General features: G+C 35.4%; 64 protein-coding genes and 1 riboswitch (1 of these 65 running past the window's edge). Of the genes, 23 read left to right on the plus strand and 41 right to left on the minus strand.

Annotated elements, in window-relative coordinates; genetic code table 11:
- Positions 1-675: 675 nt before the first annotated feature.
- Positions 676-1191, minus strand: a complete 516-nt coding sequence (locus QQZ16_RS13315) for a superoxide dismutase family protein (protein WP_031536939.1) — start codon at positions 1189-1191, stop codon at positions 676-678.
- A gap of 129 nt (positions 1192-1320) precedes the next feature.
- On the opposite strand from QQZ16_RS13315, the gene QQZ16_RS13320 reads away from it, so the two are divergent.
- Complete coding sequence (locus QQZ16_RS13320; protein ID WP_031536937.1) at positions 1321-1710, plus strand: kinase-associated lipoprotein B; 390 nt, start codon at positions 1321-1323, stop codon at positions 1708-1710.
- 55 nt (positions 1711-1765) lie between these two features.
- On the opposite strand, the gene kapD is transcribed toward QQZ16_RS13320, so the two are convergent.
- Both kapD and QQZ16_RS13330 read right to left on the minus strand, forming a co-directional pair.
- A complete protein-coding gene (gene kapD, locus QQZ16_RS13325; RefSeq protein ID WP_031536936.1) occupies positions 1766-2383 on the minus strand; it encodes a 3'-5' exonuclease KapD in 618 nt (205 codons plus the stop codon).
- A gap of 331 nt (positions 2384-2714) precedes the next feature.
- Positions 2715-2921, minus strand: a complete 207-nt coding sequence (locus QQZ16_RS13330) for a hypothetical protein (protein ID WP_031536935.1) — start codon at positions 2919-2921, stop codon at positions 2715-2717.
- Between the two features lie 232 nt (positions 2922-3153).
- Here QQZ16_RS13330 and QQZ16_RS13335 point away from each other — a divergent pair, with 232 nt between their 5' ends.
- The 9 genes from QQZ16_RS13335 (at position 3154) to QQZ16_RS13375 (ending at position 9822) form a co-directional block, all read left to right on the plus strand.
- Positions 3154-5544 carry a Na+/H+ antiporter subunit A gene (locus QQZ16_RS13335; RefSeq protein WP_031536934.1) on the plus strand — a complete coding sequence of 797 codons (2391 nt, stop codon included), beginning with the start codon at positions 3154-3156 and terminating at the stop codon, positions 5542-5544.
- Complete coding sequence (locus QQZ16_RS13340) at positions 5531-5956, plus strand: Na(+)/H(+) antiporter subunit B (protein ID WP_031536933.1); 426 nt, start codon at positions 5531-5533, stop codon at positions 5954-5956. The genes QQZ16_RS13335 and QQZ16_RS13340 overlap by 14 nt, the downstream gene beginning before the upstream one ends.
- Complete coding sequence (locus QQZ16_RS13345; protein ID WP_031536932.1) at positions 5956-6294, plus strand: Na(+)/H(+) antiporter subunit C; 339 nt, start codon at positions 5956-5958, stop codon at positions 6292-6294. The genes QQZ16_RS13340 and QQZ16_RS13345 overlap by 1 nt, the downstream gene beginning before the upstream one ends.
- Positions 6287-7759: a Na+/H+ antiporter subunit D gene (locus QQZ16_RS13350; protein ID WP_031536931.1), complete on the plus strand. Its 1473-nt coding sequence runs from the start codon at positions 6287-6289 to the stop codon at positions 7757-7759. The genes QQZ16_RS13345 and QQZ16_RS13350 overlap by 8 nt, the downstream gene beginning before the upstream one ends.
- A 5-nt stretch (positions 7760-7764) precedes the next feature.
- Complete coding sequence (locus QQZ16_RS13355; protein ID WP_031536930.1) at positions 7765-8241, plus strand: Na+/H+ antiporter subunit E; 477 nt, start codon at positions 7765-7767, stop codon at positions 8239-8241.
- Entirely contained in the window at positions 8241-8528 is a 288-nt protein-coding gene (locus QQZ16_RS13360; RefSeq protein ID WP_031536929.1) for a Na(+)/H(+) antiporter subunit F1, read from the plus strand. The genes QQZ16_RS13355 and QQZ16_RS13360 overlap by 1 nt, the downstream gene beginning before the upstream one ends.
- Positions 8509-8871 (plus strand): monovalent cation/H(+) antiporter subunit G, encoded by a 363-nt coding sequence (mnhG, locus tag QQZ16_RS13365; protein ID WP_031536928.1) that lies wholly within the window; start codon positions 8509-8511, stop codon positions 8869-8871. The genes QQZ16_RS13360 and mnhG overlap by 20 nt, the downstream gene beginning before the upstream one ends.
- 113 nt (positions 8872-8984) lie before the next feature.
- Positions 8985-9167, plus strand: a complete 183-nt coding sequence (locus QQZ16_RS13370) for a hypothetical protein (protein WP_031536927.1) — start codon at positions 8985-8987, stop codon at positions 9165-9167.
- Between the two features lie 265 nt (positions 9168-9432).
- A complete protein-coding gene (locus QQZ16_RS13375; protein ID WP_031536926.1) occupies positions 9433-9822 on the plus strand; it encodes a hypothetical protein in 390 nt (129 codons plus the stop codon).
- Positions 9823-9937: 115 nt separating this feature from the next.
- On the opposite strand, the gene QQZ16_RS13380 is transcribed toward QQZ16_RS13375, so the two are convergent.
- Together QQZ16_RS13380 and QQZ16_RS13385 are read right to left on the minus strand one after the other, a co-directional pair.
- A complete protein-coding gene (locus QQZ16_RS13380; RefSeq protein WP_031536925.1) occupies positions 9938-10135 on the minus strand; it encodes a hypothetical protein in 198 nt (65 codons plus the stop codon).
- The gene (locus tag QQZ16_RS13385; protein ID WP_031536924.1) at positions 10132-10323 is read right to left on the minus strand and encodes a hypothetical protein; all 192 of its coding nucleotides are present in this window, start codon (positions 10321-10323) and stop codon (positions 10132-10134) included. Before QQZ16_RS13385 ends, QQZ16_RS13380 begins: the two co-directional genes overlap by 4 nt.
- 74 nt (positions 10324-10397) lie before the next feature.
- On the opposite strand from QQZ16_RS13385, the gene QQZ16_RS13390 reads away from it, so the two are divergent.
- The 3 genes from QQZ16_RS13390 to QQZ16_RS13400 are packed head-to-tail and all read left to right on the plus strand — an operon-like array spanning position 10398 to position 12727.
- Entirely contained in the window at positions 10398-11165 is a 768-nt protein-coding gene (locus tag QQZ16_RS13390; protein ID WP_284561404.1) for a glucose 1-dehydrogenase, read from the plus strand.
- Positions 11166-11213: 48 nt separating this feature from the next.
- Positions 11214-11711, plus strand: coding sequence for a hypothetical protein (locus QQZ16_RS13395; RefSeq protein ID WP_031536922.1), 498 nt, complete (start codon positions 11214-11216; stop codon positions 11709-11711).
- A gap of 2 nt (positions 11712-11713) precedes the next feature.
- Positions 11714-12727, plus strand: coding sequence for an alpha/beta fold hydrolase (locus QQZ16_RS13400; RefSeq protein WP_031536921.1), 1014 nt, complete (start codon positions 11714-11716; stop codon positions 12725-12727).
- A gap of 70 nt (positions 12728-12797) precedes the next feature.
- Here the strand turns inward: QQZ16_RS13400 and QQZ16_RS13405 are convergent, their stop codons facing one another.
- Positions 12798-14300 carry a leucyl aminopeptidase gene (locus QQZ16_RS13405; protein ID WP_031536920.1) on the minus strand — a complete coding sequence of 501 codons (1503 nt, stop codon included), beginning with the start codon at positions 14298-14300 and terminating at the stop codon, positions 12798-12800.
- 404 nt (positions 14301-14704) lie between these two features.
- On the opposite strand from QQZ16_RS13405, the gene QQZ16_RS13410 reads away from it, so the two are divergent.
- Positions 14705-15181, plus strand: a complete 477-nt coding sequence (locus tag QQZ16_RS13410; RefSeq protein WP_031536919.1) for a divergent PAP2 family protein — start codon at positions 14705-14707, stop codon at positions 15179-15181.
- A 132-nt stretch (positions 15182-15313) separates the two neighbouring features.
- Here QQZ16_RS13410 and QQZ16_RS13415 read toward each other — a convergent pair whose 3' ends face one another.
- On the minus strand, positions 15314-16027 hold the full coding sequence (locus QQZ16_RS13415) for a 3D domain-containing protein (protein ID WP_235251729.1): 714 nt from the start codon (positions 16025-16027) through the stop codon (positions 15314-15316).
- Between the two features lie 339 nt (positions 16028-16366).
- Between QQZ16_RS13415 and QQZ16_RS13420 the strand changes: the two genes are divergently transcribed.
- The gene (locus tag QQZ16_RS13420) at positions 16367-17359 is read left to right on the plus strand and encodes an NAD(P)/FAD-dependent oxidoreductase (RefSeq protein ID WP_235248091.1); all 993 of its coding nucleotides are present in this window, start codon (positions 16367-16369) and stop codon (positions 17357-17359) included.
- 171 nt (positions 17360-17530) lie between these two features.
- On the opposite strand, the gene QQZ16_RS13425 is transcribed toward QQZ16_RS13420, so the two are convergent.
- The gene (locus QQZ16_RS13425; protein ID WP_031536916.1) at positions 17531-17896 is read right to left on the minus strand and encodes a HesB/IscA family protein; all 366 of its coding nucleotides are present in this window, start codon (positions 17894-17896) and stop codon (positions 17531-17533) included.
- A gap of 245 nt (positions 17897-18141) precedes the next feature.
- On the opposite strand from QQZ16_RS13425, the gene QQZ16_RS13430 reads away from it, so the two are divergent.
- Positions 18142-18828 carry a DUF2225 domain-containing protein gene (locus QQZ16_RS13430; protein WP_235248093.1) on the plus strand — a complete coding sequence of 229 codons (687 nt, stop codon included), beginning with the start codon at positions 18142-18144 and terminating at the stop codon, positions 18826-18828.
- 50 nt (positions 18829-18878) lie between these two features.
- Here QQZ16_RS13430 and QQZ16_RS13435 read toward each other — a convergent pair whose 3' ends face one another.
- A complete protein-coding gene (locus QQZ16_RS13435) occupies positions 18879-19118 on the minus strand; it encodes a DUF1450 domain-containing protein (RefSeq protein WP_235248095.1) in 240 nt (79 codons plus the stop codon).
- A gap of 253 nt (positions 19119-19371) precedes the next feature.
- Between QQZ16_RS13435 and QQZ16_RS13440 the strand changes: the two genes are divergently transcribed.
- Positions 19372-20436: an NAD(P)/FAD-dependent oxidoreductase gene (locus tag QQZ16_RS13440; protein ID WP_235248097.1), complete on the plus strand. Its 1065-nt coding sequence runs from the start codon at positions 19372-19374 to the stop codon at positions 20434-20436.
- Positions 20437-20518: 82 nt separating this feature from the next.
- Here QQZ16_RS13440 and QQZ16_RS13445 read toward each other — a convergent pair whose 3' ends face one another.
- Positions 20519-20842 carry a DUF1462 family protein gene (locus QQZ16_RS13445; RefSeq protein ID WP_048718480.1) on the minus strand — a complete coding sequence of 108 codons (324 nt, stop codon included), beginning with the start codon at positions 20840-20842 and terminating at the stop codon, positions 20519-20521.
- A 151-nt stretch (positions 20843-20993) separates the two neighbouring features.
- Between QQZ16_RS13445 and QQZ16_RS13450 the strand changes: the two genes are divergently transcribed.
- The gene (locus QQZ16_RS13450; RefSeq protein WP_048718482.1) at positions 20994-21230 is read left to right on the plus strand and encodes a NifU family protein; all 237 of its coding nucleotides are present in this window, start codon (positions 20994-20996) and stop codon (positions 21228-21230) included.
- A gap of 73 nt (positions 21231-21303) precedes the next feature.
- Here the strand turns inward: QQZ16_RS13450 and thrB are convergent, their stop codons facing one another.
- From thrB to yutH, 4 genes are all read right to left on the minus strand, one after another.
- The gene (gene thrB, locus QQZ16_RS13455) at positions 21304-22221 is read right to left on the minus strand and encodes a homoserine kinase (RefSeq protein WP_048718484.1); all 918 of its coding nucleotides are present in this window, start codon (positions 22219-22221) and stop codon (positions 21304-21306) included.
- Positions 22218-23279 (minus strand): threonine synthase, encoded by a 1062-nt coding sequence (thrC, locus tag QQZ16_RS13460; RefSeq protein ID WP_048718486.1) that lies wholly within the window; start codon positions 23277-23279, stop codon positions 22218-22220. Before thrC ends, thrB begins: the two co-directional genes overlap by 4 nt.
- Complete coding sequence (locus tag QQZ16_RS13465; protein ID WP_235248099.1) at positions 23279-24574, minus strand: homoserine dehydrogenase; 1296 nt, start codon at positions 24572-24574, stop codon at positions 23279-23281. The genes thrC and QQZ16_RS13465 overlap by 1 nt, the downstream gene beginning before the upstream one ends.
- Before the next feature lie 412 nt (positions 24575-24986).
- On the minus strand, positions 24987-25988 hold the full coding sequence (yutH, locus tag QQZ16_RS13470) for a spore coat putative kinase YutH (protein ID WP_235248106.1): 1002 nt from the start codon (positions 25986-25988) through the stop codon (positions 24987-24989).
- A gap of 191 nt (positions 25989-26179) precedes the next feature.
- Between yutH and QQZ16_RS13475 the strand changes: the two genes are divergently transcribed.
- The gene (locus tag QQZ16_RS13475) at positions 26180-26671 is read left to right on the plus strand and encodes a phosphatidylglycerophosphatase A family protein (RefSeq protein WP_031536302.1); all 492 of its coding nucleotides are present in this window, start codon (positions 26180-26182) and stop codon (positions 26669-26671) included.
- An 84-nt stretch (positions 26672-26755) separates the two neighbouring features.
- On the opposite strand, the gene QQZ16_RS13480 is transcribed toward QQZ16_RS13475, so the two are convergent.
- The 5 genes from QQZ16_RS13480 to lipA form a co-directional block, all read right to left on the minus strand.
- The gene (locus tag QQZ16_RS13480) at positions 26756-27532 is read right to left on the minus strand and encodes a TIGR01457 family HAD-type hydrolase (protein ID WP_235248115.1); all 777 of its coding nucleotides are present in this window, start codon (positions 27530-27532) and stop codon (positions 26756-26758) included.
- A 39-nt stretch (positions 27533-27571) separates the two neighbouring features.
- Positions 27572-28009 (minus strand): DUF86 domain-containing protein, encoded by a 438-nt coding sequence (locus tag QQZ16_RS13485; RefSeq protein ID WP_235248117.1) that lies wholly within the window; start codon positions 28007-28009, stop codon positions 27572-27574.
- 24 nt (positions 28010-28033) lie between these two features.
- The gene (locus tag QQZ16_RS13490) at positions 28034-29332 is read right to left on the minus strand and encodes an EAL domain-containing protein (protein ID WP_235248125.1); all 1299 of its coding nucleotides are present in this window, start codon (positions 29330-29332) and stop codon (positions 28034-28036) included.
- A 346-nt stretch (positions 29333-29678) separates the two neighbouring features.
- Positions 29679-29951 carry a YutD family protein gene (locus QQZ16_RS13495; RefSeq protein ID WP_031536307.1) on the minus strand — a complete coding sequence of 91 codons (273 nt, stop codon included), beginning with the start codon at positions 29949-29951 and terminating at the stop codon, positions 29679-29681.
- Positions 29952-30235: 284 nt separating this feature from the next.
- The gene (gene lipA, locus QQZ16_RS13500) at positions 30236-31150 is read right to left on the minus strand and encodes a lipoyl synthase (RefSeq protein WP_235248127.1); all 915 of its coding nucleotides are present in this window, start codon (positions 31148-31150) and stop codon (positions 30236-30238) included.
- 259 nt (positions 31151-31409) lie between these two features.
- On the opposite strand from lipA, the gene QQZ16_RS13505 reads away from it, so the two are divergent.
- On the plus strand, positions 31410-32390 hold the full coding sequence (locus QQZ16_RS13505; RefSeq protein ID WP_235248407.1) for a M23 family metallopeptidase: 981 nt from the start codon (positions 31410-31412) through the stop codon (positions 32388-32390).
- Between the two features lie 73 nt (positions 32391-32463).
- Here QQZ16_RS13505 and QQZ16_RS13510 read toward each other — a convergent pair whose 3' ends face one another.
- The 22 genes from QQZ16_RS13510 to QQZ16_RS13615 form a co-directional block, all read right to left on the minus strand.
- On the minus strand, positions 32464-33558 hold the full coding sequence (locus QQZ16_RS13510) for an HD-GYP domain-containing protein (protein ID WP_235248129.1): 1095 nt from the start codon (positions 33556-33558) through the stop codon (positions 32464-32466).
- Positions 33559-33721: 163 nt separating this feature from the next.
- Positions 33722-34024, minus strand: coding sequence for a YunC family protein (locus tag QQZ16_RS13515; RefSeq protein WP_031536311.1), 303 nt, complete (start codon positions 34022-34024; stop codon positions 33722-33724).
- Positions 34025-34135: 111 nt separating this feature from the next.
- Positions 34136-35494: a bifunctional metallophosphatase/5'-nucleotidase gene (locus QQZ16_RS13520; RefSeq protein ID WP_235248131.1), complete on the minus strand. Its 1359-nt coding sequence runs from the start codon at positions 35492-35494 to the stop codon at positions 34136-34138.
- 89 nt (positions 35495-35583) lie between these two features.
- A complete protein-coding gene (locus QQZ16_RS13525) occupies positions 35584-36429 on the minus strand; it encodes a DUF72 domain-containing protein (RefSeq protein WP_235248133.1) in 846 nt (281 codons plus the stop codon).
- A 588-nt stretch (positions 36430-37017) separates the two neighbouring features.
- Complete coding sequence (locus QQZ16_RS13530) at positions 37018-38022, minus strand: sugar kinase (RefSeq protein ID WP_235248135.1); 1005 nt, start codon at positions 38020-38022, stop codon at positions 37018-37020.
- A gap of 2 nt (positions 38023-38024) precedes the next feature.
- Positions 38025-38672 (minus strand): bifunctional 4-hydroxy-2-oxoglutarate aldolase/2-dehydro-3-deoxy-phosphogluconate aldolase, encoded by a 648-nt coding sequence (locus QQZ16_RS13535; protein WP_031536318.1) that lies wholly within the window; start codon positions 38670-38672, stop codon positions 38025-38027.
- Positions 38673-38795: 123 nt separating this feature from the next.
- Complete coding sequence (locus QQZ16_RS13540; RefSeq protein WP_031536319.1) at positions 38796-39554, minus strand: IclR family transcriptional regulator; 759 nt, start codon at positions 39552-39554, stop codon at positions 38796-38798.
- A gap of 155 nt (positions 39555-39709) precedes the next feature.
- Positions 39710-41107, minus strand: coding sequence for a Fe-S cluster assembly protein SufB (gene sufB, locus QQZ16_RS13545; protein ID WP_031536328.1), 1398 nt, complete (start codon positions 41105-41107; stop codon positions 39710-39712).
- Between the two features lie 48 nt (positions 41108-41155).
- The gene (gene sufU / locus QQZ16_RS13550) at positions 41156-41584 is read right to left on the minus strand and encodes a Fe-S cluster assembly sulfur transfer protein SufU (protein WP_235248142.1); all 429 of its coding nucleotides are present in this window, start codon (positions 41582-41584) and stop codon (positions 41156-41158) included.
- On the minus strand, positions 41574-42803 hold the full coding sequence (locus QQZ16_RS13555; RefSeq protein WP_031536330.1) for a cysteine desulfurase: 1230 nt from the start codon (positions 42801-42803) through the stop codon (positions 41574-41576). The genes sufU and QQZ16_RS13555 overlap by 11 nt, the downstream gene beginning before the upstream one ends.
- Entirely contained in the window at positions 42803-44110 is a 1308-nt protein-coding gene (gene sufD, locus QQZ16_RS13560; protein ID WP_251628074.1) for a Fe-S cluster assembly protein SufD, read from the minus strand. The genes QQZ16_RS13555 and sufD overlap by 1 nt, the downstream gene beginning before the upstream one ends.
- 19 nt (positions 44111-44129) lie before the next feature.
- Positions 44130-44924: a Fe-S cluster assembly ATPase SufC gene (sufC, locus tag QQZ16_RS13565; RefSeq protein ID WP_031536333.1), complete on the minus strand. Its 795-nt coding sequence runs from the start codon at positions 44922-44924 to the stop codon at positions 44130-44132.
- 547 nt (positions 44925-45471) lie between these two features.
- Positions 45472-46317 carry a MetQ/NlpA family ABC transporter substrate-binding protein gene (locus QQZ16_RS13570; RefSeq protein WP_031536334.1) on the minus strand — a complete coding sequence of 282 codons (846 nt, stop codon included), beginning with the start codon at positions 46315-46317 and terminating at the stop codon, positions 45472-45474.
- An 11-nt stretch (positions 46318-46328) separates the two neighbouring features.
- Positions 46329-46997, minus strand: a complete 669-nt coding sequence (locus QQZ16_RS13575) for a methionine ABC transporter permease (RefSeq protein WP_031536335.1) — start codon at positions 46995-46997, stop codon at positions 46329-46331.
- A complete protein-coding gene (locus QQZ16_RS13580) occupies positions 46994-48016 on the minus strand; it encodes a methionine ABC transporter ATP-binding protein (RefSeq protein ID WP_031536336.1) in 1023 nt (340 codons plus the stop codon). The genes QQZ16_RS13575 and QQZ16_RS13580 overlap by 4 nt, the downstream gene beginning before the upstream one ends.
- Positions 48017-48164: 148 nt before the next feature.
- Positions 48165-48270, minus strand: a riboswitch (SAM riboswitch).
- A 280-nt stretch (positions 48271-48550) separates the two neighbouring features.
- A complete protein-coding gene (locus QQZ16_RS13585; protein ID WP_284561405.1) occupies positions 48551-48886 on the minus strand; it encodes a hypothetical protein in 336 nt (111 codons plus the stop codon).
- A 280-nt stretch (positions 48887-49166) separates the two neighbouring features.
- Complete coding sequence (locus QQZ16_RS13590) at positions 49167-49478, minus strand: thioredoxin family protein (protein WP_284561406.1); 312 nt, start codon at positions 49476-49478, stop codon at positions 49167-49169.
- Positions 49475-49828: a toprim domain-containing protein gene (locus QQZ16_RS13595; protein WP_284561407.1), complete on the minus strand. Its 354-nt coding sequence runs from the start codon at positions 49826-49828 to the stop codon at positions 49475-49477. Before QQZ16_RS13595 ends, QQZ16_RS13590 begins: the two co-directional genes overlap by 4 nt.
- A gap of 160 nt (positions 49829-49988) precedes the next feature.
- Positions 49989-50372 (minus strand): glycine cleavage system protein GcvH, encoded by a 384-nt coding sequence (gene gcvH / locus QQZ16_RS13600; protein WP_031536340.1) that lies wholly within the window; start codon positions 50370-50372, stop codon positions 49989-49991.
- Between the two features lie 69 nt (positions 50373-50441).
- Positions 50442-50798, minus strand: coding sequence for an arsenate reductase family protein (locus QQZ16_RS13605; RefSeq protein WP_031536341.1), 357 nt, complete (start codon positions 50796-50798; stop codon positions 50442-50444).
- Between the two features lie 266 nt (positions 50799-51064).
- Complete coding sequence (locus QQZ16_RS13610; protein ID WP_284561408.1) at positions 51065-52852, minus strand: acyl-CoA dehydrogenase family protein; 1788 nt, start codon at positions 52850-52852, stop codon at positions 51065-51067.
- Between the two features lie 2 nt (positions 52853-52854).
- Complete coding sequence (locus QQZ16_RS13615; protein ID WP_284561409.1) at positions 52855-55218, minus strand: 3-hydroxyacyl-CoA dehydrogenase/enoyl-CoA hydratase family protein; 2364 nt, start codon at positions 55216-55218, stop codon at positions 52855-52857.
- 700 nt (positions 55219-55918) lie between these two features.
- Between QQZ16_RS13615 and QQZ16_RS13620 the strand changes: the two genes are divergently transcribed.
- The 3 genes from QQZ16_RS13620 to QQZ16_RS13630 all read left to right on the plus strand — a co-directional run.
- Positions 55919-56053, plus strand: a complete 135-nt coding sequence (locus QQZ16_RS13620) for a YuzL family protein (RefSeq protein ID WP_235248169.1) — start codon at positions 55919-55921, stop codon at positions 56051-56053.
- A gap of 21 nt (positions 56054-56074) precedes the next feature.
- On the plus strand, positions 56075-56350 hold the full coding sequence (locus QQZ16_RS13625; RefSeq protein ID WP_031536345.1) for a hypothetical protein: 276 nt from the start codon (positions 56075-56077) through the stop codon (positions 56348-56350).
- 172 nt (positions 56351-56522) lie between these two features.
- Positions 56523-56729 carry the 5' portion of a spore coat protein gene (locus QQZ16_RS13630; protein ID WP_031536346.1) on the plus strand. The gene runs 132 nt beyond the window's last position, so 207 of the gene's 339 nt are visible here — the first part of the coding sequence; its start codon is at positions 56523-56525; its stop codon lies off the right edge, out of view.

The following is a 56729-nucleotide window of genomic DNA, read 5'->3' on the forward strand; positions in this document are numbered from 1 at the left end:
TGCCTTACAGGGATTAAAAGGTTTTTAAAAAAAGAAAAAAACGAAATTTTGATGAAAGAAAATGTTTAGAAAGCGGATACAAAATTAAAAGTTTTATTTTATAAAAAGGGAGCTAAAAAAACTCCCACAAAAACTTGACTCAATCCAAAGACTATGTGATACTTACAATTCCATGTTGTATGTGCTAAACTGTTCATGTCCTTCATAAGGGCATACCTCCTTCTTGCGTGAGATAAAGTGGTCGGGAAACCAACTTTATCCTACCATGAAAGGAGGTTTTTTTGTTACCTCGCTATAAGCTCTCCGGAACCCCCGGCATAGCCAGGGGTTTTCGAAACCATCAATAAGAAACACGAACTTTCATGTAGTTAATATACATAAAAGTTCGTGTTTGTTGGTTTGGAATAAAGTTTAAAAAATGAAGTGGAATGGAGCGGAAGACACTCGACTCCTGCGGGAAATAAAGGCTGAGACCCCGCAGTGCAGCGAGGAGGCTTAGCTTCTTCCCCGGCGCATCGAGTGCCTGTAGCGCAATGGAACGACTTAGTTTTACACTTGACTATATTTAAAACATAGCTAATAGTCATGAGTAAGTAGCTATATTTAAGAGCTGAATTAGAGATTGTTCGTCTTTAAAGATTAGTTATTTAGTTTTGTCTCAGCCTCGTCTTTTTTCTATTTCTTCTTTATAGCACCACATGCAATTCTTTCACCAGAATCACCGGCTGGTTGTGTCATTCCATCATCCTGTTGTTCTGTAATAACAATAGAAGTTCCTTCCTTTGAAAACAATGATGTTTTACCATCTCTAAGTGTTACTTGTGGCGCCATAAGCTCTGCTTTTACTGTGCCATCTTCTTTCACCAAAATATTAGGTAAATCACCTGCATGGGCACCTTCTGGATGTAGCAATCCATGCTCTTTATTGTCTGGATTAAAATGATTTCCTGCAGATTTAAAATCAGGGGCATCACATTTATTTGTCTCATGAATATGAATACCATGAATCCCTGGAGTTAGGCCTTTTAAATCAAGTGCTAACTTCACTCCTGCCGATTGTTCTTGTAGCTCGATTGTTCCTAAAGAATCGCCCACATCATTATACATGACTACTTTTACTTTTGTAACTTCACCTGCCGCACAACCGGATAGGAAAAGGGGAATAATCGCCAATAAACACAGTTTTTTCATCTTTCTTCCTCCATAGACGGTTTGGTATTAGTATTTGAAAAAACTTCACTAATATGCAGTTTATTCTCGTTTATCAAAAAAAGATTATTTATGATACTATAAAAGGAAATAGCAGATGGAGGGATTTTCTTGTCAGAACTACCTATCGGTTCTATCGTGACCGCCTTTTATAAAACGGGAAAATATATAGGGGAAATAACAGATATACGACCACAAAGTTATTTAGTGCGTGTACTTGCTGTATTAAAACATCCAATGCAGGGAGATTTACATCATCCGAAAGAAGCAATGGTAGAGATTTTTCATGAACGAAAAGCACTTTCCTATCGGGAACAAATGAATGCTCCCAAAAAGATGGTTAAGCTATATTCGGAGGAAACAATCCCCGCTTATAACCAATCCTTGCAAGTAGCTTTAGAAAAAATGCGTCAAGAGCTTCAAAAAGACGATTCAGAATTTGCTGCGCTAAGCTTGAAAAACTTAGAAATACTTAATGCAGAATTTTATAAGTTATCTTAAGCATTACAATAGAAGTTCAAATAAAAAAAGACGAGGAATGATATCTTCGTCTTTTTTAAGCAAACTTATTAAGTAATTTGGACATGTCAATTAAATCTCCTATTGTTGGTGGATTGGACTTCCCCATATATTTTTTATCTTGTTCCACAAGTTTGAAAATATGGTATGTGGTTAATGCATCATCTAGCGCACGATGATGTTTTCCTGTTCCTTCCCTCCCATACTCCCTAACTGCTTTCCATAAGCCCGTTTGGTTTTTATCTCCAAAAAAGCGCTTATATTCCATGGACAAATCTACTTCCTTACAATGAAGCGTAAATGGAATGTGTGCTTTCTGACAATTATCCTTCAGCACTTTCATATCCATATTTCCCCATGTAACAATGGTATTTTGATATCCTGCGCAAACTTTCTCCAGTTTTTTCATTAAACCATTGAATGACATCCCATTATTTACTTGTTCTTGTGAAATATGTAGAAAAGATTTGCATCTCCTTGAGAGTGTTGAAAACTTACGGGGTGCTACATAAGAAGAAAACTGTTCCCTTATTGAATCATCTACAACGGCTACGATACCAACCTCAATAATTTCAGGATAAAACCCCTTAAACTTAATACTTTTCTCTGGCATGGTGAATTCAAAGTCAATAAATAAATACTGTTGCTTTTCCATTCTTTCACCTTCTTTTTCATCGATATTTCACATGAATCGTGCGTCTTTAGCAGTTCTTCCTTTTTGAAGAATATCTCCATTTTTTGTTTATCCTTAAGCTGATTCCGATATTTATCTACTTATTATTATAACAGAATATCACTTAACCTTTTTAATTTTCTGTATTTTTTCGGGAGTTTTTTTCAAGACTTTTTATACCAGTTCACTCAGCAATTATTTCCTCGCGAATGACCCATTAAAAAATCTTCTTCCTACACATATTTTTTTAGGCAATGTAAAACATAAAAGAGGGACACCCCTGATATTAAGGCTGTCCCTCTTATTTAAAGCTTTATTCTACTGCTATTTTGCGTATATATTCTCTTGGTTGAAAGGGAACCATCGTTTCTTCTAGAAAAAGGGAGTCTTCATCTTCTAGAAGTAAGAGCTCATCTAATGAATAAAATTCTCTTTTTTGAAAGCTATTCAAGAAAATCCCTACTAAGAGGCAAAAAGAAAATATACAAATGGAAATACATATTTTTGGTTTTATATTCATCTATTTAACCACCTCTCCATTAGTTTGAGCAAAAAGGTGGGTGTTTTACACAAAAAAACAAAAAAATTTTTTTGCAGTTTTAGACCTGTTTCTTCCTATTTAATAGCAAAGTTAATTGTCCAATAATTTTCAAGTTTCCTATGTGCATAGCGGTTTTTTTTGCGTTATACTTTATCATGTTCATTCATTTTCAAAGTCATTTTATTTAGATTTTGTTTAAGGAGGGTTTAATTTGTCTATTCTTCACTGGGTTGTACTTTCACCATTTTTATACACTCTATTGATTCCTATTGCATATAAATTGATGAAAAAAGTACATACGGGATGGTTTATATTACCACTGCCCATTCTACTGTTTATTTATTTCTGTAGCAATATTGGAGCGACGTCCAATTTACAGGCAAAAACAGAATCGATTGCATGGATTCCATCATTAGGTATTGACTTTTCAGTAAAATTAGATGGTCTTGGAATGCTATTTTCTCTTTTAATATCTGGAATTGGCGCACTTGTCATTCTTTATTCCATCTATTATTTGGATAAAAACAAAGAAAAGATTAATCAATTCTACGTGTATCTTCTCTTATTTATGGGGGCTATGCTTGGAGTTGTATTATCAGATAATTTAATTGCTCTGTATATGTTCTGGGAAATTACAAGTATTTCTTCTTTTCTTCTAATCGGTTTTTGGAATAATCGAAGTAATTCTCGTTATGGGGCTATTAAATCAATGGCAATTACGGTATTTGGAGGACTTTCTTTATTAGCTGGAATAATCCTGCTTTATATTATGACCGGGTCATTTACCATTTCAGAAATTATTACTATCGTCCAACAAGAATCTATCATTTCCCATCCGTTATTCATATTGGCTATGATTTGTATCTTACTTGGTGCTTTTACAAAATCTGCACAATTCCCATTCCACATTTGGCTACCAGACGCCATGGAAGCTCCAACTCCAGTCAGCAGCTACTTGCACTCCGCTACGATGGTAAAGGCTGGGATATATCTTGTAGCACGCTTAAGCCCTGTATTTGCAGTTTCTGGTTATTGGATTTGGATTGTATCACTTGTCGGGATTATCACCCTTTTGTACGGTTCATTCTTTGCTGTAAAGCAAGTGGACTTAAAAGGACTTCTTGCCTATTCAACAATTAGTCAGCTTGGTATGATTATGTCTTTATTAGGAATTGGTGCTGCTGGAGCACATTATAATAATGATAGTGTTTATTATGTTGCAACGGCAGCGGCAGTCTTCCATCTTGTCAACCATGCCACATTTAAAGGTAGTTTGTTTATGATGGTTGGTATTGTTGATCATGAAACCGGGACAAGAGATATTCGTCGTTTAGGTGGACTAATGAAAATAATGCCAATCACATTTGCCATTGCTTTGATTGGCTCGTTATCCATGGCTGGAATTCCTCCATTTAACGGATTTCTAAGCAAGGAGATGTTTTTTGCGAGCATGTTGAACATTCGTGAATTCAATATGTTTCAATTAGATACTTGGGGAGTTCTGTTACCCATTATCGCATGGATCGGTAGCATCTTTACATTCGTGTATAGTATGATTCTAGTCTTTAAAACCTTTACAGGGAGATATCAACCGGAAAAATTATCTACTAAGCCACATGAAGCACCAATGGGTATGCTAATTTCACCAATTGTATTAGTATCTCTTGTTCTAGTATTCGGACTGTTCCCAGGGTTACTAGCAAATACCATTCTATCTCCTGCTATAACTTCCATTTATGGCGGAGGCGTATATGATCTTCATATCTATCATTGGCATGGTTTCGAACCAGAACTATTTATGACGATTGGTGTCATTGTATTTGGGACAATCCTTTATTTAACTGTTAGAAAATGGGCTGTTATTTATCAATCTATTCCTGTTATATGGAATTCGATATATGATAAATTATTTGGGGAAACAGAAAATCTATTTAGTAGGATGACAAACAGATATATGACTGGTTCCCTTCGAACCTATTTATTTTATATCTTCACCTTTTTTATCCTTATCCTATCCTATACTTTATTTGCAAAGGATGGATTTACAATTGATACGCTTCGACTTGCGCCAATTGGAGGCTATGAAGTAGTTTTGTCACTTGTTCTTGTTGTTTCAGCTATTTCTATTTTGTTCTCTAAATCACGGTTAACTTCCATTATTCTTTTAGGTGCAGTCGGATATACGGTTTCTTTATTCTATGTAGTATTTCGGGCACCAGATCTTGCATTGACACAATTGGTAATTGAAACAGTATCAGTCGCCTTATTTTTACTATGTTTTTATCATTTACCACGGAACGCACGAAAAAAAGAAAGTATTCCTTTTAAATTGTCCAATGCAGTAATTTCTGTGTTAGTAGGACTCGTTATTATGCTTATTGCAATTGCTTCCTATAGCACAAAACTATTCGATTCCATTTCTCAATATTATGTGGAAAATACGTATTTAAAAGCGGCAGGAGAAAATATGGTAAATGTAATCTTAGTTGATTTCAGGGGATTTGATACGCTCTTTGAAATAGCGGTGCTTTCCATTGCTGCAATTGGTATTTATTCCATGATAACCTTGAGAATGGGGGGAAAGAAAAATGAAAATAAATAATTTAGTTTTACAAACCATCACAAAAGTCATTGTTTTTCTGATACTCCTATACTCTGTTGATCTCTTTTTTGCTGGGCATTATACACCAGGTGGAGGATTTATAGGTGGATTAATGGCAAGTGGAGCAATCGTTCTATTACTTATTACTTATGATATAAAATTTGTGAAGAAAATCTTCCCGATAAATTTTATCTATGTTACTGCAATTGGCCTGTTAATAAGTACCTTAACAGGTATGATTGCCGTATTATTTAACAAACCATTTTTAACGCATTTTTTTAATAAACATGCGCATTTGCCTTTATTAGGAGAAACGTCTCTTCATACTGCTGCGTTATTTGATCTCGGTGTTTTTTTAGTAGTAGTAGGCGTTACAATGACCATTATTCAAACGATTGGAGAGGATGACTAATGGAATTCTTAATGGCATTTATAATCGGAATTTTGTTTATGTGTGCGACTTATTTAATTCTTTCTAAGAGCCTATTGCGCATTATTATTGGAACAGGACTTCTTAGTCATGGGGTTCATTTATTATTATTAACAATGGGTGGACTTAAAAAGGGTGCTGCCCCTCTATTGGGACAGCACGCAGAAAGTTATGCTGATCCCTTACCTCAAGCGTTAATATTAACAGCCATAGTTATTAGCTTTGGTGTTACTTCTTTCTTATTAGTGCTTGCTTACAGAACTTATCAAGAATTAGGGACAGATAATATGGAGAAATTGAGAGGGAAAAAGTATGAGTAATTTAATTCTATTTCCAATTTTAATTCCTTTATTAACGGGAATTATTTTGATTTTCTTCTATAAGAAAATCATTTTACAACGCATTTTTTCCTTATTAAGCATTAGTGTTTCCATTATTGTTACATTATCTATGATTGAACAAATTAAAAATGCTGGAATTCAAACAGTAAATTTGAGTAATTGGGATGCTCCTTTTGGAATAACCATTGTTTCAGATATGGTATCTGCACTACTTGTGCTAACTACAAACATTATTGCATTTTGTTGCATCATTTATTCCTTTAAAGGAATGGAGAGAGAAAGGGAATCTTACTTTTATTACTCCATTATTCAATTTCTTTTAGTTGGCGTTATTGGTGCGTTCTCAACTGGCGATATCTTTAATCTATTTGTATTCTTTGAAGTAATGTTAATGGCTTCCTATGTACTACTCGTTCTTGGAAACACAAAAGTCCAGTTAAGAGAAACAGTAAAATATATAATTGTAAATGTTGTTGCATCTGCACTCTTTGTTATAGCTGTTGCCTACCTTTATTCTGTCGTGGGTACATTAAATATGGCTTTTATCTCAGAGCGCATTAGCGAAATAGGAGGAGCTGGAATATTAACAGTAATTGCTGTCCTTTTTCTAATCGTATTCGGATTAAAAGGAGCTATTTTTCCATTATTTTTCTGGCTTCCCGGCTCTTATAATGCAGCGCCAATTCCTATTCTTGCATTATTTGGAGCATTATTAACAAAGGTAGGAGTCTATTCCATTGTCCGAACTTACTCCTTATTCTTTTACGAAGATTCTTACGTCTTTTCGCTATTAGGCATTCTTTCCCTTATAACCATAATTTTAGGGGCTATTGGATCTATTGCTTATAACGACGTAAAAAAAATAATTATCTATAATATCGTTACTGCAATTGGGGTAATCTTGTTTGGATTCTCCACCTTTAATGCTGTTTCCCTTACCGGATCCATTTTTTATCTTTTACATGACATGATTATAAAAGGAGCTCTCTTCTTATTAATTGGCGTCATGATTTATATTACTGGTACTAGCAATTTAAAGTACATGGGCGGGTTAATGAAAAAATATCCTCTCCTAGCTTGGACCTTTTTCCTTGCAGCACTAGGTCTAGCAGGGATTCCACCACTAAGTGGCTTTGTCGGAAAATTACTTATTATACAAGGAGCATTTGAAGCAAGTAATTATATTGGAAGCTTTATTGTCGTTCTATCAAGTCTCTTTGTATTACTTTCTGTCATTAAAATATTTGTAAAAGGGTTTTGGGGAGAAGAATCAGATAATGTGATGAAAAAGCCTGTAAGAACACTTTTATTACCCGGCTGTATACTAGTTCTTCTTTCTGTCTTTATCGGAATTGGGGCAGAGGTGCTTTCACCCTATATTTCTTTAGCTGCTGAGAATCTGCTTCAGCCTGAAAACTATATACATGCTGTATTAAAGGAGTGATAACGATGGCATTTCAATTATTATTAAATTTTCTTATCAGTTTTATTTGGATGTTTCTGAAAGGCTCCTTCGCTCCAGATACGTTTCTAATCGGGTTCATAATTGGCTTGATTCTTATCTATATTACAAGAAGATTTTTCTCAGATAAGTTTTATTTATACCGGGTTGTCTCCATTTTAAAGCTTTTAGGTATCTTCTTGAGAGAGCTAATCCTTTCTAATATTGAAGTATTAAAGGTTATTCTACAGCCAAAGCTGAAGGTAACACCGGGAATTTTTGCATTGGAAACGGAATTAACGAAGGATTGGGAAATAACTGTACTTTGTAATCTAATTACCCTAACACCTGGAACACTTGTAGTGGATATTTCAGAGGATAATAAAATTCTCTATATTCATGCCATGGATATTAGTGATAAAGAGGCAACGATTAGTAGTATCAAACATAACTTTGAAAAAGCCATACAAGAGGTGAGTATTTAATGTTCCAAACTATCATGAACATATCCTTATTTATCGTCTCTATCTCAACCATTTTATTTATTTATCGGGTTGTAAAGGGACCAACCACTCCTGATAGAGTGGTTGCTCTTGATGCAATCGGAATAAACCTAGTAGCTATTACTGCTATTTTATCAGTAGTATTAAAAACGTCAGCCTTTTTGGAAGTTATTCTTCTCATAGGTATTTTAGCTTTTATCGGGACAGTAGCTTTTTCTAAGTATCTAGAGAAAGGAGAAATTATCGAAAATGACCGAGACAATCATTAACATTATTATCGCTGTTCTTATTCTCCTTGGAGCCCTGTTAAGCCTTGTTGCAAGCATTGGAGTATTGCGCCTTCCAGATGTTTACACAAGAAGCCATGCAGCGTCCAAATCAGCAACTCTAGGGGTAATGTGTATCCTTCTTGGTGTATGTCTTTATTTTTTTCAGGCAGAACAAATTTTTAATTCTCGCTTAATTCTTGCGATTGCTTTTATTTTCTTAACTTCTCCAGTTGCAGGACAGCTTATTATTCGTGCTGCATATAATAGTAAAATACCAATGGCGGATGTAACAATTAGAGATGATTTAAAACAGGCAAAAGAGGCAGCCGCAAGGGAAAAATGAGTCCATCATTTCCCATTACTAACTGTTGCTTAGGATAGGGTAAACAATGAACTAATAGCGAATAATAATCAAGTCCTTTCTTAGGACCAAATCCATTAGAGGAGTGCCACAAAATGACGCATATTCGTGAAGGATTAATCCCTACTGTCCTTGGAACAGCTGTTACAACAGCCGGAATGGTAATGAAGCAAAATCGAAAAATTGATTCGATGATCTCCAATACAGTGTTCGGTTTTGGACTAGCCCACATCGTGCTCGGAACAATTGACCTAATCGAACACCGCCACAACTTTTAAGTAAGACGTATGGCGTGGAATTAGCTTTCCTAAGATACAGGAAGCAAGGCTTAATCCATGATTGACTTATCCATAGGGAACAGGCATTTAATTATACCATGATTCCCATGAATATAAGAAAAGACTATATAAAGACTTGAAATCATGAACGGTTATTTTAACCTGTAAATGATCTCAAGTCTTTATTTTTCTCTCGATACATATTTTACTTCTATTAAGAATAGGCTTTAAGAAGTGAAATGATTGATTATTCTGTACGAAAGGAATGTCCAGTATGTACCAAGCCCTTTTTTATCACCGCAATACGTATACTCCTGCAGCATTCCATCCATATCTTCATTATCCTATCTATTTTCGTGAATTTCCTGAAGTAAATCCTGCTAAGTTTATTGATTCTGCTAAAGACACATTAAATCTTTTATCCGATGCCGAAGCCTGTATAAAGCAGTTAGCTAATTCCTACGAATTCTCTAAAAACATAATGAGTGCAGCCCAATTATCTAAAACAGATACAATGGAACAATTATTTAAATCTATTGGTATGAAGGAAACACCTAAAATTTCCTATAATCCAGATGGCTTAACATTAAACTTTGATCACAAAAATAATCCTCCCAATTGCTGCTTTTTATCTGTTCAATTAAGATGGCGGTAAAAAATTTTTGCTAATGGATTCTTTCAGACTGCTTATAGGTGCAGACTGAAAGAATCAAAAACCAGGTCACACTAAATCGTCTTTACAAACATGTATAAAATTTCAAATTTGCTTTTTAGTAATAAGGATACGGTCCATAAGGCACTGGTCCATACGGAACAGGTCCATATGGTACTGGACCATAGAACGGTCTAGGTCTTACTAAAGCTCCTCCTAGAACTCCTCCTAATAAGCCACCCACAAATGGTGCTGCAAACCAAACTCTTGAATCTTGTTGCGGATATTGATATCGATATGGATAACCGTGCATCATTCGCAATTACCTCCACTCTCTTTATACTTTTTTCTCTCTACTCTATTTTCTATGCGAATGTCCCCTTTTTGGACTGGGCTATTGCCTTTAACAGCTAAATTTCTTCTAACATGAATTCTCTCTAATTTAACTAAATCATGTAGACGAACATTTAAAGTGAGATACAGGTTAGGCATAGGTAAATCCATCAATTTATTCACCCTTAGGACATTGCTTGTCTATACTATATGGAATAGATGTAGCAGGAGGAATGGTAAATAAAATGAATTCACTATTTGATTTAATGAATCAAACAGCAATCATTACTGGAGGTAGTCGTGGGTTAGGAGAACAAATGGCAGACACATTAGGAAATGCAGGGGCAAATATCGTCATTTGTTCTAGAAATGTAGAGCAATGTGCAAAAACAGCTGCTAAATTACAGGATAAAGGAATTAATGTGTTAGCCCTGTCTTGCGATGTTTCCCAAAAAGAGGATATTGAACAGGTTATTAGTAAAACAATCGAGAAATTCGGAACAATTGATATCTTAGTTAATAACAGTGGCACTTCTTGGATTGCGCCTTTTTTAGATTACCCTGAGGACAAATGGGACAATGTACTCGATGTAAATGTTAAAGGGACTTTTTTATTTTCACAGGCAGTCGCTAAAAAAATGGCAGAACAAAACCACGGAAAAATCATTAATATTTCCTCTGTTACGGCATTTAGCGGGACACCACCACAGCTATTAGACGCGATAGCATATAACACTAGTAAAGGGGCTCTTATTACGTTAACAAAAGAATTAGCAATTAAATTAGCACCATACAATATTCAAGTAAATGCGATTGCCCCAGGATTTTTTCCAACAAAAATAACGACAGTATTCGAAAATCATAAAAAGCAAATTAGTGCAAAAATTCCAGCAGGACGTTTAGGTAAACTAAATGATTTAGACGGAATCATTCTTCTTTTATCAGGAGAAGCATCTAATTATATCACTGGACAAATTATCGCTATTGATGGTGGACTTTCTTCCATACTGTAAAAAGCTTCTGTAGATGTTCAAAAAAAGAAAAGAAAGAGGGATAAGAAAATGGCTCATGTTACAATCGACTTTTATGAGTTATTAAAAAAAGGTGGAAACCTACTGCAATATCGGATAAATAACCGAATCAAAAATAGTTTAAATCAAATGTCTATCATTGATTTTACAAGTACAAAAACAAACCCATTAACAAACAAGCTTGATCAGATTCAAAACTACTCAGAACAATTAAGTAATTATATCAATCTTCCTACCAAAACAGATTTAGCAAATGCTACCCAATTAATTATTCAATCAGAAGAGAAAATTGATAATCTTGATGATCAATTGTATGAATTGACTAATATGATGAGAGAAGTAAAGCAATTAATAGAGCAATTAAGCTTTAGTCCATCCGATGATTATTCCTTACAGTTATCAAATAAAATGACAGAACAAGAACAAAGAATTTCCACACTGCAATATGAATTATCACAAGCAAAACAACAATTAGAATTACAAAAAGATGAAATCAGCCACTCCACTTTTCCTAATCAGGCGATATAATTATGGCAAAAAAAAATCTAGCAAATTTTATTCATACATTATCATATGACCCAGTTGTTGGACAAACAGAAAGGTATGCAATATGGAAAAAAAATAAAGCGACATTATGGTACTACCCTTCCAAAAAAAGAAAATTCAAAGAATCTATCTATCTTATTTATTCTATTGTCAATAAACCATATATTCTCGACTTAGGCCCTTCCATGAGTTTAATTGAGGCATTTAATAATGCAGGATATGATGCATATTTAATCGATTTTGGGATACCAGCATATGAAGATCGCCATCTAACAATTGATGATTATATAACAAAGTATATTCAACCAGGATTCAATCGGGCAATGCGACATGCAGACTCAGATTCCTTCACCGTCATTGGCTTTTGTCTAGGAGGTACACTTGCTACTATATTCTCCGCATTAGATAATGCTAATATAAAAAATCTCGTCCTTGCCGTTTCTCCAATCGATTTTTCTGCTTTTCCAGATTACGATAATTGGCTAAAAGCACTTCGCGAAGAGGAATTACACTTTGATAAACTTATTGATAAAATGGGAGTTATTCCTCCAGAATCGGTAAAATACGGGACTAGGCTGCTTGTGGCACCTGTGTCCTTTAGTCATTATTTAGCTCTTCTAAATCGCTCTGGGGAGAAAAACTACACGGAAAAATGGGCAAGGATGAATAAATGGACACTGGATCACATTCCAGTTGCCGGAGCAACACTTAAGCAACTTATGAACGACTTTGTAAGGGACAATAAAATGATTGAGGGTGGATTAACCATTCATGGAGAAGAAGTTAATTTATCAAAAATCGAATCCAATCTTCTCGTATTTTCAACAAAGAATGATCCCCTTGTTCCAAGTTCCCTCTGTGAACCAATCATGAATCTTGTCTCAAGCAAAGATAAATCCTTTGTTTTATTTGAAGGAGGTCATGCAGGTCTCGTTGCACATTCACATATGCCAGAACCAATGGAAAATTGGCTTAGAATTCATAGTACTCCCATTTAATTATAAGCCAAGAACCCCCTCACTAAAAATGGACGGGGTTCTTTTGCTGCTTATTTTTATTTTGCTATTGTTATTTCGTACTTTCAAATCTTTCTACAAATAGCGCAAGGGTTCTTGTCATTGCACCAGTTGCACCTGGCTGGCCTAAATCTGTTGCTTTACTTTGTGTAGAAGTTCCAGCAATATCTAAATGTACCCATGGAGTTTCTTCTGCAAATTCGCCAATAAATGCGCCACCCATAATCGCATGGCCAGCACCTCCTGGTGAATTATTTAAATCAGCTATTGGACTATTACGTACCAATTTTTTATGGCTTTCAAATATAGGTAGTCTCCACATTTGCTCTCCAGCTTCATAAGAAGCTTCTAACACTTTTTCAAATAAAGATTCATTGTTCGTCATTGCCCCTGTTGTTTCCATACCTAGTGCCGTAATTACACCACCAGTGAGGGTTGCAACATCAACAAGATAATTAGCGCCATGATGTTTCGCATAGGTTACTGCATCTGCTAAAACTAAGCGTCCTTCTGCATCTGTATTTAATACTTCTATCGTTTTTCCACTCATCGATGTAATGACATCATCTGGTTTAAACGCATGGCCGCTTATCATATTATCAGTCGATGGAATTACTGCAACAACATTTTGTTCTGGTCTTAGTTCACCAATAACTTCCATTGCACCAAGGACAGCTGCTGCTCCACCCATATCTGTTTTCATACCGACAATACCTGTTTTTGTCTTGATAGAATAGCCGCCTGTATCAAAAGTGATTCCTTTTCCTACTAAGCCTATTACATCTTCCCACTTTTCTTTTCCCTGGTATTTCAGCACAATCATTTTAGGTGGCTCTGTTGAACCTTGGTTAACTGCAAGGAGTGCACCCATACCAAGCTTTAGCATATCTTCTTTTTCTAAAATTTCTGCTTCAAATCCATATTTTCCTGCTAATTCTAATGCATAATTAGCTAAATCTGTAGCTTTTAACATATTGCCTGGTAGATTAACGAGTGTACGTGCTGAGTTTGTCGCCTGTCCATACACATACCCTACTGTAAGTGCTGCCGAAACCGCCTCTTCTTCCGCGTTGCTATATACCGTTATTTCCTCTATCTTCTTTTCTGGCTCATTTGACTTTTGCTTATAGCCGACAAATTCATAGGTTGCTAGACCAAATGCCTCACTAGATGCATGAGCAACATCCTCTGCTTCATTTTCTTCCGTAACAAAGGAATCTAAATAAATGGCCGTTTCCACCCATTTTTCTTTTGTAATACGTTTAAATGTTGCCCCAAATATTTCTTTAAGTTCGTCAAAAGAAAGCTCTTTTTCTTTTCCTAATCCAACAAAAATAATTCGTTTTGCTCCAATTTTCCCAAAAGTATGTATAACAGTAATGGATTTTTTCTTTGCTGAAATATCTCCATCTTTTACTAGAGTGGTTAACTCTCCATCAAAAAGTTCATCTAATTGCTGAAGCTTTCCTTCTAATTTAATAGATTTGTCAAAAAGGCCGACAATAATACTTTCATGGTTATTTTGAAAATCCCATTCTTTGTGATAAGAAAACATATTTCCATTCCTCCATTCTATTTCTTCCTTTATTATAACGAATTTATACAACATTTCGTATACCTAATTACTTTTCTTCCTTTCAACCTTAAAATATTAACGGATTTTTTTCGATTTTAAGTAGAAAGCACGATATTTGGTTATGTTATAATAAGATAAGTGGAAACATTCCTTATAAGCAAGGATAATGCTGTCCTCAATAATTTTAAAAATGGAATTGCATTTTCTTCTCTCAATCGCTCAGAAAAAACAGAAAAAAATCATTCCACTCTCTATTTTCTATGCTCCACTGTCTACCTCCTTATTTCCATTAATATTCCTTATATGAAAGATTAGTAATGCGTTAAATAAGGTATACATACTAAAAGTACAGATTCTACAACAGAAATGATGAGGTGTTATTTATGGAATTACTAGCTAACTTCCCTTTATTTGCGAGCCTAATTGCAATTTTTTTCGCACAATTTGTCAAAGTACCGATTACTTTTTTTGTTACCAAAAAAATTGATTGGTCTCTGTTAACTAGTACTGGAGGCATGCCAAGCTCTCATTCAGCTGCTGTAACTGCCCTTTCAACTGCTATTGCTCTTCAAACAGGATTGGATTCACCGATTTTTGCTGTTGCAGCGATTTTTGCCATTATCACCATGTTTGATGCTACTGGTGTAAGAAGGCAAGCAGGGGAACAAGCAATCGTTTTAAATCGCTTAGTAAACGATTTTAATAAATTTTTAAATGATGCAAAGGGATGGCAAAACAAACCAGAACAAGAGAAAAGAAAAGAATTAAAAGAATTATTGGGACATAAACCTATAGAGGTGTTTTTCGGAGGAATAACGGGCATCTTATTAACGCTGCTATTACATATGCTTATTTATTAACAGCTCCTACTTATAAAAGTAATTATATAAAAAAGGATGCCTTAGAGGCAGTATTCCAAACAAGTTATGTACATTTGCTTGGAATACTGTCTTTTTAGGACATCCTTTTGGATTATGTGTGATGTATTTTGCTTATTTATTTTCTGCCTTCGTATACTGTTGACGGAATACTTGCATCGATTCTTCTTCATTCAATGCACTTAATGTCTCTTCTGTTAATTTACCTTTACCCATTTCTACTATGTATACATCTAGTGTTTTCTTTCCCCATTGGCTATAGACATCTTGTACTGTTTCATAGTATAAATCTACTTTATTTCCATTAATTGCTGAACCAGTATCAGCAACTACTCCAAATCCATAATCAGGGATGAAAAGAATTGTCCCAATCGGAAATACACTTGTATCTGCTGCAATGGTACTATATAAATCTCTTTTTACTTTTACACCTGAATACGTAATCCCAAATTGGGGGTGACCTGGGTTCTTCCCAGTTGATTCATATCCAGCCGTATAACCAGTCGCTACAACTCGCCTTGTTGGATATTGTGACCAATCTTTCATATTTTCCAACAATGGTGGCTTCCCCGCAACCTCTTTACTGGAGGAGATTTGTGTTTTCTCCACCAATGCTTTTTTAAAACTCTTTAATGCTACCCCAATTTGCTTTATTGTATGATCAAACTGACCGTTCGTCTCGCTTGCCTCTGATTGTTCATAATTATTATTACTAAAATTTATCGCACTTGCCTTAACACCTGATATTGACTGAAATGTAGTTAGTAGAGCTGCCATAAAAAGTAGCACCATTCCTACTCTTCTTAAAAACCTTTTATAAAAATTCATATTTTTCACTCCTCCCAAAACTATTCATTTCCCATATTCAAAGAATTTATTCATAAATAGTTAAAAAGAGGAACTTTTCTCCTAGTAAAATACCAAAAAAAGCTAAAAAACTAGGTGCTTAACTCTCTTAAACACTAAATTTTTTTATATTTGTACCACTAATCAAAATGAATAGAGCATAACGGAATAAAAACAAATTATAGTAATTTTTCTATTAATAAAAAGGAAAAGTGTGGACCTAGATTACTAAAAAAACTAAGTTTAAAAAAGTGAGAAATCATAATCATTATGATATGATAGCTTGTAGATTGAATCTTTTTGTAGGAGGGTTTTAGAAAATTGGAAGAAAATCAAACCATTTATGATATAACAGTTATTGGTGGTGGGCCAGTTGGAATGTTCACTGCTTTCTATGGAGGGATGAGACAAGCAACCGTTAAGATTATCGAAAGTCTCCCTACACTTGGCGGCCAGCTGACAGCGCTCTATCCTGAAAAATATATATACGATATTGCGGGCTTCCCAAAAATTCGCGCCCAAGAGTTAGTAGATAATTTAGAAGAGCAAATGAAAAAATTTGAGCAGTCCATTGTGTTGGAACAAGCTGTTCAAACGGTTGAAAAGCAAGGGGATGGTGTATTCAAAATCACTACAGATAAGGAAGTCCATTATTCCAAAACCATTATTATAACTGCTGGAAATGGAGCATTTCAGCCTCGTAAATTAGAATTGGAGCAAGCGAAAGATTTTGAAGGAAAAAACCTTTATTACTTCATCAATGACTTAAATCATTTTGCAGGTAAAAAAGTAATGGTATTTGGCGGTGGAGATTCTGCTGTAGATTGGGCATTAATGCTAGAGCCCATTGCTGATACAGTTTATTTAGCACATAGACGTGATAAATTCCGTGCACATGAGCATAGTGTAGAAAATCTTAAAAATTCAAAAGTTAACATTAAAACACCTTATATTCCGTCTGAATTAGTTGGAGATGAGGAGATTAAACAAGTTATTCTTGAGAATGTAACTACACAAGAAAAAGAAATTATTGATGTAGATGCAGTCATCGTAAACTACGGATTTGTTTCTTCTTTAGGTCCAATTAAAGAATGGGGCTTTGACATTCAAAAGAACTCTATTGTTGTTAACAGCAAAATGGAAACAAATATTCCAGGGATTTATGCAGCTGGTGACATCTGCACATATGATGGAAAAGTTAAATTGATCGCTACTGGATTTGGCGAAGCACCTACAGCTGTCAATAATGCGAAAACATATATGGATCCAAAGGCACGAGTACAGCCGCTTCATAGTACTTCATTATTTAAGTAAAAAGAAGAATTATTTAAAGACTGATGATAATCGTTCCCTTTCTGAAAAGGAATGTGATTACACTCAGTCTTTTATTTATCTATCTAGAAATTAAAAAAACACCACTAATCATTCAAGATCCCTCTAACTGAGGGTTTCAATCCTGATATAGTGATGTTTTTTTATTTTATATTAGCATTCCTCAGGTGTCCCAGCCACTTTCGCTGTACGGAAAGATGACCCACAACCACATGAGGCAATCGCATTAGGATTGTCGATGGTGAAGCCTCCACCCATCAGGGATTGCTTGTAATCGATTTTTGTACCCTTTAAGATTGGACCATCATTTTGATCTACTAATACACGAATACCAAATTGCTCAAACAATTGGTCATTTTCTTCTTTTTCCGGTGAGAAGCCCATTCCATAAGATAATCCACTGCAGCCTCCACCTTTTACTGCTACTCTTAAATAAGAATTTTCTTCCTCATTTTCCTTCATCATTTCTTTTATTTGAAGAGCAGCGGCTTCTGTTATGTGTACGATTTCTTCTGTCACTGTACATTCTCCTTTCGTCCTTTTATTATTTTCTATTATATACCTCCCTTTAAAACTACTCAACTGAATGAAACGGAGTAAAAGATTGGTAATAATATCTTTTCTCCTTTATTTGCTTTCCTTCACACACAAACAAGGACTATATACCTATTTATAATATTTATATAGGAAAAAATACTTAAACAGATGTATAATTAGGATATATACAACATGAAATTATACCTATCGATAAAGGAGGGAGACGCTTGAATAAGATCAAACCATTATTTGACAAACAATGTACTTGTTTACTTTGCCAAACTAAGTTTACTACAAAGAAATTGCGTACAAGATTTGTTAAATTGAATAAAATGGATTCAGATTTCTTTCCTATCTATGATGAGCATAATCCACTCCTTTATTACATAAATGTGTGCCCAGCTTGTGGTTTCTCTTACAGTGATGACTCCAGTCGTTATTTTTCACAAGAAGGCAAGATGGCACTTATTGAAAAAGTTAGTTCCCACTGGATTCCATATTCATTTGATAAGGAACGGAGTATAGAGGATAGTATTAAAACATATAAATTAGCTGCTTATTGTGCTTCTGTACGAAAGGAAAAACATATTACCGTCGCTGGTCTATATCTCCGCATTGCATGGCATTATCGCATGCTAAATAATACAGAACAGGAAATCCGTTTTATTAACCTTGCATTATCAGAATATGAAACTTCCTATTCCATTGGTGATTACCAAGGTACCAAAGTATCTGAACTAAGGACTATTTATTTAATAGCAGATCTTTCAAAGCGTACAAATAACTTAGAGAAAGCTACTAAGTTTTATTCGAAAGTAATCGAACAGCAGAATAGGACCGTTGAAACACAAATTGTGAAGCTAGCTAAAGAGAGCTGGCAGGAAATGCGTGACAGCCAAAAAACCTTCATATGAAATCATATCTATCAGTGGAATCTGTTACCACTCACTCACTGATAGATTTTTTATGCAAATGGGTGCTCCGCTAAATACTGATATACCTTTTTCACAAGTTCTTGTGAATCTTCCCCTTTTATTATTTCTCCATCTACCAAAGCAAAGCATGACTCCCCGCAATGTCCACAGTAACCTAAGCAGCCATAATCAATTACATCTAAAGAATCATCCTGCTCAAGAATTTCCTTTGCTTCCATTGCTCCAGATGCAAGGTTGCTGAGGCAGAATTCAATTAGTGGTTTAAACAATTCAGCTCACCTCTTTCTTACAATTATACTAGGTTTTCGTGTAGCTTAAGCAAAGAATGTCCAATTATCCAATAAGAAAAAAATTTTGAAATATAGTGCTGCAAACATGATGAACTGCAAAGGAAAAGTCATTTTCCTTCTGTAAATATGAATAAACCGTCCTAACCCTTTAATATACTCTATAAGGAGACAGCTCCGACTTTAATGAACTATTTCATACAATAGATACCGATAATTGTTAAGGGGGGAAAGAATGAAAAAATTAGTAATATTAGGCGGTGGGTATGGTGGAATGCAACTTTTATCCTCCATAATACCCCATTTACCATATAATCTAATGGTCATATTAATAGATAAAGTTCCTTTTCATTTTCTTAAAACGGAATATTACGCTATTGCTGCTGGAACTGTTCAAGATCAAAGCCTACAAATTCCTTTTCCTAAACACCCTCAAGTCAGTATTATACAAGCAGAAGTAGAAAAAATTGATTTGGAAAAAAATAAGGTATGGTTATCTGATGGAAATCCAATTGCATATAATGATCTAATTATTGGGCTTGGCTGTGAAGACGATTATCATCAAGTGGAGGGAGCAGATAAATACACACATAGTATTCAAACAATTAGCAAGTCTAAACATACACATAAACATCTTCAAGGCTTGCCCGATAATGGAAAAGTGGCAATTATCGGCGGTGGGCTAAGTGGTGTTGAATTAGCTGCCGAGCTAGCAGAAAGCAAAAAGCTACAAATAGCATTATTTGATCGAGGAAATGCCATTTTATCCGCCTATCCAAAAAAGGTAAGAAATTATGTTGAACGATGGTTTGAGACAAAAAAAGTTATCGTTTATAAAAACAGTGAAATTACTCGCATCGAAGAGAATCTTGTTTATAATCACGGAAGCCCCATGCCTTTTGACTGTATCGTATGGACTGCAGGAATCCAGCCAAATAAAATTGTACGTGCGTTAGACGTAGAAAAGGATAAGAAAGGAAGAATTTTTCTCTCCAAATATCATCACCTTCCAAGTAATGAACATGTATTTGTTGTAGGAGATTGTGCTAGTTTAAATCATCCTCCTAGTGCACAGCTTGCTCGAGGACAGGCAGAGCAAATTGCCTTTGTCCTCATTTCTAAATGGCAAGGTAAATTGCTTCCGTATCATATGCCTCCTATCAAGCTAAAAGGTGTACTTGGCTCTTTAGGAAAAAAAGACGGCTTTGGGCTTATCGCCAAAACCGCTCTAACTGGAAGAATTCCACGTTTAATAAAGCATGGTGTCCTTTGGAAGGATAAAATAAAAAAAGCAAAATAACCGATTAATAAAGGAGAGCCGTTTTTAATTGATACACTCTATTCTTTATCACATTTTAAAAACGACTCTCCTTCCCTTTCGTCTATATGCTCGTATATCCATATTTCTCGAATTCTGCATAAATTATCTTTAACTTAGGATTTCCTTCTCCAACTATTTCTCCCTCGACGACGACGACTGGATAAAATAAGTCTTCCTCTATTATCTTCCGACAAAATTCATTTTTTTCTTCTTCATAATTTGCTTGAAATATATCATAATAATTAATTTGAAAGGTTTGTTCTGGAAACTTTCTGCTCAATGCTGCTTGAAGCCACTCATACGTGTCTTTTGAAGATGGCAGATTAACACAGCTCGCACAAATTTGATCTGCCCCATAAATACTTACTTCAATCTCTTTTTTCAAAAGATTCCCTCCCTAACTGTCTATTTCTTCTTTTACTGTTATCGTATTGTTTTAAATAAATCCATTTTTTGTTTATCAATTCATGTTTCTTGATTATAGATTTTTCATCCTAATGTGATTATAATAAATAATAGGAAAGGAGTCGATATGTATGCAAGAATTAGAAATGAAAGAACAAGTACAAGAAGTACTCGATAAATTACGTCCATTCCTTTTAAGAGATGGCGGAGACTGTGAATTAGTTGATGTAGAGGACGGCATTGTTAAACTGCGCTTACTTGGCGCATGCGGAAGCTGCCCAAGCTCTACCATTACTTTAAAGGCTGGTATTGAACGTGCTTTATTAGAAGAAGTTCCAGGAATTTATGAAGTAGAGCAAGTATTTTAATCTTTACAATATGGAGAAGTAGCAAGAGGATGCAGTAAGCTGCATCCTCTTTTCTTTTGCTTACATTATTTTATTAAGCATCTGTTACAATAGCCCCGGTACAAAGACTGCCTTCCTTGTCTATTTCCAATGGCAGAAAGCACATTTCAGGTAATAACGGGGTTAAACCCTCAATTAAAGCATTCATTTCTCCAGGTCTTACAAAGCATAGCACAGTCGGCCCTGCACCGCTTAGAGCAACACCATAAGCACCAAGCTCATAGGCTTGCTCCTCCAATATTTGCAAATGTGGAACAAGTTCTTTTCTATAAGGCTGATGGTACTTGTCCTTCTTCATCATCTTCCCTGCAAGCTCTAGATTACCTGACAACAGGGCTGCAACTAGTAAATTAGATATTGCACCTGCAGAAACAGCTTCGCCGAAAGATAGAGTACTCGGCAATACGCCCCGTGAAGATTTTGTTAACAGTTCTTCCTCTGGAATAACCGCCAACACTTCCAAATCGATGGAGTGGATCGTTTCTGCATCTACTTCTTCCCCTAATTGACACCCTATTACTAAACCACCAAAAAGGCTTGCTCCTACATTATCTGGATGTCCTTCCATTTTAGATGCAATTTCAAACTTTTCTTGTTTCGTCAAGCGTAAGTCTCCAACTTGATCCGCAAGTTCAATTCCCGCTACAATGGCCGATGCGCTCGATCCTAAGCCCCTTGCTAGAGGGATATTACTAGCAACTTTAATCTCGCAGGGTGAAAGAATAGTTTGAAATGATTCTGCAACCTCGATAGCTGTTTTAACAATGAAATTTCTTTCATCTTGAGGAAATTCCTTTAGTTCATCCGTTAACGGAATAACCTCCCAACAATCACTTCGGACTACTTCTAATGTTAGATATAAATTTAACGCTAAGCCAATACTATCAAAGCCTGGGCCTAAGTTAGCCGTACTTGCTGGCACTTTAATAAATAGCATTTCGCCTTCGTTCATATATGAACGACTCCTTTGATATGGTTCGCAACAGCCTTCTCATCATTTGGTAGAACTACTGGTTTTATTGGACTAACATCAATAGCTGTATTTGGATCCTTTAAGCCATTTCCTGTAAGAATAGCGACAATTTTACTTCCTTTTGGAATTTTTCCACTTTGAATATGCTTATACACACCAGCAATGGATGCACAGGAACCTGGCTCAGCAAACACACCTTCTTTAGCTGCTATTGTACGATAAGCAGCTACTATTTCTTCATCTGTTACTTCATCAATAATCCCCTTTGATTCTTGCTGTGCTTGAACAGCTAACTTCCAGCTTGCCGGATTACCAATGCGAATCGCGGTAGCAATTGTTTCTGGATTTTCAAAAACACGGTTATGAACAATCGCGGCCGCTCCTGCTGCCTCGAAGCCATGAATTTTCGGAAGCCCTGTTTGCTTTACTTGATGATATTCTTTAAATCCTTTCCAATATGCACTAATATTCCCTGCGTTTCCAACTGGGATTGCCAATATGTCTGGAGCTCCTCCCAATTGATCACACACTTCAAAGGCTGCCGTTTTTTGACCTTCTAAACGATATGGATTAACAGAATTCACTAGTGCAACCGGCTCTGTTTCACTAATTTTTCGAACCATTTGTAAGGCTTGGTCAAAATTCCCTTCAATAGCGATAATTTCTGCACCATACATTACCGCTTGCGCAAGTTTACCCATCGCGATTTTCCCTTCAGGAATAACTACGATACAACGCATTCCTGCACGAGTAGCATATGCTGCAGCTGCTGCCGATGTATTACCAGTAGAAGCACAGATTACTGTTGAGTTACCTTCTTCTTTAGCCTTTGCAACAGCCATTACCATTCCTCTGTCTTTAAAAGACCCAGTAGGATTCGTTCCTTCTGTTTTAACATAAAGCTCTACGCCCCACTCTTCCGACAACTTATCTAGCTTAATTAATGGCGTATTTCCTTCATTTAATGTTAACATCGGTGTTGATTCATTTATTGGCAAATATTCTTTATATTCTTCTAAAAGGCCTTTCCATCTCATTACTTTGTACCTCCCTCAACTCGGTATGAACTTTTGACTGTTCGGACAGATCTTAAATCCCTTAATTCTAATAATATATTTTCATAGTTTAATAAAGAAGCATGATGTGTAACTAGGACGATTTCCGCCAGCCCTTTTTCCTTCACTGGTAATTGGAGAATCTTCTCAAAACTGACTCCATGTTGAGAGAAGATGGAGGTAATTTCTGCAAATACACCAACCTCATCCTCTACTTGCAGACGCAAGAAATACTTTGAAAATCTTTCATCTGGATCTTTTAACTTCTTTTTAAATTGTGGAGCAATTGCTCCCTTTCCGTTTACACCCAATCTCATATTTTTTAAGACATTAACTAAATCCGACACAACTGCTGTTGCAGTAGGTAAGCTTCCAGCACCTGGACCATAAAACATCGTTTCTCCTACAGCTTCTCCATAAACATAAACAGCGTTATATTCATTATTAACAGATGCTAATGGGTGACTGTCTACGATAAAGGTCGGCTGTACACTTACTTCGACTTTTTCTTCCTGCCTTTGAGCGATACCAATGAGCTTCATTGTGTATCCCAACTGCTTTCCATACTGAATATCTTCATCTGTTACATTGGTAATTCCTTCTACCTTCACATCTTCTAATCCTATATTCATGGAAAAGCCTAGAGTAGCTAAAATCGTCATTTTTCTAGCAGCGTCCAATCCTTCTACATCTGAGGTTGGATCACTTTCTGCGAAACCTAATTTTTGTGCTTCTAATAAGACATCACTATATGGTCTTTGCTGTTGACTCATTTTCGTTAGAATAAAATTAGTTGTACCGTTCACGATTCCCATCATTTTGATGATTCGATCAGAAGCTAATCCATCAACTAATCCCCTTAGTATAGGAATTCCCCCAGCAACACTGGCTTCATAAAATAAGTCACAATTATTCTGGGAAGCTGCCTGCAAAAGCGCTGCTCCATGTACAGCCATTAAATCTTTATTTGCTGTGACTACTTGCTTTTTATTTCTTAGTGCCTTGAGCAAGATGTTCTTTGTATCTTCTATCCCACCCATTACTTCAATTACCACATCTATTTCAGGATCATCCAAAATATCATTTGCTTCCACTGTTAGGAGGATGTCTTTTACCTCTACATCTCTCTCTTTATTGATATTTTTGACTAGAATTTTTTTTACTTTCACCGGACAGCCAACCTGATGCATAATTTTATCCTGATGATTTTCGATAATTTTCACAACGCCCGATCCAACAGTTCCTAATCCGAGTAGTCCAATTGAGATTGTCTCCATCTGCTTCCTCCCGTTGATGTTCTTTTTACGAGAACAACTGTCTTTGTATAGTAGACATTATAGTGTTTGATTCCTTTTTTTACAAGGGGTGTTTAACATTCTTTTGAAAATTTATATTTTTTTTATAAGAATGATTAACTAAATTTTCTCCCTAAAAAAGGAAACAACCGCTCGTTTACTTATTTAATCTATTATAAAGGAATTTAATGCAATACTAAAAGGAAAATTATAAATTTTATGTATTTTTAGATTTCAGCATAAGATTACATTTTCGATGTATTCCTCTGTAACGTTTGCTCTTCCTATTCAGGCAACGTTTGCACATAGCTACTGTTTTCTCGATAGTAAAAAAAGACCCCATTAAATGTGGCGTACAGCCACGTTAATAAGGTCTTATTATCACATTGTCTGTTTATAACCAAGTAACAATCGGTATCTTCATTGTTTTTACAGGAACTTCTGTGTTTTGATAAAATTCCTTGAGAAATATTTCTAAGTCTCTTGATTGATTGAGCATTTTCTTTAGCCTTTCTTCTAGAAACAATCGATCTGCTTCATGTGTAGCAGAATAGTAATTTTCCACACATTCTACATAATGAATGGGAAATAACAATCTTGCATAAATTAGTCTCCATGCAAAAGAGCTTAGCGGCATAACACTTTGATATTCCTCATAAAATGTTTTTACTTCTCTATGATATGTTTTAATATTTCTAAAATAACGGTCTCTTGTCCATTCCGCAAGATCTCTTCCACAATGATCAAAAACCCAATCAAATGGATTTTTAATATAATATTCCCCTGCCCACGTATCCTTTGTAAAACGATTATAGCAAATCGTTCCACTATCCACTGCATTGGGATCATCATCTAGCTCTGTATCGACAAGATACTGGATTGCATTCTCAGCAATTCCCATATAATATGGAAAAGATTCTAGAAACAACTTATCGAATTCACTTTCCGGTTCTTTATATAACATACCATTCCAAAAACCTTCCATCTGATCCATTCTTTGTTCCCACATGCTCTTCCATTGGCCCATCCTGCTAATTTTTTGCACACCAAATTGCACCGTTCTTCCTCTAAAATGAAACTTTCCGAGCTTTCTTCCCAACTGACGCGAACGAAAAGGCCGCAACCGATTATTCATTATCACACAATAATGCTGTTCATCTATTTCTGTATATTTCTCTCCTTCTTTTGACTCTAAAATCATGCTAACATGATGGTCTCCAGTTTGGTATATATGTGCTGCTATTTGGTCTCTTTCTGCCAGCTCATCTTCCTCTACCCTTCCAACTGGAACGAGTGTATATAGCTTTCCTTCATTAATACAGGCTTCATAATGCCCAATTCTCGTTTCTTCTTCTACTTCAATCCCATATTTTGCAGATAAAATATTACGAATCATGCTTCCCCCTCCTATCCTCTCTTTTAGGAGTATATGATGTTGTATGTAAAAACTTGTTAAGTGGATTAAATTAATGAATATCAGACTTTAAGGAAACAATAGGGGAGTATAGGAACATTTATCGACTTTCATGCATATAATAATAAACACTGTGACTACATAGTGAATAAACAAAAGAAAAGGTGAAGTTCATGTCATTAAAAGACCTAACAGAAAAAACAGCAAGAAAGTGGTTACATGAACGTGGAGTTAACATAGAGGATATTGCGAAGCTTGTATATATATTACAAGAGAAATATCATAATGATTTAAAAATGGATGACTGTATTCATAATGTGGAACGTGTCCTGTCAAAACGCGAGGTACAAAACGCTATAATTACAGGGATACAATTAGATGTGTTAGCAGAAAAAAAACTATTAGAATCTCCACTTCAAGAAATTGTAGAAACAGATGAAGGACTTTATGGAGTGGATGAGGTACTTGCATTTTCTATTGTTAATGTGTATGGCTCGATCGGATTTACGAATTATGGATATGTCGATAAATTAAAGCCAGGTATTTTACAAAGGCTTAATGATAAGAGCACTGGAGAGTGTCATACTTTTTTAGATGACATTGTAGGTGCCATTGCAGCAGCAGCTTCCAGCAGACTAGCTCACCGTGCAAAAGGGGAAGAATAAGGCTAAAACAGCTGAATAAGGACATTTCGAAACAAGTAAACAATAAGTATACTTTGTTTGCGAAGCGTCCTCTTTTTAACCTAATTATTTTTTTACATCCCAATCCATTAAGCTATCTACCGTATAAGTTGGCTGGATGGAGTAGTCACCTAATTGTTCTTTGGTAGTTACACCTGTATGGACTAAAAGTGTATCCATATTTGCATTCATTCCTGCCATTATATCTGTTTGATAATTATCTCCTACCATCAAAACATCTTCTTTAGGCATGTTCAGTAATTTGATTGCTTGGTCAATTATAATGGATTCTGGTTTTCCTATCACGATTGGCTGTTGTTGTGTACTCACTGTGATTACAGATGTAACAGCACCATTACCTGGCAATAATCCCCGTTCAGTTGGCAAAGCAGTGTCACCATTTGTACTCACAAATTTTGCTCCATTGCGTACAGCCAGACAAGCTATCGTCAGTTTTTCATAGGTAATCTTCTGGTCAAGTCCAGCAACTACATAATCGACATTTTCAGAAGTCTCAACAAGCTTTAAGCCTTTTTCAATTAAAGCTTGTTGAAGCCCTACTTCACCAATCATAAATACGCTGGCTTCTGAAGCCCTTTCCGCAATATAATTTGCTGATGCCATTGCAGAGGTAAATACCTCACTTGCTTTTGCTGGTATATCGAATTCCCGTAGCTTCTGTGCTACCTGTTCTGGCGTTTTTGTTGAATTGTTTGTGACATATAAATAAGGGATTCTTGCGGCAATTAATCGTTTGACAAATTCAGCAGCCTCTGTAATCACTTCTGTACCACGATACATTGTGCCATCTAAATCGATTAAATATCCTTTATAAGCTTTCATTTATCCAAAATCCTTTCTAATGATACATTTTCATATACATTAATTTTTAAATGCAGACACAGGACCGAGTTCATGAATTAAGTAATCCTTCACAGACGGGATAAACGATTTTATCGAATTCATATTTTGTGCAAATGCAGCAGCCAATTTCTGATGATTGATATCTGTATAATGGTGTACAAGCTGTTTTCTCCACAGAATAAGCTCTTTCATGTCTTCTGCTATTCCTGTAGTAATTACTTTTTCATCTGTTAATATATCTACAATATCATCATAGCTTCCAGGGTCTCTCATAATAAAACCGTCAATCATACTATTTCCCACATCCAAAATTACTTCAATCATTAAATGTGTAATTCTTTCCAATGCCACTTTTTCCAAAAAAGTATTCCAAGTATCCTGATTTTCAAATTGACGGATAAGTTCCTGATAATAGCGTAATTGTTCATCTATTTTTTCTCGGTCTACAAAATACATAATTGCGACTTCTCCTTCCGTGCCTTATGAGATTTGTAAGTGATCACTTAAGCTAGTTGGCCTGGCATAGAAATATCCTTGAGCTAAATCAACTTTATTCTTTGATAAAACAGAGGCTTCTTCTGCACTTTCGATGCCTTCTGCAACAACAACTGAACCTACTTCTTTAGCGATGAGAAGCAGCCCTTTTAGCATTGATTCTTTCACTGAATTTTTATCAATATTCTGGATAACAGACCGGTCAATTTTTATAATATCTGGCATAATTTCACTTATAGAATGAAGGCTTGCATAGCCTGCTCCTGTATCATCTACCGCGATTAAAAAACCAAGCATTCTTAACACTTTCAGATTATTAGAAAAATGCTCTAAACCTTCAAATGAATCTCTCTCCGTAATCTCAATCGTTATTTTTTTGGGGGAAATCCCTTTAAATCGACGGATAACATTTTTAATATCTTTAATAAATCTTGGATTGCCTATTGTAACAGGTGTAAAGTTAATAAAGATATTGTGCCTCCATTTTGTATGCTGAATTTGTTCAAAAGCTTTTTCCAGAACAATCATTTCAAGATCATACAAGAATTTTGTTTGCCTTGCTAAGGAGAACAATTGAAGAGGATTTTCTAATGCCGTTCCTTTTGGTCCTCTTGTCAGCATTTCACAGGCATGAATTTTATTTGTTTCTACATCCATAATTGGCTGGGCTAATAAACAAATACGCTTATGGGCGACAATATCGCTTAATTCATGGACTAATTTATTGAATTCTGTATCAGATCTTTTATGTGCCATTGCAAGCGCTAATTCATAAGCCGTTTGAATGGCATCCTGAAGATAAGTATATTTTTTCTCGATAAACATATACCCAGAATTAAATACAGGTTGAACCCTCCCTGTTTCTCGAAAAACTCTTTCAACATTATGTATAATACTTTTTATTAGATCATCCAGGAGTGGTAGGCATTCCGTTCCTTGCTTCCATTTAATAAACATTGTCAGGCTATTTGGGCTGAAATCATGAATAGCCATAAATTCATTTGAAATATCCAATGATTGAATCGTTGCACGAAAAGACTTTTTTAGAAACCGAATATACTCTAAAAAATCCCGCACTTCTAATTGTTGCTTGATTCTATGTAAATTTATTATATCAATTACAACAACGGTCACCTCATATCCATTCTTCATTGCTTTCTCTACTTGATGAATAATAGGGTCTCGTAAAACAAATGAGGGTGGAAAATACTTTATACATTTTGCTGGTAACAATAATTTCCCCCAATTGAATAACCTTGAATATATATTTTCTTGATATTTCATAGCTCCATTCCTCTCAAAAGCCAACTTTTCCTGTTACAAATAAGCATTTTACATCTCTTGCGATGGACTTTTCCTTTACTTTTTGTGCTTACAATTCAAGCAATTACTTGCAAAAAGCAGCACTTAGGAATTTTTTAAATGTAGAGTAGAAAAACATTAAAGGTTTACCTTACTTGTAAGAAACGGTTTATAGATATAGATTTATTTAAAAAATCAAGTAGCTTATGCCAAGTTACAATAATAAAAGCTATATCCTATTAAAACACCGCTTCAAAACAGACCCATTTCTCATTTTTTTCAGAATGGAAGCTCCTTCTTCAAGCATAATCGGAAGGATTGCTAAATACTATTTCGTTTTTTTCACTACAAAATATGCACAGCCAAAATTACAATATTCATACAAATACTCTGTTAATGTACTTATTTTTGTGTCAAAGCTTGATTTTTGATTATTGTCATCAAAGAAACCACGTAGTCTTAATTGTCCATAGCCCCAATCTCCGACAATATAGTCGTATTTTGATAATATATCACTAAATCTATTTTTAAACGCTTCTTCATTAAAACCTGATTTTCTTTCTTCAATCAGTTCATAACAATTGTTATTAATACAAACCAATCGTATCACCTCAAAACCTATATGGATTTCATATATATAGTCTAATCATAATATTACCCACTTTCATTATAACCTTAGGAAGGATATTTACATAGCAAAAGCAATAATTTCTTCCTATAAAAAACAGAATTTTATATTTTTTATGTTTTAATCATTTTGGCGAATCGTGATTTATGTAATATAAATAATTCCATTAAATATATAGGGGTACACTTAGGATCCATGAAAAACTCAAAAATTTTTTCCGCTTAGACAACAAAAAAGACCCCCAGAAGGGATCTTTTTTAAGCTTCTTTTGCATGTTCAGCCATTTGTTGATTCTTTTTCGCTTCATTCACTTGCTCATCTGCATGATAAGAAGAACGAACTAATGGTCCTGCTTCACAATGGCTAAATCCTTTACTTAATGCAATTTCTTTCAATTCTTTAAATTCATCTGGATGATAATATTTTTGCACTTTTAAATGCTTGGCAGTTGGTTGCAAATACTGCCCTATTGTCATAATATCAACGTTATTTTCTCTGAGATCATCCATCGTTGCAACAATTTCTTCTTTTGTTTCTCCTAAACCGATCATAATACTAGATTTAGTCGGTATAGTAGGCTGCATTTCCTTTGCTCTGCGTAAAAATTCAAGGGAACGATGGTATTTTGCTCTTGCACGTACTCTAGGGGTTAATCTTTCTACTGTTTCAATATTATGGTTCAAGATATCAGGTTTAGCATCCATTAACATACGTAGGTTTTCTTCTACGCCTCCCATATCGGAAGGTAGTACTTCAATGCTGGTGAATGGATTTTTTCTGCGAATGGCGCGAACCGTTTCTGCAAAAACAGCTGCACCGCCGTCTTTTAAATCATCTCTTGCAACAGCAGTAATGACGACATGCTTTAAATTCATCGTAAAAACAGAATCAGCAACTCTTTCAGGCTCTTGCCAATCTAGTTCTGTCGGTAAGCCTGTTTTTACTGCACAAAAACGACAAGCTCTTGTGCAAGTATCTCCTAGAATCATAAATGTCGCTGTTCTTCTTACAGCCCAACATTCATGGATATTTGGACATTTTGCTTCCTCACAAACTGTATGTAGTTGTTTTTCCTTCATCATTTTTTTCAAACCTGTATAATTTTCATTCGTATTCAACTTAATTTTCAACCATTCAGGCTTGCGTAAATATTCTTGTTTTTTCTCTGACACCATATTCATCTCCTAGTAAAATAATTTTCATCATTTACCTAAAAACAGTATTGTATAACAATATCCAATCAGAAAACTTTGTAATGTTACACATAATAGAAGGAATTCCCCACTTCATTTGTCACTTTAACATAATGCAAATACCTCTACAAGTTATTGATTATAAAGATTACCATTAATTGATAATTATTTTTTTCCTATTACTTCACAAAATATAACGACAGAATATGAAGGGAGGGATTATCTTTTGCGCAGGTTCATGTTTTTAATCATTATACTTATGTTTTTACTACCTAACACTGTCACATACGCGACTGAAAAAACGAATGATCCTTATACGAAACGAATGGAACTGTATAACAAAGTCGAAGCGTTGTATCAAATACCTTGGTATTATATAGCGGCTGTCGATCAATATGAGAGAAATATTCGCTCCGCAAGAAAAGATATCCCAAAAGCAGAAGGTCTTACTGGGATTTATTTTACAAAAGAAAAATGGGCAGGCATTATCAATCCAAATTCCGATGATACCAATCCTTTAACCATTCCTTTATTTGGAGGACTGGGAGCAGATGGTAATGGAGATGGAAAGGCAGATCGATTTAATGATGAAGATATCCTCTCCGCATTCTCTAATTATATAAGCCAATACGGAGTGGATGAGGATAACTTTAGAATCGGTTTATGGAATTACTATAAAAGAGATAAAACAGTAAGTATCATAATGGGAAAAGCTGCAATATATAAACATTTTGGAAGATTAAATTTGGATGATCACGCCTTCCCTCTTCCGTTAAGAAGTAATCATAGCTACCGAAGTACTTGGGGGGATGCACGCGGCTGGGGAGGAAAACGTATCCATGAAGGAACCGACATTTTTGCAGACTATGGTGTCCCTGTGAAAGCGACTTCCTATGGTATTGTCGAAATGAAAGGTTGGAATAATTATGGTGGATGGCGAATTGGCATAAGAGATATTAACAATAACTATCATTATTTTGCCCATTTAAGTGGATTTTCTAAAGATATAAAAGCAGGTATGATAGTCGAACCAGGTATGCTAATCGGAGGGGTTGGGAGTTCAGGATATGGACCACCAGGAACGTCAGGAAAATTCCCGCCACATCTGCATTATGGAATCTATAAAGATAATGGATATACAGAATGGTCTTTTGATCCGTATGCTCACTTACGATTATGGGAAAGACAAGAACAGATAAGAGCACGAAATAAAAAATAAAAAATAAAAATTTCGTTAAGTTCGCTGGCGATAAGATGAATTTGCTCATTCTTATCGCCATTATTGGTGCAGTCTATAATGGGTGATGAATCGTATCACATTCCGTTATGAGAATAGAAAAATCTTCTTTTAAATCTAAATCGTAAGGAGTGATTTCTTTACCATCATGTTCAATTATTCGAATAATCGGTCTTTCATTCATTCCTTTATTTTGTTTGCAGACAATTCCTTTTTCTCCATTACTTAGCTTTACACTTAATCCATTTGGATAAAGAACAATTGCCCTTCTAAAAGCTTCGACAATTTTCGCGTCATACAGTTGACTCGAGCCAGTATATAAAATTTCTAGTGCTTCATGTGGTAATAGGGCATCATGATAAACACGATTTGATGTTATTGCATCAAATACATCTGCAACAGCAATTATTTTCCCGAATAAGTGTATGTCTTCTTCTATCAAACCCCTAGGATAACCAGTTCCATTCAAACGCTCATGATGCTGATAAGCACAATGAGCAACTAATAACGGAAGAGCCTGGACATTTCTTAGGATTTCAAATCCTGCCTCTGCATGGCTCTTTACTATTTCATATTCCTCTTCTGTCAATTTTCCTGGTTTCATTAAAATCTCTAAAGGAATGCTCATTTTACCAATATCATGCAAAATAGCCCCTAATCCGATAATTTCCATCTGCTTAGGAGAAAGTTTTAATTCTAAACCTAATGCCAATGTATAAATGGTAACATTTAAGCTATGTGAAAAAATATAATTATCATACAAATATACATCTGACATAATAGAATATAGATCTTCATTATTCTTTAACTCTGCTAGTACTTTTCCAACTAGCTTTTTAAAAATAGGAGTGTTTTTTTCCATTACCATTGATACATTGGAAGAATCTGTCTGTTTAATGGCCTGAAAACTATTCTCAATCGTTTTCATCGCTTCCATCTTAACTTGATCTGAAATTGCAGCATTTACTTCTATATCCTTTGTATGCTTATCCTCCAAATATACGTAGCTGACGCCAAAATCAAGCAGCCTTTTAATAATTCTATCCTCTAGTCGCACCCCACTATTTACTAACACCTTTCCACGATCATTTAAAATGGGCTTTGCTAAGATGGCACCTTCTTGTATATTTTTCGTCCCAACTAATTTCATGCTTTAATGGCTCCTAATTATTTTTGTATATAATTATTATATCGTACAATTCCTCTTGTTTCTTTAGACCTATTGAAAATAAAAAGAAAATTATTCCTTATAGAAAGAAAGCTTAACGAAAATAAAATTCCCCATTCGTTAAGCTTTCTGTACACTTATATTATTAAATCATTTTCAGTAACGCTTCTTTGCCTATCATGCCTTTATGAATTCCATAAGTCTCCGCTTCTACTGTAACTGATTCCAAAGGCGCCTCTAGTAATTGCTCAATCGTTCTAACTCCAACTGCTCTTCCAGCAATTATCTTTCTGTCCTTTAGCTTATCATTTAACAATCCTATATCTAGCGCACCGCACATGATATACCCCTTATCATTTTTCACTGCAAGCAAGGTAGTTTTAGGCAATAGTACTGAGACCGCAATAAAAGTATGTCCATTGATATCAACAGGATACACATCAATCATAATACTTTGTGCTCACTCCTCTCTTTACCTTCATGGTAATTATATTCAAAAGAGGAGGAATCTGTGTTAGTTAAATTCTTGCATTTCAAAATTCCACAAAAAAATAGCTCCTTATGCTTTTATCCTATTTCGCAACCTTTCTGCAAGTATATTACGCATAAATTCAGGAAGAAAATAGTCTTTCTTTGCAGCTCGATAAATAGATGGAAAGAAATTACCAAACGTCAACATATCTGGCACTGTAATGACATAGTTCTGATCTGCTAGTATTTCTTTAGATTGTATAAAATATCTAACTCTTTCTCCACTTTTTTCTTCTGTAATTCCCGCTGAAATCATTTTCCCCATTAAAGTCCCTCTAAAGCCGAGACCTTTCACCTGCAACGTCTCCCATTTTTCTGCTTTCATATCAAGCAAAATTTCCTTTAATTCAGCTCCTGTTAAGGTAACATTACATGGATTAATCGGATGTGGACAAATGGATAATAAATCAAAGAAAGTAACATCCCCTGGCTGTAAGCCATTTAGTATTAATCCTTCATTAAGGATGGCGCAATCAGAATGACACCATGAGACTAATTTTTCACAGAGCATTTTCGCAAGAACTTCACGAGAATAGTACTCATCAATGGTAACAGCTTTTTCTGATAAAGCTTGTTTCCCTTGCAAGTAATAATCTTCAATGATGGCTTCTTCCTCGTTCGCTATCGGCAATTTACTTGTTTCATATAATATTGCCTTTTTATCCATTACTTTCTTTAAATCATCAATCTTTATTTCAATATGGCCTACATAATAGCCATACTTTCCGGCAGCACCTTGGAGATTATTATTCATTATTTTTCCTTGATGAAAAATATGGTGTGTATGTGCACCCAAAATAACATCTATTTCTGGAAAATTTGTTGCTATCATCTCATCATCATTTATTCCTAAATGGGATAACAATATAATGATGTCTACCTGTCCTCTAAGCTCTTCTATTTGCTTAGATAGTTCTTGCATGGGTTCTGTCAACTTCCATCCTAAAAGCTCATATAATTGTTCAAAATATGCAGTAATGCCAACTACACCAATTTTTGTTCCTTTTGCGGTAGTATATATTTGATGAGGGATAGCCCATGCTGGTCGTTCTCCGTTCTTCTTATAAAGGTTTGCAACAATTATATCGAATAAGGCACCATCATATAAATGATCTAATGCCTCATATGGCAAGGTAATCCCTTCATTGTTCCCAATTGTCACTGCATCATAGCGCTCTTTATTTAATAGCTCTGTATTAATTCTACCTTTCGTCGCTTCAGTATAAGGATGAGACAAATCCAAATGGTCGCCTATATCAAATAAATAAACAGCTTCGCCAGCCTCTTCATGCCATTTTTTTCTTTCACGCAGCAATTCATAAATTCTTGGCCAATTTTCAAAATGGCTATGTAAATCATTGGTATGATATATGTGGATGACCTCCATCTTCTCGCCTTCCTTGTGTTTGTATTTTCTCTATTTTAAAGGTAATTATTTACCAAGGATATTATCCTTCTTCTTATTTCTTAACTATTTTAAAATAAATCTAATTGTCTTGGAGCTAAATCCGTATATTCTATATTTAGTAATTCAATAAGTTCTTTGCCGTTGTCAGCAGCATCTCCACCAGAGTTATTATTAAAAAGAACATAAACATTTTTACATTCCTTTTCAAGCTGACTAATATTTTCGACCCATTCTTTTAATTCCATCGTATTATAGCGATATAAATAGCGAACCTCTCGCCAATTTGGATTGTTATTTTGTTGCCATCCATAGTAATTTCTACCATGAAGACGAATTAGCACCTTTTCCTCACCAACAGCCTTTAACACAGTAGGAACAGACCCTGGCATTACTTGTGGCTCATCACAAATACTATGAATCCAATTCTCTTCTCTCATAAACTGAAGCGTACTTTTCCGATACTTTTCATCAAACCATGATTGATGTCGAAATTCAAGGGCGCATTGTATATCACCCATTTTCTTCTTACAAGCTCTTAAGTATTGGACATTTTCCTTTGTACAATCAAACCATGGTGGAAATTGAAATAATACCATAGCAAGTTTTCCTGCTTTTATATAAGGAACTAAGGAGTCAATAAACGCAAAAAACATTTCTTCATGGGAAGAAAATGGAATGTCCCCGCGGTTATGTCCTGTCATTCCTTGATATGCCTTTACTATAAATTGAAAGGATTCTGGTGTTTTCCGTACCCAAGATTCTGCGTTGCGCACTGGTTGCACGGCATAAAAAGAAGCATCTACTTCCACTGTCGGAAAATAACCAGCATACTCCACTAATTTATTCTGCGATGAAGTATTTTTTCCATAAAGACTTGTATGGTCTCCCCATCCAGTTAAACCAATATGAATCAATTAAATCACCTCTATGTAAGTCTTTCTCGATGTGGTAGCCACTTCGATTAGACGATAACTGCGCCTTGAAAAAAACAATAAATAATAACAATATCTATTCCTCTACACTAGATATCATATCATAATCACCATAAATAACTAAGTTTAAAGAAATAGAGAAAATACTCTGTGTTATCCAAAGGGGTAAAAAAGCTCGTTTTTATTCAAATATGATTAGTTTATTTTGAATATCCTTCCCTCTATATGTTAGGATTTAGAGATTTCTATAAGGATTTACATTTAAATTGAGGAAAACATATACTATAAAAGGAGTGGAAATAATCGAGATCTTTTCACCATTGCAGAAACAAATTTTATACAATAGACACTGTTAGTTATGGTACTATAAATCAGCAAATGGAACAGTTTTCATTTGAGGATAATTATTGAAATATGTAAAAATACAATTATATTGCCATTATAAAAAATCCTGGTGAGAACCTTCACCAAGATTTTTTAATTTGTTTACTACTCATCATTAAATGCTTTATTCTCCTCATACTTAGCCATCACGTGGAAGTTGTGCACATTTTGCATTTTAAAATACTTCTATCGATTTATTTTTCCAGATCCAGCTAATAAAAAGCTCGTTACTTCTTGTTCGCTAAATTGATTACAATCACCATAAATAGTATGTTTTAAAGCAGATGCAGCTGTAGCAAAATTAATAATCTCCTGAGGAGCGTTTTGGACTAATATTCCATGAAGAACGCCTCCCGCAAAAGCATCTCCTCCGCCTACTCTATCAACAATGGGATTAATTAGATGTTTTTGAGATTCATAGTAGCTATCGTTCTTCCATAGTGTTCCTATTAATTCATTGCTACTAGCGGAAAGCACGTTTCTTTTCGTAGAATATAAAATAGAAATATTCGGAAACTTCTTCTGTATCTCTTGATAGTAGTAGGCTAATTCATTCTCATCGCCAGTGTATTCAGTGATTCCCAAAAGATAGATTGCATCAAGCTTGCCTGCGGAACAATAATCTACATGTGGCAAAATTTCTGAAATCGTCTCTCCTGCTTCTTTTTGGGACCATAATTTCCCACGATAGTTTATATCAAAGCTGATTTTGCAGCCAGCGTCTTTTGCCGCTTTAATAAGGGTTATTGTTATTTTTTTCCAATCAGAGGATAATGCAGGGGTAATTCCTGAGATATGAAAGATATCAACATTGCTAAATAGCTCTTCCATTTGCCACTCACTTTCCGTCATTTCAGCAAAACTTGACCCTGCGCGGTCATAAATGACATTTGCCGCTCTTTCACCAATTCCAGCTTCTACATAATAAGTACCTAACCGAGATCCTCCTTTTAAAAGAAAATCAGTATGTACTCTATAGCGATTTAAATGCTTTTCTACTCCTTCTCCTAAGCCATTTTCTGGAGTTTTACTAGCAAAATAGACATCGTGACCAAAATTGGCAAGTGAAATTGCGACATTTGCTTCTCCTCCGCCATAGTGAGCATGAAGACTATCAGCCTGAGCAATGCGAACTCCAGAATTCGTTGAAAGACGAAGCATGATTTCACCTAATGTGACTACTTTTCCCATCTTTATGCTCCTTTAATTTGATGAAATTTATCCATATATTGACTAGCAATCTCTGTAACTTTGTCAAATTCTCCATTTGCCACAGGTGCTAATAGATTTCCTCCAACTCCAACTGCTACTACCCCTGCTTTAAACCACTCTTCCATGTTTTCCAAGCTTACTCCACCTGTTGGCATAATATTAACTTGCGGCATCGGCGCTTTAAATGCGGATACAATACTTGGACCGTAAGCGCTACCTGGGAATAGCTTGATAATATCTACTCCTGCTTTTAATGCCTCTTTCATTTCTGTAATGGTTAAACACCCTGGAAGATATGGTGTTTGATAAAGATTACATAATTCTGCAGTTTCTTTATCAAAGTTTGGGCTAACAATATATTCTGCTCCAGCCATGATAGCTAAACGAGCAGTTACTAAGTCCAATACAGTCCCTGCACCAATGACAATGTCAGAATTATCCTTATACAACTCTACTAATTCACTAATCGCTTTATCTGCATTAGGAACAGTAAAAGTTAATTCGATTCCCTTCATGCCACCCTGAACTACTGCGCTGCTTGCCTGCACAGCCTCTTCCTTGCTATTACCTCTAACTACCGCAATTACCCCAGCATTTTTTAAGCGTTGTAATGTTTCCACTCTTTTCATTCCGCTCACTCTTTTCTTATTTAGAAATTTAAATTTATTATTAAGAAACCTCAATTTGATTATACATACTTTTTCGAAAAATGTAAACGCTAGTCATAAAATATAAAAAATCGCCGAAACGATTTAATGAGCCACAGCTTGAATTACCTCATTTTTCGTTTCGACGATTGCCTTAATTATTTGCCTTTTAAAGTCTTCGGTGAGCCTATATTTCGGCATACTTACACTAAAAGCCCCAATGATTTCCCCATCTTTTTTTAAGGAAGCTCCAATACAGAAAATATCCTTCTCCATTTCTTCATCATCAAAGGCAATACCAGTCTCTCTCACTTTCTGTAGCTCGGAAGCCAGTTTTAAAGAGTTCGTTATTGTATGCTCTGTAAATGGAACTAATGGAGTTTCTTTTATATATTGTGAATAATCCTCTTCATCAAATTCTGCCAGAACGGCTTTTCCCATTGCTGAACTGTATAAAGGTCTTGTTATCCCTACCCTTGATGACATTCTTATTGTCTGATGTTTAGCCTCTAATTTGTTTACATATAAAATTTCATTGTCTGCGAGTACACCTAAATGAATGGTTTCATCAATTAACTTTTGCAGTTTTTCTAAATAAGGTAAAGTTAACTCTACTAAATCCAGTTGATCCACACCTTGATTGGCATAGCGAATAAGTTTGGATCCTAATCGATAATTTTTATTTTTATCCCTGCTAACAAAGCCAATTAACAATAAAGTGTCCAATATTTTTAAAGTAGTAGAAGTGGTCATTTCTGTGTTTTGAGCAATACTTTGCAAAGTTTGATTTGGATTTTCTGAAAGATAATCCATAATTTTTGCAGCCCTTAATAGGACTGTCCCATAAGGTTTTGTTTTCTCCATCATACACCCTCTTTTCCAATAAAGAAATTATATAGGAAAAGAGGATAAAATTAAAGTGGTCTGAACCAAATATTTATAATTCCGTTGCCTCTTCAACATCCTAGCATAAAAAAGAAGACGAACTTCGAAAAGTTCGCCTCCTATCTTAAGAAATATTAACCGATAGAACCTTCCATCTCGAACTTGATCAGACGGTTCATTTCAACTGCATATTCCATTGGTAATTCTTTTGTGAATGGCTCGATAAAGCCCATTACGATCATTTCTGTTGCTTCTTCTTCGGAAATGCCTCTACTCATTAGGTAGAATAATTGCTCTTCAGATACTTTCGAAACTTTTGCTTCGTGCTCTAATGAAATATTGTCATTTAAAATTTCATTGTATGGAATAGTATCGGAAGTAGACTTGTTATCCATAATTAATGTGTCACATTCGATATTGGAACGGGCACCATCGGCTTTACGTCCAAAGTGAACAATCCCACGGTATGTTACTTTTCCACCTTGTTTCGAAATAGATTTAGAAACAATCGTAGATGATGTATTTGGAGCTAAGTGAAGCATTTTTGCTCCAGCATCTTGGTGTTGTCCTTTACCAGCAAGAGCGATAGATAAAGTCATTCCTCTTGCGCCTTCCCCTCTTAAGATAACAGCAGGGTATTTCATCGTTAATTTAGAACCAATATTTCCATCGATCCATTCCATTGTAGCATTCGCATCACAAACAGCACGCTTTGTAACTAAATTGTATACGTTATTTGCCCAGTTTTGAATCGTCGTATAACGGCAATATGCATCTTTTTTAATAATGATTTCAACAACCGCACTATGAAGAGAGTTAGTTGTGTATACTGGTGCTGTACATCCTTCAACGTAATGCACACTTGCACCCTCATCCACGATGATTAACGTTCTTTCAAATTGTCCCATATTTTCAGAGTTAATACGGAAGTACGCTTGTAATGGCGTATCCACTTTAATTCCTTTTGGAACATAAATGAAAGATCCACCAGACCATACTGCTGAGTTTAAGGCAGCAAACTTATTATCTGTGGCTGGGATAACTGTTGCCCAATGCTCACGGAAAATATCTTCATTTTCTCTTAATGCAGAATCCGTATCTTTGAAAACAATCCCCATTTTCTCAAGATCTTCTTGCATATTATGGTAAACAACCTCTGATTCATACTGAGCAGACACACCAGCTAAGTATTTTTGCTCTGCTTCTGGAATACCAAGCTTATCAAATGTTTGTTTGATTTCATCTGGTACTTCATCCCAAGATCTTTCTGTCTTCTCTGATGGTTTTACATAATACGTAATTTCATCAAAGTTTAAAGCAGATAGATCGCCACCCCATTGTGGCATTGGCATTTTATAAAAATGCTCTAATGATTTCAAGCGGAAGTCTAACATCCATTGTGGTTCAGCCTTCATTTTTGAAATTTCTTCAACGATTTCTTTCGTTAATCCACGTTTGGAACGAAAGATAGAAACGTCTTTGTCTGAAAATCCATATTTATAATCCCCAATTTCGGGCATCTTTTTTGCCATTTCATTTTCCTCCATTCTACATGCAACCTTGGTGGTAATCCTACGAATTTAACCTTCGTTTATCCCTTTTTCCATTGCCTTCCAAGCTAGTGTTGCACATTTGATTCTTGCAGGGAATTTACTAACACCTTGAAGTGCTTCAATGTCCCCCAAGTCCATATCATCCGAGTAGTCTTTTCCTTGAATCATCTCAGAGAATGACTCAGACATTTTCAACGCCTGCTCGACTGTCTTTCCTTTAATTGCTTGTGTCATCATGGATGCAGAAGACATGCTAATAGAGCATCCTTCTCCATCAAATTTCGTATCGACGACAACCCCATCTTCCAATTTCATTGTTAGAAGAATGCGGTCCCCACAAGTTGGATTATTCATATTAACGGTCAAGCTACCTTCAAGAACTCCTTTGTTCCGAGGATTTTTATAATGATCCATAATAACACTTCTATAAAGAGAATCTAAATTATTAAAAGACATCGCTAAAATACTCCTTTGTTTTGCCAATCCCTTCCACAAGCTTATCAATATCTTCTTCCGAATTATATAGATAAAAACTTGCACGAGCGGTTGCAGAAACATTTAGCCATTTCATTAATGGTTGTGCACAGTGATGTCCTGCACGTACAGCAATTCCTTCAGCATCCAACACTGTTGCAACATCATGAGGGTGAACATCTTCAATATTAAAAGTGATAACGCCAGCCCGATTATTTGCACTTTGCGGACCATAAATTGTTAAACCGTTAATAGAAGACATTTTCTCTATTGCATAGGCTGCTAATTTATGCTCATGTTCCGTTATATTCTCTAAGCCGATTTCTTCGAGGAAATCAATTGCAGCCCCTAATCCAATAGCACCTGCAATGATTGGCGTCCCTGCTTCAAACTTCCAAGGAAGTTCTTTCCAAGTAGATTCATATAATCCGACAAAATCAATCATTTCCCCACCAAATTCAATTGGCTCCATGTTTTCTAAAAGATGTTTCTTTCCATAAAGTACCCCAATTCCCGTTGGACCACACATTTTATGAGCAGAGAACCCAAGAAAATCACAATCCAAATCTTGCACATCAATTTTTACATGGGGAGCGCCTTGGGCTGCGTCTACTACAAGAACAGCTCCATTTTTATGCGCAATCGCAGCTATTTCTTTTATTGGATTAATAACTCCTAGAACATTAGAAACATAAGCAATAGAAACTAACTTTGTTGCCGGAGTAACTGTTTCTTCCACATCAGCAATCGCTACCGTGCCATCTGCTTGAAGAGGCAAATATTTAAGTGTTGCTCCCGTTTTTTTAGCAACTTGCTGCCATGGAATGATATTACTATGATGTTCCATTGGGGTGATGACTATTTCATCCCCCTCTTTTATATTTTCCATCGCATAGCTTTGTGCAACTGTATTAAGAGCTGTTGTAGTTCCGCGAGTGAAGATAATTTCTTCTATCGAAGAAGCAGAGATAAACTTCCTTACCTTTTCCCTTGCTCCTTCGTAAGCATCCGTCGCTTTTGTCCCTAAGGTATGAACGCCACGGTGAACATTAGAATTATACTCTCGATAGTATTTTTCTAATGTTTCAATTACCTGGACAGGTTTTTGAGAAGTGGCCGCACTATCAAGATAAACCAAAGGATTTCCGTTGACTTCTTGGTTTAAAATCGGAAAGTAAGAACGAATATGTTTACTATCCATTATCTTACTTTCCTTTCAATTACCTCTACTAATTGCTTTTTAACACCTTCAATTGGCAATTGTTCTACAACTGGAGCAAGGAAACCATGAATAACTAATCTTTCTGCTTCATGTTGCGGAATACCACGGCTCATTAAGTAATACAATTGTAAAGGATCAACTCTACCAACAGATGCAGCATGACCTGCAGTTACATCATCTTCGTCAATTAATAGAATTGGGTTCGCATCGCCTCTAGCTTTTTCACTTAACATCAGAACACGAGACTCTTGCTCTGCATTTGCTTTCGTAGCACCATGTTCGATTTTTCCAATACCATTGAAGATAGAAGAAGCTTTATCTTTCATTACACCATGCTTTAAGATATAGCCTTCTGAGCTCTTACCATAATGAACTACTTTTGTTGTAAAGTTTTGCTTTTGATCTCCGCGACCAACTACTACTGATTTTGTGTCACCATATGAGCCATCGCCCATTAGGAATGTGGTATTATCAGAAATTGTATTACCATCATTCATGAAGCCTAATGCCCATTCAATTTTAGCATCACGACCTGCAACACCTCGGCGATTTACATACGTAGTAACACCATGCGCTAAATTATCAACTGCCCCATATTGAACTTTTGCATTTGCGTTAGCAATTACTTCTGTAACAATATTGAACACTGCTTCTTCAGGATCAACGGTAGAAACATAGTTTTCTACATAAACAACAGAACTATTATCTTCTGCTACAACAATAACATGGTTAAAAAGGTTTGCTTCTTTGTCATCATGTAAGAAAATAGATTGAATTGGTTCTTCCACTACTACATTTTTAGGAACATACAAGAATACTCCACCATTTAAAAGAGCCGCATGTAAAGCCGTTAATTTATGCTCATCAACTTTAACAGCATCTTTCATAAAGTATTTTTGCAATAAGTCACTATACTCTCTAGCTGCTGTGAAAATATCAGTAAAAATTACGCCACTTTCTTTTAATTCATTCGAAACAGCTAAGAAAGTTGGACGGTTATTTCTTTGAATATAAAGTGTTTTATTCTTTTCTAAATCGATAAGTGCTTTTACTTGTTCTGGCAAGTCATTTACATCAGAAAAATCTTCACTGCTTACAATGTGTTTTTCAAATTGTGTAAAGTTCCAGTTTTTAATATTTGTTTTATCCGGTCTTGGCATTGGAAGAGAATCTGCTTGTTCTAATGCATTAACACGCAGCTCCGTTAGCCAAGAAGGTTCGTTCATATCTTTCGAAAAAGAGGAAAGATATTCTTGGTCAAATGGTAATTTAATATCCGTTGTCATTGGTCAATCCTCCTAACAATTACGCTTCTTGTTCAACAGTTTCGTCTTCAATACCTAGCTCTTTTTTAATCCAATCATATCCTTCTGCTTCTAGGCGTTGTGCAAGCTCAGGACCGCCAGATTTAACAACACGACCTTGCATCATTACGTGAACGTAATCAGGAGTGATATAATTTAATAAACGTTGGTAGTGAGTAATGATTAAGCAACCAAAATCTTCTTTACGTTCTTCACGCATTTTGTTGATTCCTTTTGAAACAACTTTTAGTGCATCAATGTCTAAGCCAGAATCAATTTCATCTAAAATTGCAATTTTAGGGTTTAACATCATTAATTGAAGAATTTCATTACGTTTCTTCTCTCCACCAGAGAAACCTTCATTTAAATAACGCTGTGCCATATCTGGATCCATTTCTAGATAGTCCATGTTTTCATCCATTTTGCGGATAAACTTCATTAATGAAATCTCATTTCCTTCGCCTAAGCGGCTGTTTAAAGCAGAACGTAAGAAGTCAGCATTTGTTACACCACTTATTTCGCTCGGATATTGCATCGCTAAAAATAGACCTGCACGCGCGCGCTCATCTACTTCCATTTCCAATACATCTTCGTCATCAAGGCTTACTTCACCGCTAGTTACTTCATACTTCGGGTGACCCATGATTGCAGAAGATAAAGTAGATTTACCAGTTCCGTTTGGTCCCATGATTGCGTGAATTTCTCCACCTTTGATTTCTAAGTTAAGACCTTTAATAATTTCTTTTTCTTCGATTGAAACATGTAAATCATTAATGACTAATTTAGGTTGACTCATATTATAATACCTCCATAGTAAAAGAAGTTTTGTTCACAAAATTGTCGAAACTTCATTATCAATTTATTATCATTCTAATCTTATAACAAATAAAAACTGATAGCAACCTATTGCTTCCAGTTCTATAAGGAAAATTCGCATAAAAACAAAATAAATACACTTCATCCACTTATCAATATCTATTTATTCGTTATTTTGGAAACGATTTCTTTCCTTATTATATTACATAACATTACTTTCGTATAAATGATAAGTACTTTAAACTATACTATTTATTACTAGCTGTCAAATTCTGCACTAATATAGTGCATCGTTTTAGTATTTATACACGTATTGAATTTAGCCCTAGTACTTATTGGAAATGGAATCCTCCCTTTAAAATGAGAAAATCTTCATTGGAAAACAACTTTATTTTGAAACATCATAAAAAAATGTCCCTATAAAGACCGATACACAAGCTATATCCATTATTGATAGAAGCGACTTCATTCTCAATTGGATATTTGCTTTATGTTTTGGTCTTTTATAGGAACATCTCCTTTAAATCTTATTCACTAACTGGTACAACTGCACCTTTATATTCTGTATTGATGAAATCTTGAATTTCTTTTGAATGAAGTACTTCTACCAATGTCTTAATAGCTTCTTTGCTTTCATCTCCTTTACGAACGGTAATGATATTCGCATATGGAGATTCACTTCCTTCAATTTCAATTGAATCTTCCACTGGGTTTAAACCTACATCTAATGCATAGTTTGCATTGATAACAACTGCATCCCCTTCATTGTTATTGAAGATTTGAGGAAGTAATGATGGCTCATAATCTGCTTTTAATTGAATATTTTTTGGATTTTCTACAATATCTTCGATTGTTGCATTCACTTTATCAATTCCATCTTTTAGTTTAATTAATCCACCTTTTTCTAAAAGAGAAAGCACGCGGCCATGTTCAGCAACTGAATTACTTAGAATGATTGTCGCTCCATCTGGAAGCTCATCTAAGCTTTTATATTTTTTTGAGAAAACTGCCATTGGCTCAATGTGAATAGCACCTGCATTTACAAAGTCATATCCATTATCTTTAATTTGTTGATCCAAATAAGGGATATGTTGAAAATAGTTAGCATCTAATTCTTTTGATTCTAATGCTTTGTTTGGCAATACATAATCTTGGAAAGTAACAATTTCCAAATCAATTCCTTTTTCTTTAAGAATCGGCTTAGCTTCCTCTAAAATTTCAGCGTGCGGTACATTAGAAGCACCTACCACTAATTTAGTTGTTTCTTTTTCTTCGTTAGAAGCACCACTCTCATTTTTATCTTCAGACGATCCACATGCAGAAAGTACAAGTATAAATGTCAAAGCAATTAATAATGTCCATAATTTTTTCATTTTTATTCTCCTTATCTTTTATCTAATTTTTTTGTTATATAATCTCCAATAAATTGGATGATAAATACAATAATTAATACAATAATGGTTGACACGAGTGTTACATCACCATTACCTCTTTGGAACCCTTGTAAGTAAGCTAAATTCCCAAGTCCCCCTGCACCAATAATCCCTGCCATTGCAGTAGATCCAACTAGCGCAATCGTAGTTACCGTAATTCCTGAAACAAGTGCTGGCATAGATTCTGGCAAAAGAACTTTAAAGATAATCGTAGTTGGTTTTGCTCCCATTGACTTTGCAGCTTCGATGACTCCTTTATCTACTTCACGAAGGCCGATTTCTACAAGTCTTGCATAAAACGGAGCAGCTCCAATTATCAAAGATGGTAAAGCTGCTTTCGGTCCAATCATCGTACCGATTAAGAAAGTTGTTAATGGTATTAATAAAACCAATAAAATAATGAAAGGGATGGAACGAAAAATATTAACAATTGCACTAATCACTTTGTTAACAAAAGCATTATTCCACATATTCCCTTTACCAGTTAAGAATAAAGTAATCCCTAGAATAATTCCGAGTATAAAGGTAAAAATAATCGAGAATCCAGTCATAAAAAGGGTTTCTACTGTGGCTTTCCACATTATTTCCCAATCTACATTTGGCAGTAAACTTTCGGTCATCCTTCGATCACCTCCACACTAATTTCTTGAGAATGAAGGTATTGAATAGCTTTCTCTATTTCTTCTTTCTCTCCATCCATATGAATATACAAAGTTCCATACGATCCATTTTGCGTCGGAGAAATTTTCCCTTGAATGATATTCACCGAAACAGAAAAAGATCGAATTAGATTTGTGATAACAGGCTGTTCTGCACTTTCACCAACAAATCCTAGCATTACCAAGCTTCCAGTTTTGTATTGCGCTATTAAATGATCAATTGTGTCCTTCGCTTCTTCTGGCTCAATGACTTGTTGAACAAAACGTTTGGTGATTTCTTTCTGGGGCTTTTTAAAAACATCAATAACAGGTCCCGTTTCTACTACACTCCCCTCTTCCATTACAGCAACTCGGTGGCATATCTTCCGAATAACATGCATTTCGTGTGTAATAAGAACAATTGTAAGACCAAGACGCTTATTAATATCCACTAACAAATCTAAGATGGCATCCGTCGTTTGCGGATCCAATGCTGAGGTGGCTTCATCACAAAGAAGAACTTTTGGATCACTCGCAAGTGCTCTTGCGATGCCAACACGCTGTTTTTGACCACCACTCAATTGTGAAGGATATGCATCTTCTCTTCCTTCCAATCCTACTAGCTTGATTAACTCAAGCACTTTCTTTTCTCTTGCTGATTTTTTTACGCCTGCTATTTCTAAAGGAAAAGCGATGTTTTCTTTTACCGTTCTTGACCACAGCAGATTGAAATGTTGAAATATCATACTGATTTCTTGTCTCGCCTTACGAAGCTTGCTTCCTTTAATTTTAGAAACCTCATGTCCTGCAACCGAAACACTTCCTTCAGTAGGAATCTCCAATCCGTTCAGCATTCTGATTAATGTACTTTTTCCTGCACCACTATATCCGATTATTCCAAATATCTCTCCTGAATGAATGGTTAAGTCTACGTGATCGACTGCAGTGACCTTCCCGCTTCTAGAGGTATATATTTTTTTAACTGCGTTAACATTAATCATATTGTTCACCTACTTCTATCTAAAATTCCACTTTATCGATAACTATTTTAGAATAGTTTTTAACAAAGTACATCATATCATTCCACATAATAAAAAAACCTTTCTGCAAGATGAGCAGAAAGGTTTCTATTATTAATAATATCCCTTTCTCTCATCTATCAAAGCTAAACGCTTTGTGTGAATTGGCACCGTTTCAGTATACTGACGGTTGCCGGGTTTCATAGGGCACATCCCTCCACCTCTCTTGATAAGAGTTTCATTATCGATATGAAATTTATAATTCGTTAATATGATAGATGTAATTTACCACTTACTGATATTCGTGTCAACACATTTTTTAATATAATATTTTTCTGAATTTTCCATTAAATACTGTTAGATTTTCTAACATAATTAATTCGATAAAAAAGGGGGATATAAGAGAGAAAACGAGAAAGAAAGAATCAAAAAATAACCTGAAATCTCAGTCCCTTTCTGGAAGAAAAGGGGGATTTCAGGAAAAAGGAAAGAACTATTCTTTTAGGATCCCCCTACTTAACCGATTCGTTTTTCAGGCGGTGAATTGCATAAGAAAAGCAGAGATTCTAACAAAAGGATTTTTCTTAAAGATCCATCTAATTGAATCAATCCGTTCTTTTTTGCTTCTCTCAGAAGAATCTCTCCACTTGCAATGGAGTGAATACTTTCTCTTTCCCCCATTAACCATACATCTGGATTCTCCTCTTTCATCCTTTTCCATGAAAAATGATTGTTCCTTACCTCCATTAAATAGGCAACCTTTTGACATGATATTGCTAATGAAAAAGAAGTGTTTCTTAATAATGGTTTTAAAGACTCTTTACGGTTCAACTTATCTACAAAACTTGTCATCCACTCCTGCAAAAGCATCTCCTACTTTCTGCCGAACAATCTTATATTACTTATTCTTGCAATAATAGAAAAAACCTGCTTTATAGGAATAATCTTTTTGTAATCCTAGAATTAAAATACGTATTGGTAAGCTTTGCTTTGGGATAGATAGAGTCTTTTTAGAAAAAGTGATTTGTTACTGTTACCTTTTTTTTAGTAAACTGGTTTTTATGGATGGTGCCACCTCGTTTATCCACCAAGCCATAAAAGAAAGACCCTTTCTGTCTGAAAAAGAGTCTTTCTACTTCGTATATTTATTGATAACCTCTACTAAATGAGGAACCGATTCGAATCTATACAATTTTTCCTTTAGCAATCCCTCTTCGACAATAACTAAACATGGAACACTTTCGACTGCGTACTCTACCGCTAATTCTGGTGCATAATTCAAATCCATTTTTCCTAAATGTAAATCTGGCTTCATTGTATGTAATATTGTTAACATTTTAGAAGCAACCATACATGTTCCGCAAAGGGGCGTATACAAATAAAGAAATACAAGAGGAGCATCCTTGATTTGTTTCTCCCATTGGTCGATCTTCCAATCTATCATAATCCATTCATCCTTGCATCTAAATATTTTGCATTAATCTCAATGTTTGCCTGTAATAATAGTGTTGCTAAATGATGTTCAGGAGAGGCAGCAACTTCTTTGTACTTCCGATCAATATAAAGAAATTCTGCTTCTGGAAGCTCTCTTTTAAACTGCTTTCTTATCTTATCTCCAGATTTGTCTGCATCCACTAGAATATACACATCTTTATCCATTAATTCTTCTAATAATTCATCCAGCTTCGAAACGCCAATTGTTCCATTTGTGCAAATAATATCCACCGGTTCACGTACAATTTTTTCTACTTTTCGTTTATCCGATTTGCCTTCCACAATGATTACTTTTTTCATTTTGATCACCTAAAGGAGTTATTTGATATACTTTAACATATTCAAACTTAAAGAGAAAGAAGTAGGTTAATGGAACAATTTTCAACTTAATATTTATCTAATTAAGCACTCTATTGAAGAAAAGACATCGGCAATTTACCGATGTCATCATTACTAAGAATTATCCTTCATTCGTCATGTCTTCATATTGCTCTGCAGTCATTAGTGTTTCAATGTCTGCTTTATCACTTGGTTCAATAATTACCATCCAAGCATTTTCATAAGGAGATTCGTTAACATACTCTGGATTATCACTAAGATCCTCATTTACTTCTACTACTTTACCGCTGATTGGAGCATATAATTCCGAAACTGTCTTTACAGATTCTACACTTCCAAAAGGCTCATTCGCAGTTACTTCATCGCCTACTTCCGGTAGTTCAACAAATACGATATCGCCTAATTCAGATTGTGCAAAATGTGTAATTCCTATACGAGCATTATCTCCTTCAACTTTTACCCATTCATGTTCTTTTGAATATCTTAAATCCTTTGGTACCGTCATTATTAACCCCTCCGTAAAATCATATTTGCCCTTTATCTTAGAGCCACCTATTAAAAAAAGCAGGTAATGTTATGCCCAACTTTCTTTAAACATTTCTTCTTTAAAGCCTAATGTAACTTTATTTCCATCTGTCGTTAAAGGTCTTTTTATTAACATGCCATCAGAAGCAAGTAAATCAAGCAGTTCGTCCTCTGATGATTCTTTCATTTTATCCTTTAATCCTAGATCTCTGTATTTCTGTCCAGAAGTATTGAAGAATTTCTTTAATTCTAGACCACTTTTTTTATACAAATCCTCTAATAATTCGCGGGAAGGAGGATTATCGACAATATGTACTTCTTCATATGACACATGATTTTCATCCAGCCACTTTTTTGCCTTACGACAAGTTGAGCATTTTGGATACCAATAAAAAGTAACTTTCATTCCATCACCCATAATCTATGTATTTTATAACATCCAACTAAATATTATCACAATTTTATATAAAGTGAAACTTCAATAAAGAAGACCTCTACGGAACTTATCTCCTAACTAGATTTCTCCATTCATTTTTGCGTTATGCAAAATGGAACTTCTTCTCTTTTGAAAAGGAAGATAACCATAAAGTATTGGGTTGATACAAGAGAAAGGTTCTTCATGATAGTAACCCAAACTGTCTGAAGAACCTTGAATCATTCTTATCAATAAAATTATACCTGATATCCACCGGCTTTTAATATACATTTAGCAGCCTCTCTCTTACTTCTAATAATCGGCTTTGGCGTAAATCTAGTATATTTCTTCAATACGGAAAGGGCTAATCTTAATTCATCGCCGCTAAGCATATATGCTAAAGTATCTGTTGCCTCTAAAATCACTTGTTGGAAGGCTTCTTGGCAATATATTTCCGTATATAATAATTTTTGCATTTCATCGTTCTTGCCCTTTATCATCGCCTTTTCCGTTCTTATAATACAAGAATCCATTGCAAAGACAGCATTGATTAAATTTGTTAGATTCACCATAATCTCTTGCTGTTCTTCCAATTGTTGCTTATATTGTCTCAGCATCATTCCAAATAAGAGATAGGTAATTTTTCTTGCATTGGAGAGGAGCATCTTTTCTTGTGATAACGGTTTTCCATCTGGTTCATCCGGAAGATAGGAAAGCATCTCTTTTTCTGTCATCGCTGCTAGGGACAAAATAGGAAGCTCACCTTTTAGGCACTTTTTCGCCAAGGTAGGAGGTATCATTAACCTGTTTATTTCATTTGTTCCTTCAAAGATACGATTGATTCTTGAATCGCGGTACATTCTAACAATATCATAGTCTTCCATAAAACCATTACCACCATGAAGTTGAACACATTCATCTACAACCATATCTAATACTTCTGATGCAAAAATCTTATTTAAACTACACTCAATTACGTATTCATTAATAATTTTTGCCATTACTTTCATTTCTACATCGTCCGATAGTTCATCCATTGCTTCTGAAAGCATTCCAGCTGTTCGATAAACAGTGCTTTCTGCGGCATAAATATAAGAAGCCATCGTCGCATACTTTTCAAGTGTTAGAGGAAAATGAGCTATTGGGGTGGAAAATTGTATTCGTTGTTTTGTATAGGCAATCGTCTTTTTAAGGGCTTCCTTGCTAGCGCCAATAGCTCCAAGGCCTAGTTTATAGCGCCCAATGTTTAAGATATTTAATGCAATTAAATGGCCTTTTCCTACCTCTCCTAATACATTTTCAATGGGTACTTCTACCTGATCAAAACGGACTGCGCAAGTTGATGAGCTCTTGATTCCTAATTTTTTTTCTTCTTTTCCCACTGACACACCAGGAAATTCTTTTTCAACGATAAAGGCAGTAAAATACTCTTGATCGACTTTTGCATATACAATAAATATATCCGCAATTCCAGAATTCGTAATCCATTGCTTTTCTCCTGTTAAACGATAATGTGTGCCTGCCTCATTTAAAACAGCCTTTGTTTTTACACTAAGCGCATCTGATCCGGCCGTAGGTTCTGTTAATGCGTAGGATGCTATTTTTTTACCGCTAGCTAAAGCTGGTAAATACTTTTTCTTCTGCGCTTTATTTCCAAATAAAACAATCGGCAATGAGCCAATTCCTATATGGGCACCGTGCGTAACAGAGAACCCCCCTGCCACAGACATCATTTCCGAAATAACTGCTGTACTAATTTTATCCAATCCCAAACCGCCATATGCTTCAGGAATATCTGAGCTTAAGAGTCCTAACTCTCCTGCTTCTTCCATCAATTGTTTCGTAATTGTAAATTGATGATTTTCCATTTCAGCTAAATGTGGCAATACCTTTTTTTGCACAAATTCACTTGTCATTTCTGCAATCATTTGATGCTCTTCTGTAAAATCCTCTGGTGTAAAGATAGCGTCTATGGTGATTGGTTCTGTTAAAAAACTTCCACCCTTTTGCATAGTAATCCTTTCCTTCCTTTCAAGGTTTTTCATCTTTATTTCGCTGTCAATGGCTTCCCTGTTTGTAATAAATGCAGCATTCTTTGCTGTGTCTCTTGTTTTCTAATCAAACGAATAAAAGCTTCTCTTTCTAGGTCTAATAGATAATCCTCCTCTACCAATGCTCCACAATCTACATCGCCGCCTGTAAGAACTGTTGCAAGATTGCTTGCAATGAAGGCATCATACTCCGATATAAACCCGATTTTTTGTAGCTTTACTATTTCCTTCATTAAGAATTGATAGCCATTTCTACCTGACACAACAATTTTTTCTTTTTTTGGAGGGAGATAATTTTCATTGGCTAATTGTAGGACGGCTTTTTTGGCATCTCTTAATATAAATCGTTCATTATTGGTTATCCCATCCATCTCCGTAAAAAAGCCTATTTCCTTTGCATGGGCGGCAGAAGTAGCAACCTTAGCTGTTAAAATCGTCTGAAATACCTCTCCTGTAAGCTTTAGTAAATCCTCCGTTGACGAACTTGGCTTTTTTCTCCATTTATTACAATACAATTCGGTTGTTCCTCCACCACCTGGAATAAGCCCAACCCCTGTTTCCACAAGACCAATATACGTTTCTAAGGAAGCTTGCACCTTGCTTGCGGCCAGACAAATTTCCGCTCCTCCCCCTAATGTTTTTTGATAAGGAGCCGCTACAACTGGCTTTTTGCAATATTTTATGCGCTTCATTGCTTGCTGAAAACGGCGGACGGCTAGCTCTATCTCAACAGTATCTTCGTTTTGTGCTTCTAGAAGCATCAATGCTAAATTTGCGCCGAGGCTAAAACTCTTTTTTTCACTACCAATAATCAACCCTTTAAATTCCTGCGCCTCTATCAATGCTATCGATTGCTCAATCATCGTCAGAATATCGACACCAATACTCATAATTCTACTGTGTAATTCAAGCAATAAGACACCATCCCCTATCTCTATTAGACTTGCTCCATCATTAGAAAGAAGGGGATCTCTTTGCTTTTTACTTTCTCGAATGCTTATTTGATCCATACTTTTTGGAATGGGCAAATATTGTCCTTTATGATAATAATGCTCCACCCCATTAATTTCTTTATAAAATTGGTCAAATCCATGATCAATCATTTCTTTGATCCATAATGGAATATCCATTAATTCTTCTTCCATTCGCTCGATCGTGTTTTTTAGAGACAATTTATCCCATAAACGAAACGGACCATTTTTCCAGTTGAAACCAGATTGAACAGCCTGATCTAACTCATAAATGGAATCTGTTATCTCACCAGCCATTTTTGCAGAGTAAAGCAAAAATGGGGCAATTCCATTCCATAAAAAAAATGCTTTTTTATTTTTTTCCTGTAAAAACGATGAAAGATGCTTTTTAACCACATTTTCTTTCGTTGCTGTTAAATCCTTGTATGTGAATGTATGATAATCTAAAACTTTTAATCCTTTTTCTGTTTTACTATAAAACCCTTTTCCAACTTTTCTACCAAGCATCTTCTTCTTAAGCATTGCTTCTAGCAAAGCTGGGATTTGGTACATCTCTATTTCTTCTGCCATTTGCATTTTTCCTTGCATGTTTTGAATAACCTGATAAAAAGTATCTAAGCCAACCATATCTAAGGTTTGAAAGGTGGCACTTTTCGGGCGGCCAATTAGCGGACCAGTTAATTGATCCACTTCATCGATTGTTAAATCAGCCTTCATCATTTCTTTCACAATGTTTAAAAAAGCATATGAACCAATTCGATTCGCAATGAAATTAGGAGTATCACTGGCTTTTACTACCACTTTTCCTAATGTCTCTTCAGCAAAATCACTTATGATTTTCACCACTACGGGGTCAGTTTCTTCTGTAGGAATTATTTCCATCAATTTAATATAGCGAGGTGGATTAAAAAAGTGAGTCCCTAAAAAGTGTGCTTGGAAATCTGCAGAAAGAGTCTCTTTCATTTTATTTATGGAGATACCAGAAGTATTACTGCTAACAATTGATTCTTTTTTTCTATATTGATCTACCTTTTTAAATAATTCATTTTTTATTTGAACATCTTCAATTATCGCTTCAACTATCCAATCTACTTCCTTCAGCAGTGATAAATCATCCTCTAGATTCCCTATTGTTAAAAGCGATAAATTATGATAAGAGGTGAGTGGACTAGGAGAATCTGTTTTCATTTTTTCGATGGCAAGCAGTCCATATCTATTTCTTACCATCTTATCCTTTTTCGTTAATCCTTTCTGTTTCTCTTCTTCTGTTAACTGATTTGGCACAATATCCAGAAGAACGGTAGAAATGCCTGCATTAAGAAACTGTGCCGCAATCGCTGCACCCATTACTCCAGAACCAATAACCGCAGCTGATTTTATCTCTTTCACCTTACTTCCTCCTTGAAAATTAATTAAGTTTCGATTGGCTTTTGTGTTTGTATTTGTTTGGCTGTTTTCGTAATGTTTGTTGCTATGAACCGCAGCCTGAATACACTTCGCTTTCCACGGGGCGAGTGGCGAGCCTCCTCAGCTACGAGGGCACTGAAAAACTGATAGCTATTGATGATTGATTGTAACCGCCTTTTAAACTTAGATGTGTAAATTGTTTTCCGAGGTGACCACATGACTCATTGGGGCGAGCGCCGAGCCGCTTCACAGCTCACGCTCCTGCAGGGTCTCGGACTTTCTCGCTGCTCCCATAGGAGTCAAGCGGTCACCTCTCCAAACCAACTTATTATTCGCTTTCAAATAAATAAAACCTCATTTTATTTGGAGAACTAGACTTTTTCAGTGCCCTCCCTCAGCTACTGCGGGGTCTCGCCTTTCTCGCTAATCCCATAGGAGTCTACGTGTATTCAGGCTGCTCCGTATTACTAATTAGTTTATTTTCCCTTTTGAAAAAGCAACAATTCTATAAGAAAACAGCCTTTTGTCTAGATAGTCAATTATTAACCAAAACCCTTCTGTCTTTACGTATATACCATTTCTAATTAAGGACTGGACATAATAATCTCGAAGCTATGTGCTCATTAAATAAAAAAAATAGGAAATGCTAAAAATGTAACAAGAAAGGGAGGTGAATAGAAAGATGGCCCGTCTTAAAAAGAATCCTTCTAAATCAGGTGTTAGTGCGACTAGTGTGAAAGGAAATGCTGGTCCGACCGTTGAAACAGATGGTGGTGGAAAAGTCAATAGTCAAAATAATCAATATAAAAAGCGATAGTTTTTAGGAGGTCAAATTAAAATGCAACAACAGCAACCCAATAATATGACACAGCCAAACGGGATGATGATGAAACCACCAGTTATGGTAACAGTCAAAGATTCCCTTTATTTAACAGATATGCTATCTTGGAATTTATTAGCAATGAAAAAAGCACATTTTTTTGCTCAAAGTGCCCAAGATCCGGCTATTAAATCGCAGCTTGAAAAATGTGGACAAATGCATCAGCATCATTATGAAAGAATACTTAATCACTTAAATGATAGCAATCAGCCCATGTCTCAACAACCACAATAATTACTTACTAAATTGCAGCGATTGTTGATTCATACTGCTCATTCTGCTAAAGAGAATGCCAAACCTTATTTTGATCTTGTCTTTGGCAGAATGAGTAGCTTCTCATAAAAGAGAATGGATGAATCAGCAATCAAACATATGAAATAATATCTTGTGAGGAAGGACAAAGAAAATGAACCAACAAAATACAATTCAAAATCCTGAAGCGCAGGTACCAAAAACACCACAAATGAATGATCGTGATTTCACTAATGATATGCTTTCAACGGAAAAATATTTAACCGACTCTTATTCAACAGCATTAAATGAAGCAAGCAATGAACCACTATATCAAGATTTATTATCGATTTTTACTGAAACGCAAAATATGCAAAGGGAA

The sequence above is a fragment of the Bacillus sp. T2.9-1 genome (genome assembly GCF_950097965.1).
GTDB classification, from domain to species: domain Bacteria; phylum Bacillota; class Bacilli; order Bacillales; family Cytobacillaceae; genus Niallia; species Niallia hominis.

Coding starts and splice junctions, on each gene's coding strand:
- QQZ16_RS13480 (WP_235248115.1), bottom strand. CDS start 27,532: ATGAAAGCTTATAAAGGATATTTAATCGATTTAGATGGCACAATGTAT.
- QQZ16_RS13355 (WP_031536930.1), top strand. CDS start 7,765: ATGGCATTTCAATTATTATTAAATTTTCTTATCAGTTTTATTTGGATG.
- QQZ16_RS13510 (WP_235248129.1), bottom strand. CDS start 33,558: ATGAAATTAGTTGGGACGAAAAATATACAAGAAGGTGCCATCTTAGCA.
- QQZ16_RS13625 (WP_031536345.1), top strand. CDS start 56,075: ATGCAACAACAGCAACCCAATAATATGACACAGCCAAACGGGATGATG.
- QQZ16_RS13475 (WP_031536302.1), top strand. CDS start 26,180: ATGTCATTAAAAGACCTAACAGAAAAAACAGCAAGAAAGTGGTTACAT.
- QQZ16_RS13350 (WP_031536931.1), top strand. CDS start 6,287: ATGAGTAATTTAATTCTATTTCCAATTTTAATTCCTTTATTAACGGGA.
- QQZ16_RS13485 (WP_235248117.1), bottom strand. CDS start 28,009: ATGTATTTTGTAGACCGAGAAAAAATAGATGAACAATTACGCTATTAT.
- QQZ16_RS13535 (WP_031536318.1), bottom strand. CDS start 38,672: ATGAAAAGAGTGGAAACATTACAACGCTTAAAAAATGCTGGGGTAATT.
- QQZ16_RS13540 (WP_031536319.1), bottom strand. CDS start 39,554: ATGGAGAAAACAAAACCTTATGGGACAGTCCTATTAAGGGCTGCAAAA.
- QQZ16_RS13515 (WP_031536311.1), bottom strand. CDS start 34,024: ATGATTGATGTGTATCCTGTTGATATCAATGGACATACTTTTATTGCG.
- QQZ16_RS13595 (WP_284561407.1), bottom strand. CDS start 49,828: ATGAAAAAAGTAATCATTGTGGAAGGCAAATCGGATAAACGAAAAGTA.
- thrC (WP_048718486.1), bottom strand. CDS start 23,279: ATGAGATGGAAAGGCCTTTTAGAAGAATATAAAGAATATTTGCCAATA.
- QQZ16_RS13605 (WP_031536341.1), bottom strand. CDS start 50,798: ATGAAAGTTACTTTTTATTGGTATCCAAAATGCTCAACTTGTCGTAAG.
- yutH (WP_235248106.1), bottom strand. CDS start 25,988: ATGATTCGTAATATTTTATCTGCAAAATATGGGATTGAAGTAGAAGAA.
- QQZ16_RS13340 (WP_031536933.1), top strand. CDS start 5,531: ATGAAAATAAATAATTTAGTTTTACAAACCATCACAAAAGTCATTGTT.
- QQZ16_RS13410 (WP_031536919.1), top strand. CDS start 14,705: ATGGAATTACTAGCTAACTTCCCTTTATTTGCGAGCCTAATTGCAATT.
- QQZ16_RS13585 (WP_284561405.1), bottom strand. CDS start 48,886: ATGACAAGTTTTGTAGATAAGTTGAACCGTAAAGAGTCTTTAAAACCA.
- QQZ16_RS13380 (WP_031536925.1), bottom strand. CDS start 10,135: ATGATGCACGGTTATCCATATCGATATCAATATCCGCAACAAGATTCA.
- QQZ16_RS13395 (WP_031536922.1), top strand. CDS start 11,214: ATGGCTCATGTTACAATCGACTTTTATGAGTTATTAAAAAAAGGTGGA.
- QQZ16_RS13590 (WP_284561406.1), bottom strand. CDS start 49,478: ATGATAGATTGGAAGATCGACCAATGGGAGAAACAAATCAAGGATGCT.
- QQZ16_RS13345 (WP_031536932.1), top strand. CDS start 5,956: ATGGAATTCTTAATGGCATTTATAATCGGAATTTTGTTTATGTGTGCG.
- QQZ16_RS13315 (WP_031536939.1), bottom strand. CDS start 1,191: ATGAAAAAACTGTGTTTATTGGCGATTATTCCCCTTTTCCTATCCGGT.
- QQZ16_RS13530 (WP_235248135.1), bottom strand. CDS start 38,022: ATGGGAAAAGTAGTCACATTAGGTGAAATCATGCTTCGTCTTTCAACG.
- QQZ16_RS13375 (WP_031536926.1), top strand. CDS start 9,433: ATGTCCAGTATGTACCAAGCCCTTTTTTATCACCGCAATACGTATACT.
- sufD (WP_251628074.1), bottom strand. CDS start 44,110: ATGACAACGGATATTAAATTACCATTTGACCAAGAATATCTTTCCTCT.
- QQZ16_RS13370 (WP_031536927.1), top strand. CDS start 8,985: ATGACGCATATTCGTGAAGGATTAATCCCTACTGTCCTTGGAACAGCT.
- gcvH (WP_031536340.1), bottom strand. CDS start 50,372: ATGACGGTACCAAAGGATTTAAGATATTCAAAAGAACATGAATGGGTA.
- QQZ16_RS13490 (WP_235248125.1), bottom strand. CDS start 29,332: ATGAAATATCAAGAAAATATATATTCAAGGTTATTCAATTGGGGGAAA.
- QQZ16_RS13620 (WP_235248169.1), top strand. CDS start 55,919: ATGGCCCGTCTTAAAAAGAATCCTTCTAAATCAGGTGTTAGTGCGACT.
- sufB (WP_031536328.1), bottom strand. CDS start 41,107: ATGGCAAAAAAGATGCCCGAAATTGGGGATTATAAATATGGATTTTCA.
- mnhG (WP_031536928.1), top strand. CDS start 8,509: ATGACCGAGACAATCATTAACATTATTATCGCTGTTCTTATTCTCCTT.
- QQZ16_RS13505 (WP_235248407.1), top strand. CDS start 31,410: ATGTTTTTAATCATTATACTTATGTTTTTACTACCTAACACTGTCACA.
- thrB (WP_048718484.1), bottom strand. CDS start 22,221: ATGAACGAAGGCGAAATGCTATTTATTAAAGTGCCAGCAAGTACGGCT.
- kapD (WP_031536936.1), bottom strand. CDS start 2,383: ATGGAAAAGCAACAGTATTTATTTATTGACTTTGAATTCACCATGCCA.
- QQZ16_RS13390 (WP_284561404.1), top strand. CDS start 10,398: ATGAATTCACTATTTGATTTAATGAATCAAACAGCAATCATTACTGGA.
- QQZ16_RS13570 (WP_031536334.1), bottom strand. CDS start 46,317: ATGAAAAAATTATGGACATTATTAATTGCTTTGACATTTATACTTGTA.
- QQZ16_RS13465 (WP_235248099.1), bottom strand. CDS start 24,574: ATGGAGACAATCTCAATTGGACTACTCGGATTAGGAACTGTTGGATCG.
- QQZ16_RS13360 (WP_031536929.1), top strand. CDS start 8,241: ATGTTCCAAACTATCATGAACATATCCTTATTTATCGTCTCTATCTCA.
- QQZ16_RS13385 (WP_031536924.1), bottom strand. CDS start 10,323: ATGGATTTACCTATGCCTAACCTGTATCTCACTTTAAATGTTCGTCTA.
- QQZ16_RS13520 (WP_235248131.1), bottom strand. CDS start 35,494: ATGGAGGTCATCCACATATATCATACCAATGATTTACATAGCCATTTT.
- QQZ16_RS13610 (WP_284561408.1), bottom strand. CDS start 52,852: ATGAAAAACCTTGAAAGGAAGGAAAGGATTACTATGCAAAAGGGTGGA.
- sufU (WP_235248142.1), bottom strand. CDS start 41,584: ATGTCTTTTAATAATTTAGATTCTCTTTATAGAAGTGTTATTATGGAT.
- QQZ16_RS13580 (WP_031536336.1), bottom strand. CDS start 48,016: ATGATTAATGTTAACGCAGTTAAAAAAATATATACCTCTAGAAGCGGG.
- QQZ16_RS13450 (WP_048718482.1), top strand. CDS start 20,994: ATGCAAGAATTAGAAATGAAAGAACAAGTACAAGAAGTACTCGATAAA.
- QQZ16_RS13440 (WP_235248097.1), top strand. CDS start 19,372: ATGAAAAAATTAGTAATATTAGGCGGTGGGTATGGTGGAATGCAACTT.
- QQZ16_RS13400 (WP_031536921.1), top strand. CDS start 11,714: ATGGCAAAAAAAAATCTAGCAAATTTTATTCATACATTATCATATGAC.
- sufC (WP_031536333.1), bottom strand. CDS start 44,924: ATGAGTCAACCTAAATTAGTCATTAATGATTTACATGTTTCAATCGAA.
- QQZ16_RS13555 (WP_031536330.1), bottom strand. CDS start 42,803: ATGGATAGTAAACATATTCGTTCTTACTTTCCGATTTTAAACCAAGAA.
- QQZ16_RS13330 (WP_031536935.1), bottom strand. CDS start 2,921: ATGAATATAAAACCAAAAATATGTATTTCCATTTGTATATTTTCTTTT.
- QQZ16_RS13415 (WP_235251729.1), bottom strand. CDS start 16,027: ATGAATTTTTATAAAAGGTTTTTAAGAAGAGTAGGAATGGTGCTACTT.
- QQZ16_RS13405 (WP_031536920.1), bottom strand. CDS start 14,300: ATGTTTTCTTATCACAAAGAATGGGATTTTCAAAATAACCATGAAAGT.
- QQZ16_RS13575 (WP_031536335.1), bottom strand. CDS start 46,997: ATGACCGAAAGTTTACTGCCAAATGTAGATTGGGAAATAATGTGGAAA.